53 protein-coding genes and 3 tRNA genes (1 of these 56 running past the window's edge) are annotated in these 55,499 nt (G+C 62.1%); 20 read left to right on the forward strand and 36 right to left on the reverse strand.

All coding sequences use genetic code 11. The features are described from left to right. Positions 1-456: 456 nt before the first annotated feature. The 4 genes from ACI3L3_RS00005 to ACI3L3_RS00020 form a co-directional block, all read right to left on the reverse strand. On the reverse strand, positions 457-1,353 hold the full coding sequence (locus ACI3L3_RS00005) for a pseudouridine synthase family protein (protein WP_404843041.1): 897 nt from the start codon (positions 1,351-1,353) through the stop codon (positions 457-459). 145 nt (positions 1,354-1,498) lie between these two features. Then, complete coding sequence (locus ACI3L3_RS00010) at positions 1,499-1,858, reverse strand: hypothetical protein (protein ID WP_404843042.1); 360 nt, start codon at positions 1,856-1,858, stop codon at positions 1,499-1,501. Position 1,859: 1 nt separating this feature from the next. Then, positions 1,860-2,468, reverse strand: a complete 609-nt coding sequence (locus tag ACI3L3_RS00015; protein WP_404843043.1) for a hypothetical protein — start codon at positions 2,466-2,468, stop codon at positions 1,860-1,862. Between the two features lie 61 nt (positions 2,469-2,529). After that, positions 2,530-4,110 (reverse strand): glycosyltransferase family 9 protein, encoded by a 1,581-nt coding sequence (locus ACI3L3_RS00020; RefSeq protein ID WP_404843044.1) that lies wholly within the window; start codon positions 4,108-4,110, stop codon positions 2,530-2,532. 296 nt (positions 4,111-4,406) lie between these two features. Between ACI3L3_RS00020 and ACI3L3_RS00025 the strand changes: the two genes are divergently transcribed. After that, a complete protein-coding gene (locus ACI3L3_RS00025; RefSeq protein WP_404843045.1) occupies positions 4,407-5,723 on the forward strand; it encodes a malic enzyme-like NAD(P)-binding protein in 1,317 nt (438 codons plus the stop codon). An 87-nt stretch (positions 5,724-5,810) separates the two neighbouring features. Here the strand turns inward: ACI3L3_RS00025 and ACI3L3_RS00030 are convergent, their stop codons facing one another. Together ACI3L3_RS00030 and ACI3L3_RS00035 are read right to left on the reverse strand one after the other, a co-directional pair. Then, on the reverse strand, positions 5,811-7,178 hold the full coding sequence (locus ACI3L3_RS00030) for an amidohydrolase (protein WP_404843046.1): 1,368 nt from the start codon (positions 7,176-7,178) through the stop codon (positions 5,811-5,813). Between the two features lie 179 nt (positions 7,179-7,357). Beyond that, positions 7,358-8,668, reverse strand: a complete 1,311-nt coding sequence (locus ACI3L3_RS00035) for a solute carrier family 23 protein (RefSeq protein ID WP_404843047.1) — start codon at positions 8,666-8,668, stop codon at positions 7,358-7,360. A 259-nt stretch (positions 8,669-8,927) separates the two neighbouring features. Here ACI3L3_RS00035 and ACI3L3_RS00040 point away from each other — a divergent pair, with 259 nt between their 5' ends. Together ACI3L3_RS00040 and ACI3L3_RS00045 are read left to right on the forward strand one after the other, a co-directional pair. After that, positions 8,928-10,922 carry a hypothetical protein gene (locus tag ACI3L3_RS00040; RefSeq protein ID WP_404843048.1) on the forward strand — a complete coding sequence of 665 codons (1,995 nt, stop codon included), beginning with the start codon at positions 8,928-8,930 and terminating at the stop codon, positions 10,920-10,922. Between the two features lie 112 nt (positions 10,923-11,034). Beyond that, positions 11,035-11,193, forward strand: a complete 159-nt coding sequence (locus ACI3L3_RS00045) for a hypothetical protein (RefSeq protein WP_404843049.1) — start codon at positions 11,035-11,037, stop codon at positions 11,191-11,193. Positions 11,194-11,339: 146 nt separating this feature from the next. Here the strand turns inward: ACI3L3_RS00045 and ACI3L3_RS00050 are convergent, their stop codons facing one another. The 8 genes from ACI3L3_RS00050 to ACI3L3_RS00085 form a co-directional block, all read right to left on the reverse strand. Continuing rightward, a complete protein-coding gene (locus tag ACI3L3_RS00050) occupies positions 11,340-11,891 on the reverse strand; it encodes a GNAT family N-acetyltransferase (RefSeq protein WP_404843050.1) in 552 nt (183 codons plus the stop codon). 114 nt (positions 11,892-12,005) lie between these two features. Beyond that, complete coding sequence (locus tag ACI3L3_RS00055) at positions 12,006-12,569, reverse strand: Fe-S-containing hydro-lyase (protein ID WP_404843051.1); 564 nt, start codon at positions 12,567-12,569, stop codon at positions 12,006-12,008. Beyond that, on the reverse strand, positions 12,569-13,405 hold the full coding sequence (locus ACI3L3_RS00060) for a fumarate hydratase (protein ID WP_404843052.1): 837 nt from the start codon (positions 13,403-13,405) through the stop codon (positions 12,569-12,571). Before ACI3L3_RS00060 ends, ACI3L3_RS00055 begins: the two co-directional genes overlap by 1 nt. A gap of 35 nt (positions 13,406-13,440) precedes the next feature. Then, positions 13,441-14,184 carry a fumarate reductase iron-sulfur subunit gene (locus ACI3L3_RS00065; RefSeq protein WP_404843053.1) on the reverse strand — a complete coding sequence of 248 codons (744 nt, stop codon included), beginning with the start codon at positions 14,182-14,184 and terminating at the stop codon, positions 13,441-13,443. 2 nt (positions 14,185-14,186) lie between these two features. After that, a complete protein-coding gene (locus tag ACI3L3_RS00070; RefSeq protein ID WP_404843054.1) occupies positions 14,187-16,022 on the reverse strand; it encodes a fumarate reductase flavoprotein subunit in 1,836 nt (611 codons plus the stop codon). A 20-nt stretch (positions 16,023-16,042) separates the two neighbouring features. After that, a complete protein-coding gene (locus ACI3L3_RS00075) occupies positions 16,043-16,699 on the reverse strand; it encodes a succinate dehydrogenase/fumarate reductase cytochrome b subunit (RefSeq protein ID WP_404843055.1) in 657 nt (218 codons plus the stop codon). 394 nt (positions 16,700-17,093) lie between these two features. Then, positions 17,094-17,858: an exodeoxyribonuclease III gene (locus ACI3L3_RS00080; protein WP_404843056.1), complete on the reverse strand. Its 765-nt coding sequence runs from the start codon at positions 17,856-17,858 to the stop codon at positions 17,094-17,096. Beyond that, the gene (locus ACI3L3_RS00085) at positions 17,855-18,544 is read right to left on the reverse strand and encodes a metallophosphoesterase family protein (protein ID WP_404843057.1); all 690 of its coding nucleotides are present in this window, start codon (positions 18,542-18,544) and stop codon (positions 17,855-17,857) included. Before ACI3L3_RS00085 ends, ACI3L3_RS00080 begins: the two co-directional genes overlap by 4 nt. Positions 18,545-18,667: 123 nt before the next feature. On the opposite strand from ACI3L3_RS00085, the gene ACI3L3_RS00090 reads away from it, so the two are divergent. Next, positions 18,668-19,255, forward strand: coding sequence for a 5-formyltetrahydrofolate cyclo-ligase (locus ACI3L3_RS00090; RefSeq protein WP_404843058.1), 588 nt, complete (start codon positions 18,668-18,670; stop codon positions 19,253-19,255). Then, complete coding sequence (locus tag ACI3L3_RS00095; protein WP_404843059.1) at positions 19,246-19,992, forward strand: polyphenol oxidase family protein; 747 nt, start codon at positions 19,246-19,248, stop codon at positions 19,990-19,992. Before ACI3L3_RS00090 ends, ACI3L3_RS00095 begins: the two co-directional genes overlap by 10 nt. A gap of 155 nt (positions 19,993-20,147) precedes the next feature. On the opposite strand, the gene ACI3L3_RS00100 is transcribed toward ACI3L3_RS00095, so the two are convergent. The 5 genes from ACI3L3_RS00100 to ACI3L3_RS00120 form a co-directional block, all read right to left on the reverse strand. Next, positions 20,148-21,524, reverse strand: coding sequence for a sigma-54-dependent transcriptional regulator (locus tag ACI3L3_RS00100; RefSeq protein ID WP_404843060.1), 1,377 nt, complete (start codon positions 21,522-21,524; stop codon positions 20,148-20,150). A gap of 12 nt (positions 21,525-21,536) precedes the next feature. Then, positions 21,537-22,940: an HD domain-containing phosphohydrolase gene (locus ACI3L3_RS00105; RefSeq protein WP_404843061.1), complete on the reverse strand. Its 1,404-nt coding sequence runs from the start codon at positions 22,938-22,940 to the stop codon at positions 21,537-21,539. 53 nt (positions 22,941-22,993) lie between these two features. Then, positions 22,994-23,929, reverse strand: a complete 936-nt coding sequence (locus ACI3L3_RS00110; RefSeq protein WP_404843062.1) for a TIGR01777 family oxidoreductase — start codon at positions 23,927-23,929, stop codon at positions 22,994-22,996. A 114-nt stretch (positions 23,930-24,043) separates the two neighbouring features. After that, the gene (locus ACI3L3_RS00115; RefSeq protein ID WP_404843063.1) at positions 24,044-26,251 is read right to left on the reverse strand and encodes an ATP-binding protein; all 2,208 of its coding nucleotides are present in this window, start codon (positions 26,249-26,251) and stop codon (positions 24,044-24,046) included. A gap of 8 nt (positions 26,252-26,259) precedes the next feature. Next, a complete protein-coding gene (locus ACI3L3_RS00120) occupies positions 26,260-26,769 on the reverse strand; it encodes a DUF4390 domain-containing protein (protein WP_404843064.1) in 510 nt (169 codons plus the stop codon). Positions 26,770-27,032: 263 nt separating this feature from the next. On the opposite strand from ACI3L3_RS00120, the gene ACI3L3_RS00125 reads away from it, so the two are divergent. Beyond that, the gene (locus tag ACI3L3_RS00125; RefSeq protein WP_404843065.1) at positions 27,033-27,503 is read left to right on the forward strand and encodes a 23S rRNA (pseudouridine(1915)-N(3))-methyltransferase RlmH; all 471 of its coding nucleotides are present in this window, start codon (positions 27,033-27,035) and stop codon (positions 27,501-27,503) included. A 138-nt stretch (positions 27,504-27,641) separates the two neighbouring features. Then, positions 27,642-27,866, forward strand: a complete 225-nt coding sequence (locus ACI3L3_RS00130) for a hypothetical protein (protein ID WP_404843066.1) — start codon at positions 27,642-27,644, stop codon at positions 27,864-27,866. On the opposite strand, the gene ACI3L3_RS00135 is transcribed toward ACI3L3_RS00130, so the two are convergent. Then, on the reverse strand, positions 27,827-28,480 hold the full coding sequence (locus ACI3L3_RS00135; protein WP_404843067.1) for a 16S rRNA (guanine(527)-N(7))-methyltransferase RsmG: 654 nt from the start codon (positions 28,478-28,480) through the stop codon (positions 27,827-27,829). The genes ACI3L3_RS00130 and ACI3L3_RS00135 overlap by 40 nt on opposite strands. Before the next feature lie 147 nt (positions 28,481-28,627). Here ACI3L3_RS00135 and ACI3L3_RS00140 point away from each other — a divergent pair, with 147 nt between their 5' ends. The 4 genes from ACI3L3_RS00140 (at position 28,628) to ACI3L3_RS00155 (ending at position 34,159) form a co-directional block, all read left to right on the forward strand. Continuing rightward, positions 28,628-29,578, forward strand: coding sequence for an ACP S-malonyltransferase (locus ACI3L3_RS00140; RefSeq protein ID WP_404843068.1), 951 nt, complete (start codon positions 28,628-28,630; stop codon positions 29,576-29,578). Between the two features lie 90 nt (positions 29,579-29,668). Further along, positions 29,669-31,324, forward strand: a complete 1,656-nt coding sequence (gene argS, locus ACI3L3_RS00145; protein WP_404843069.1) for an arginine--tRNA ligase — start codon at positions 29,669-29,671, stop codon at positions 31,322-31,324. 42 nt (positions 31,325-31,366) lie between these two features. After that, on the forward strand, positions 31,367-32,086 hold the full coding sequence (locus tag ACI3L3_RS00150; protein WP_404843070.1) for an SPOR domain-containing protein: 720 nt from the start codon (positions 31,367-31,369) through the stop codon (positions 32,084-32,086). Between the two features lie 258 nt (positions 32,087-32,344). Next, a complete protein-coding gene (locus tag ACI3L3_RS00155) occupies positions 32,345-34,159 on the forward strand; it encodes a long-chain-fatty-acid--CoA ligase (RefSeq protein ID WP_404843071.1) in 1,815 nt (604 codons plus the stop codon). 138 nt (positions 34,160-34,297) lie between these two features. Here ACI3L3_RS00155 and ACI3L3_RS00160 read toward each other — a convergent pair whose 3' ends face one another. The 10 genes from ACI3L3_RS00160 to ACI3L3_RS00205 form a co-directional block, all read right to left on the reverse strand. Next, the gene (locus tag ACI3L3_RS00160; protein WP_404843072.1) at positions 34,298-34,927 is read right to left on the reverse strand and encodes an FMN-dependent NADH-azoreductase; all 630 of its coding nucleotides are present in this window, start codon (positions 34,925-34,927) and stop codon (positions 34,298-34,300) included. A gap of 314 nt (positions 34,928-35,241) precedes the next feature. Further along, entirely contained in the window at positions 35,242-37,149 is a 1,908-nt protein-coding gene (dxs, locus tag ACI3L3_RS00165; protein WP_404843073.1) for a 1-deoxy-D-xylulose-5-phosphate synthase, read from the reverse strand. 55 nt (positions 37,150-37,204) lie between these two features. Continuing rightward, positions 37,205-38,107 carry a polyprenyl synthetase family protein gene (locus ACI3L3_RS00170; RefSeq protein WP_404843074.1) on the reverse strand — a complete coding sequence of 301 codons (903 nt, stop codon included), beginning with the start codon at positions 38,105-38,107 and terminating at the stop codon, positions 37,205-37,207. Next, positions 38,085-38,327 (reverse strand): exodeoxyribonuclease VII small subunit, encoded by a 243-nt coding sequence (gene xseB / locus ACI3L3_RS00175; protein WP_404843075.1) that lies wholly within the window; start codon positions 38,325-38,327, stop codon positions 38,085-38,087. Before xseB ends, ACI3L3_RS00170 begins: the two co-directional genes overlap by 23 nt. A gap of 8 nt (positions 38,328-38,335) precedes the next feature. Continuing rightward, positions 38,336-39,229 (reverse strand): peptidoglycan DD-metalloendopeptidase family protein, encoded by an 894-nt coding sequence (locus ACI3L3_RS00180; protein WP_404843076.1) that lies wholly within the window; start codon positions 39,227-39,229, stop codon positions 38,336-38,338. Continuing rightward, entirely contained in the window at positions 39,226-40,626 is a 1,401-nt protein-coding gene (xseA, locus tag ACI3L3_RS00185) for an exodeoxyribonuclease VII large subunit (protein WP_404843077.1), read from the reverse strand. Before xseA ends, ACI3L3_RS00180 begins: the two co-directional genes overlap by 4 nt. Before the next feature lie 6 nt (positions 40,627-40,632). Next, complete coding sequence (locus ACI3L3_RS00190; RefSeq protein WP_404843078.1) at positions 40,633-41,241, reverse strand: LysE family translocator; 609 nt, start codon at positions 41,239-41,241, stop codon at positions 40,633-40,635. A gap of 3 nt (positions 41,242-41,244) precedes the next feature. Beyond that, positions 41,245-43,005 carry a proline--tRNA ligase gene (locus ACI3L3_RS00195; RefSeq protein WP_404843079.1) on the reverse strand — a complete coding sequence of 587 codons (1,761 nt, stop codon included), beginning with the start codon at positions 43,003-43,005 and terminating at the stop codon, positions 41,245-41,247. Continuing rightward, a complete protein-coding gene (gene ispG / locus ACI3L3_RS00200) occupies positions 43,006-44,103 on the reverse strand; it encodes a flavodoxin-dependent (E)-4-hydroxy-3-methylbut-2-enyl-diphosphate synthase (protein ID WP_404843080.1) in 1,098 nt (365 codons plus the stop codon). Positions 44,104-44,213: 110 nt separating this feature from the next. Then, entirely contained in the window at positions 44,214-44,930 is a 717-nt protein-coding gene (locus ACI3L3_RS00205; protein ID WP_404843081.1) for a phosphoadenosine phosphosulfate reductase family protein, read from the reverse strand. 177 nt (positions 44,931-45,107) lie between these two features. Here ACI3L3_RS00205 and ACI3L3_RS00210 point away from each other — a divergent pair. The 4 genes from ACI3L3_RS00210 to ACI3L3_RS00225 all read left to right on the forward strand — a co-directional run bounded on the left by ACI3L3_RS00210 (position 45,108) and on the right by ACI3L3_RS00225 (position 46,207). Further along, positions 45,108-45,184, forward strand: a tRNA-Arg gene (locus ACI3L3_RS00210). A gap of 110 nt (positions 45,185-45,294) precedes the next feature. After that, a tRNA-Arg gene (locus tag ACI3L3_RS00215) sits at positions 45,295-45,371 on the forward strand. A gap of 176 nt (positions 45,372-45,547) precedes the next feature. Next, positions 45,548-46,039, forward strand: coding sequence for a DUF3124 domain-containing protein (locus ACI3L3_RS00220; RefSeq protein ID WP_404843082.1), 492 nt, complete (start codon positions 45,548-45,550; stop codon positions 46,037-46,039). Positions 46,040-46,130: 91 nt separating this feature from the next. Further along, a tRNA-Arg gene (locus ACI3L3_RS00225) sits at positions 46,131-46,207 on the forward strand. 27 nt (positions 46,208-46,234) lie between these two features. Here ACI3L3_RS00225 and ACI3L3_RS00230 read toward each other — a convergent pair. The 3 genes from ACI3L3_RS00230 to ACI3L3_RS00240 are packed head-to-tail and all read right to left on the reverse strand — an operon-like array spanning position 46,235 to position 51,162. Further along, on the reverse strand, positions 46,235-47,218 hold the full coding sequence (locus ACI3L3_RS00230) for a GGDEF domain-containing protein (protein ID WP_404843083.1): 984 nt from the start codon (positions 47,216-47,218) through the stop codon (positions 46,235-46,237). Continuing rightward, a complete protein-coding gene (locus tag ACI3L3_RS00235) occupies positions 47,215-48,357 on the reverse strand; it encodes a B12-binding domain-containing protein (protein WP_404843084.1) in 1,143 nt (380 codons plus the stop codon). Before ACI3L3_RS00235 ends, ACI3L3_RS00230 begins: the two co-directional genes overlap by 4 nt. 39 nt (positions 48,358-48,396) lie before the next feature. Continuing rightward, positions 48,397-51,162, reverse strand: a complete 2,766-nt coding sequence (locus tag ACI3L3_RS00240; protein ID WP_404843085.1) for an ABC transporter substrate binding protein — start codon at positions 51,160-51,162, stop codon at positions 48,397-48,399. Positions 51,163-51,375: 213 nt separating this feature from the next. On the opposite strand from ACI3L3_RS00240, the gene ACI3L3_RS00245 reads away from it, so the two are divergent. Further along, positions 51,376-52,200, forward strand: a complete 825-nt coding sequence (locus ACI3L3_RS00245; protein ID WP_404843086.1) for a tetratricopeptide repeat protein — start codon at positions 51,376-51,378, stop codon at positions 52,198-52,200. 46 nt (positions 52,201-52,246) lie between these two features. Continuing rightward, positions 52,247-52,465: a hypothetical protein gene (locus ACI3L3_RS00250; RefSeq protein WP_404843087.1), complete on the forward strand. Its 219-nt coding sequence runs from the start codon at positions 52,247-52,249 to the stop codon at positions 52,463-52,465. A gap of 96 nt (positions 52,466-52,561) precedes the next feature. Here ACI3L3_RS00250 and ACI3L3_RS00255 read toward each other — a convergent pair whose 3' ends face one another. Further along, positions 52,562-52,744: a ferredoxin gene (locus tag ACI3L3_RS00255; protein ID WP_404843088.1), complete on the reverse strand. Its 183-nt coding sequence runs from the start codon at positions 52,742-52,744 to the stop codon at positions 52,562-52,564. Positions 52,745-53,054: 310 nt separating this feature from the next. Between ACI3L3_RS00255 and ACI3L3_RS00260 the strand changes: the two genes are divergently transcribed. The 3 genes from ACI3L3_RS00260 to ACI3L3_RS00270 all read left to right on the forward strand — a co-directional run bounded on the left by ACI3L3_RS00260 (position 53,055) and on the right by ACI3L3_RS00270 (position 54,361). After that, positions 53,055-53,468: a response regulator gene (locus tag ACI3L3_RS00260; protein ID WP_404843089.1), complete on the forward strand. Its 414-nt coding sequence runs from the start codon at positions 53,055-53,057 to the stop codon at positions 53,466-53,468. Between the two features lie 215 nt (positions 53,469-53,683). Continuing rightward, a complete protein-coding gene (locus tag ACI3L3_RS00265) occupies positions 53,684-53,974 on the forward strand; it encodes a hypothetical protein (RefSeq protein ID WP_404843090.1) in 291 nt (96 codons plus the stop codon). Positions 53,975-54,109: 135 nt separating this feature from the next. Then, positions 54,110-54,361 (forward strand): hypothetical protein, encoded by a 252-nt coding sequence (locus ACI3L3_RS00270; protein ID WP_404843091.1) that lies wholly within the window; start codon positions 54,110-54,112, stop codon positions 54,359-54,361. A 143-nt stretch (positions 54,362-54,504) separates the two neighbouring features. Here ACI3L3_RS00270 and ACI3L3_RS00275 read toward each other — a convergent pair whose 3' ends face one another. Both ACI3L3_RS00275 and cbiM read right to left on the reverse strand, forming a co-directional pair. Beyond that, positions 54,505-54,789 carry a hypothetical protein gene (locus ACI3L3_RS00275; RefSeq protein ID WP_404843092.1) on the reverse strand — a complete coding sequence of 95 codons (285 nt, stop codon included), beginning with the start codon at positions 54,787-54,789 and terminating at the stop codon, positions 54,505-54,507. Between the two features lie 199 nt (positions 54,790-54,988). Further along, a protein-coding gene (gene cbiM / locus ACI3L3_RS00280; RefSeq protein WP_404843093.1) for a cobalt transporter CbiM crosses the window boundary here: on the reverse strand, positions 54,989-55,499 show its 3' portion. It continues 104 nt past the right edge of the window; only the last 511 of its 615 coding nucleotides appear in the window; its start codon lies off the right edge, out of view; it ends in the stop codon at positions 54,989-54,991.

Here is a 55,499-nt window from a genome sequence, read left to right on the forward strand (position 1 = left end):
GCACCCTGCATCGCGGGAACCCGCATGAATGCTTGGTTTGCGCTTTCGCGCAGGAAGAGGGGGAAGATGCCTCCGGCGGGTTAAGGGAATGATTCCCTTAACAATCCCCAGGTTTTCGGGCCAGAAGCTGGCCCGAAAAAGAGTTTGGGTGGGTTGAGTCGCAGCAAAGTCACTCCGCGAAACCATCCCTCCCGCCCATATACTATAGAATGGGCCTCACCCTCTTCACGCTTCCCGTCTCCACCACAAACAGGGATCCTCACCGCCCATCCGGACCACCAACGCCCCCAAAAAACGCTTTTCCATCCACACGGACGCGAGCCACACAGGGGTGACGACCGCCCCATCCACACGCACCCGGTCTGTGCGCAAACGGGATATCTAAGGGCCCGCGGCCCTTAGACCGCCGGAGGCAAAATTCCTCCAGCACCACCACCTCCCCTCTTCTCGCTCACCCTACTCGGCACTCCCCCCATCACCGACAAACCTACGCCACTCCTCCCACTCTGGCCACTGCGGCGGGGCTGCGGCTTCGAAATCGGGGAGGCTGACCATATAATGATGTAGAAGAAACGCCTCTTCGCCTTCCCATGTCCCGTAACGCGGATCACGCCACAGGGGGACGCCGACGGAGGCGCAGTGGGCGCGGATTTGGTGGCGTGCGCCTTTGAGGATAGTTGCCTGAACGAGTGTGCGGCCCTGCCCGACTTCGCCTAGAGGCGTGAGGTGGGTGGCGCGAACGGGGTCGGCGGCGAGGTCGGGGAGCACTTTGACGTGCTTGCGCCGGGACATATCGAGAACATTGCGGACAACTGTGGGGGCTGGAAGCTCGCCGTCCACGACGGCGAGGTAGTGCTTGCGCACCTTGGCGGCATCTTCGAACTGCCGATAGGCGGCCCGCACATCTTCAGAAAGCGCGACAAGAACGAGTCCGGAGGTCTGCTGGTCGAGCCTGTTGACGAGCTGGGCGTAGCGATTGGGCCACAGATGAGGGATGGCGGCTTCCACACAGGGGGCCGGGCGCCCTGCTATGGCCTCGGTATGAAGCCCGGCGGGCTTGAAAAGCGCGGCCATGACGCCGGTCTTTTGCCCGACGACACGAACACCTTGGGGTATCGCGGCGGCTTCGGCTTCATCGAGCTGGCCGGGGCGCGGCTTAAGGGAGAGCTCTTGCCCGTGTTGGACGCGGTAGCCCTTGGGACGGGAAACGCCGTTGACGAGAACGACGTAACGCTCCCATGCGCGGCGACGCTCCCGTAGGGAGGCCTCGGGGAAGAGCAAAGCAAGGGCGTGGTCGAGACGCACGCCCTGCATATTGGCTGGGATGTTTTTGCTTGGGATGGGCTGTGGCATGGCGGCGGTATATCGTGTCGCCGTGGCGATGCCAAGCACTGGCGGGAGCGGGAAATGCGTACCGAAAGCCTCTTCATCCTGAAAAGGCCTTGGTACACATGACGATTCATTGTCTGGAGGCGAGGCTCCGTTTTTCCACTTGGCCTTAGCCTCTTTTACTTATGAGGCGGCTTTGGAAGAGCGGCGTCACCTTGGTGGAGTTGCCGTACCCCTTCATGCGGCGTCCTTCGTCCTTGATGCGGGCGATGTCGTCACGAAGGCTGGCGTGGAGGCGCTTCGCTTCCGTGGTGAGCTGGCCTTGCAGACTACGCAGCCGACGGAGCTTGGTGAACAGGACATTCACGTCTACACCGTCGTCGTCCTTGCAGGACCACGCCTTTTCGATGAGTCTCCCGCGCTCGTTGGCGAGGTCGCCAGTGGTGTCGACGTCCCCTACAGCGAGGGAATCCAGTTCCTGTTGGCCCAAATCAAGGGCCTGATCCAGCAATCGCAGACAATCGGACATATTAGGCTGCCTTGGCTTTGTGGCGGATGTCCTCGCGGAGTTTGGCAACAACGGCCTTCCACTTTTCGACGCAGGCGAGGAATTCATATTCCAGCAGGTCGGCGAGGAGGATCCAGTCTTCGTTCTCGCTCACTTCGATCATCTCGGTGAACAGGCTGGTGATCTCTTCAAGACTATCGTTGAGTTCCTGCGATTCCTTAAGGCCGAACTCGTCACGAAGGACGCCGATCATGCCGAGGAAGTCGCGGGTGACGTCCAGCAGGTCCTGATACAGTTCGAGCGCTTCGGCATCATCCGCCTGGCGGAACAGCTCGGCCACGCTGCGGCCACCGTGCGCCATCAGCTGCACGACTTTGTACAGCTCGCGGGTGATGTTCACTGCCATTTCGGGCACGGCCATGGTTTTGATTTCGACGCTTTCGATTTCCTGAGCCGGGATATCTTCCGCCTGATGGGGGTAGATCTCGGAAAAGGATTCCTTATTCACGATAACGTCGGTCACCATGCGGTTGTCCAGCGCGTCTTCCGCCATGACCTTGACGAGCAGCTCTTCAAGATTGGCAAAGTTGTTGACGCTGAGCCCAGTTTCCTGTCCATCGATAACAATCATCTCGCTCCTCCTTTTAGGAAAAAATGTGTGCCCAGCACACTTCTCATAGTTTTTATACAAATTACATGCCATTTACAGATATGCTTTCCCGCCAAGCCTTTGCCAACCCGTAATAGCGACCAACAAGGCCGGACATGCGGGAAAAGTCGCCGTCGAGGTCGTGGGCTTGCTCGCGCCAGAGGTCACCCATCACGCCAAGGCGGTGGCTCTCGGCAGAAAGTGCCGACAGGCGCTCATAATTCGCCATGAACCGCTTCTTGAGCGGGGCGACGGGGGCTTTGGATATGGCCTCTGCCTGCTGCATAAGGACGAAGAATTGCTGCTCCACGCGGTGCAATTCCTCGTGCGCTTCGGCGCGGGCGGCGTCCGTAAGCTGTACGGGCGGCAGCGCGCCGGGCACGGCGGCCTGCTCGTCAAGAAACTGACGATAGAAATGCCGCTGAAGGCGAATCCACGCGGTCCTGTCGTCGGCGTCGTGGCCGGAGTGGGAGAAAAGGTCCATCTCCCCGGCGCTGTTGACAAAGCTCTGCCACACGCGAACGCCGGACGGCGGCGTGTCGCCACTGGCAAGGGCCCAGTCGCCGGTATCGAGATAACGCGAAACGTAGCGCCCCACGGCCTCGGGACGCACGCGACGACGGCAGGCGTGGTTCGTGGTGCACGGCGCGTCAAAACCGCATGGATGGCAATCCATGTCGGCCTCAATACACAACGCGCCCTCGGTGTAGGGGCCGGTATCCCACGGCTGGGCCGTGGCGAGAAAAATAGCGCACACCGGAATGCCGAGGCCTGCGCCAAGGTGCATGGTTCCGGTGTCGTTGGTGACAAGCATACGGGAAAACCGCAGGGCCGCGGCAAGCTCGGTGAGATTGGTCCGTCCGGCAAGGGAGACGGTGGGCGCGGGACACAGCTCCTGAAAACGCTCGGCCAGATGCATTTCGGCCTTGCTGCCGAGGAGCATGGGGCTGAGCCTATGGCGCTTCCACACATCGTCAGCAAGGCGGGCAAAATATTCCACGGGCCAACGGCGGAACTCCGCACTGGCCCCAAGCTGCACGGCAAGAAATCCCTGCGCCTCCGGGGACTTTTCCGCAGCGAGCATGCCGCCGACGGTGAGTTTATCCTCACGGCTCGGGCGGTTCAGCACATAGGGACGCGGGCCGCCGCGCAGACCGGCGAGGGACCAAAACAGGTCCACAAGGTTGAACGGACTGTTCGCCCTGCGCTTGCAGGCGGCAAGGAGAAACGCCGCCCATGGCGAAGCATTGAGGGCAAAACCGAAGCGGTCCAGCGTGTAGCCTGCAACCTCGGGCGCATCGATATGACGCGCCAGCAGGCGCGACGGTAGCGTGGACGTATAGTTGATGACGCGCTGCGGGGCGAAATCACGGATATGGCCGGACCAGTCGGCAAACACCTTCAGCCCGTCCCGCCAGTCGGTATCAAGGCAGGAGAGCAAGGTGGAGCCCGGCAGGCCAAACACCGCGTCCACATCCCGCAACAGCCCCGCCGCCGGGGCAAAATTCTGAAGACAAACCAGCCCGACGGTGTCTCCACGGGCCTTCAGGCCGGAGATAACGGGCTGGGTTTGCAGCAGGTCGCCGAAGCGGGTCAAATTGATGACGAGAGTACGTGTTGCCATATTCTGCACAGAATCCAGTGTTGATGGGGGTTGCCGAGGGTTCGGCCACCACGCCGCCACAGAGCGGCGCGCTCACTGGAGGCAGACAATCAAGATTCGGGCCAACTTGGGGCCTCATGGTGGGGTGCGTATGGGGGCGCGGCAGGGCGTATCGCCACTTGCAATAAGACAACTCGTGCAATACTCTCGGAGCCTTAGAAGAACATCATGCGCCGCGCGGGCCTGCCCTACGCCGCAACAAACGCACGCCCGCGCAGCGAGCACGCGCCAACTCTCAACCCCCGGAGGACCGCTCCATGCCACTGTTCACAAAGGAAGAAGCACTCGACTACCATTCCAAGGGCCGGAAAGGAAAAGTCGAGGTCATTCCCGTGAAGCCCTGCTCTACCCAGAAGCACCTTTCCATGGCCTACTCGCCGGGGGTTGCCCAGCCGTGCCTCGCCATCAAGGACGACCCGTCCCTGTCCTATGAATACACCAGCCGCGGCAACCTTGTGGCCGTGGTGTCCAACGGCACAGCGGTGCTGGGCCTCGGCAATATCGGCGCGCTGGCCGGCAAGCCCGTCATGGAGGGCAAAGGCGTGCTCTTCAAGATGTTCGCGGACATCGACGTCTACGACATCAACCTCGCCACCGAGGACCCGGATAGGCTCATTGATTGCGTCAAATTGCTGGAACCCACCTTTGGCGGCATCAATCTGGAGGACATCAAGGCTCCCGAGTGCTTCTACATTGAGGACACGCTCAAGGAGCAGATGAACATTCCGGTCTTCCATGACGACCAGCACGGCACGGCAATCATTTCCGGCGCGGGCATCATCAACGCCCTCGACATTGCCGGAAAGAAGATTGAGGACCTGAAGGTCGTGGTCTCCGGTGCCGGCGCCAGCGCCTGCGCGTGCACCCGGTTCTATATTTCCATGGGTGTGAAGAAAGAAAACGTCTATATGTTCGACTCGCGCGGGCTCATCCACGCCGGGCGCGACAATCTGACGCCGCAGAAGGCCGAATTTGCCCAGGACAAGGACTACGGCACCCTCGCTGATGTTATGCAGGGCGCGGATATGTTCCTTGGCCTGTCCACCAAGGGCGTGGTGACGCAGGACATGGTCCGCTCCATGGCCGACAAACCCATCATCTTCGCCTGCGCCAACCCGGACCCGGAAATCACCTACGACGACGCCAAAGCCGCCCGCCCGGACTGCATCATAGGCACCGGCCGCTCGGACTACCCCAACCAGATCAACAACGTGCTGGGCTTCCCGTCTATCTTCCGTGGCGCTCTGGATACACGCGCCTCCGCCATTAACGAGGAGATGAAGCTCGCCGCCGCCAAAGCGCTGGCCGACCTCGCCAAGGAGCCGGTGCTGGACAGCGTGCAGGCGCTGTACTCCCACAAGATGGTCTTTGGCACGGACTACGTCATCCCCAGCCCCTTTGATCCGCGCGTGCTGCAGAATGTGGCCGCCGCCGTGGCCAAAGCCGCCATGGATTCCGGCGTTGCCACCGTGAATATTGACATCGACAGCTACAAAAAGAGCCTGAGCGACAGACTCGGCGAAGCCAAAAAGCGCATCGCCTGCGTGGTGGACAACTACGGGCTGGACTTCTAAAGCCCCCTCCCCCGCGGCCTGAAACGACAAGCGCCCCGGTCCTGACGGACCGGGGCGCTTTTTGATGCAGTAGAACAAAGCGTGGCGTTAGCGCACGCGCACGGTGGGAAAGCGGTCGGGCAGTTCAATGCCCGCCTTCTTGCGCAGGAATGCGGCGCGGCTCTTCGCTTCCTCCAGCACGGCCTCTTCGTCCACGGTAAGAACCTTGCCATCGCGCATCAGCCACTGGCCGTTGCACATGGTAGATTCCACGTCCGAGGAGTGCATGGCGTACACAAGGGCGGAGACCGGGTCGTGCACCGGCAGGGTTCCGGCGCTGCGGGGGTGTACCACCACAAGGTCGGCCTTCTTGCCGGGTTCAAGAGATCCGATTTCGTCCTCCCACAGCATGCAACGGGCACCGTTCAGGGTCGCCATCTCGATGATGGATTCTGCCGGGACGGTTTTGGGATTCAGGGTGCGGCCCTTGTGCAGGAGCGTGGTCAGCCACATTTCGTCGATCATATCCATGCGGTTATTGCAGGGCGCGCCGTCGGTGCCGATGGACACGGCAATGCCGCGCTCCAGCATCTCGGGGATAAACGCAAAGCCCAGCACCTTCATGGCGGCGGCGGGGTTGTGGGAGACCTTCACATCGTGCAGGCGGAACATGTCCAGCTCGCGCGGGGTCATCCATACGGTGTGCACGGCCAAGAGGTTGGGACCAAGGGCGCCCAGCTTGTGCATGTGCTCCACGGTGGTGGCGCCGCGCGTTTCCTGCACAAAGCGGACTTCCTCCAGCACCTCGGCCACGTGCATATGGATGGCAACGCCCTTTTCGTCGGCAAGGGCTTTGGTGCGGGTGATGAGATCATCGGAGCAATTGAAAATAGTGCGCAGGCCAAACTGCATACGGAGGCGCCCGTCGGCCTTGCCGTGCCAGTTGTCGTAATGCGCCAGCTGGCGTTCAATGCACTCATCGGTGCTGCGTACCCAACCGTCGGGGAGGCCTTCGCCGCAGTCCATGATGGATTCGCACAGGGCGGCGCGCAGGCCAAGGTCGGTCACGGCGCGGCCCATGCTGTCCACCTTCTGGCCGCCCGCCTCGGCAAAGGCGGTCACGCCGGAGCGTATCAGCTCCAGCCCGCACGCCAGCGAAGAGAAATACGAATCCTCGTCGGTGAGGCTGCTTTCAAAGGGCCATGTCCGCTCGTGCAGCCACGTCAGCAGGTCCACGTCGTCGGCAAGGCCGCGCTCCAGCTGCTGCGAGGTGTGCACATGCGTATTCACCAGACCGGGCAGAACAATACTTCCCGTGGCGTCAACGATGTCCGCGTCCGGGGCAATCATGTCCTCGGGGACGATGCCGACGGCCTTTATGCGATCGTCCTCCACAAGGACATCACCGTTCTCGAACGCCTGACGTTCGGCGTTCATCGAGATGACAAAACCATTCCTGATGAGTGTCTGAGCCATGTGTATCACTTCCTGTTACAGGCGCCGGTGCACTGGCATCGGCAGGTTGTTGAAATATCGAATGGAGCACCATGTGCAGGCGGCCAGAAATAGCACCGCGCACCGGGCCAAGGTGCCTGGTGCGCAGTGTGCATGATATGTCGCCCGCTCCGCAAGGTGCGGCGCCGGGGCAAGGACGGTTAGCTGTCCTTGTTCTCCGGCAGGATGAGGTTCAGGATGACGGCGGACAGCGCGCCAACGGCAATGCCGGAGGCCACAAGATAGCGGGCCAGCTCCGGCAGGCGGTCCAGCAGCTCCTTGGGCATAAGCACGGCGGCCAGCGTCAGCAGGACGGGCAGGCCCACCACCAGCATGTTGCGTTCGTCCAGCTTCACGCCCTTCACCACGCGGAAGCCGTTCATGGAGATAACCACGCAAATGACGCCGAACACGCCGTTGATGACCACGCCGGGGATGCAGGCGATAACGTTCATCAGTTTGGGCATAAGGCCAAGCACCAGCAGAACCACACCGCCGCCCATAACGGCCCAGCGGCTGGCCACGCCCGTGACGGCGATGATGCCCGCGTTGGTGGAATAGCCGGTAACCGGGGTGCCGCCAAACAGCGCGCCCACAAGGCAGCCAATACCTTCACCCACGGCGCCGCCGTTGAGCCGGCTGTCCGAGAGGTCTTCACCGGTCACAGCGCCAACGGCGAACCATGTGCCCGTGGTCTCAACAAGCACAACGAAATAAATGAAAATAAGCGTCAGGGACGAGGCAAGGTCGAACTGCGGCATGCCGAAGGGGAACAGCTTGGGCAGGGCCACCCATGCGGCTTCGGCCACCGGAGTGAAGTCCACAAGGCCGTACATGCCCGCAACAGCGGTGCCGCAGGCCATGGACAGGATAACCGACGTCAGGCGCAGAATCTGCCCCGCACCGTGAAAACGCGCGCCGAGAACCATCAGCGCGACAAGCACAGCGCCGGCAACCAGCGCCACAATACAGTTATTCACGGGATCGCCGGGTGCGTTGTACACGCCCCTGAGGGCCACCGGCATAAGGGCAATGCCCACCACGACAATAACCGTGCCGCCAACCAGCGGCGGAATAATGCGGCGGACGATGCGGCCCAGCATCTTGAGGGGCCAGCCAAGAACCGTCACGAAAAGCGCGCCGCTAAAGAGCGAGCCAAACATCACGGGCAGCCCCATGGTGGTGCCAATGGCGGCAAGGGCGCCGATGGGCACATAGGAAGGGCCCTGCATCACGGGGAGCTTGATGCCGAAGCCGGTTTGCACCAGCGTGGCGATGCCTGCGGCGATGAACGTCATCTGGATGAAAAAGGCGGTCTCGGACACGGTCATGGAAAGAATACCGGCCAAAACGATGGGCGCGATGTACAAATCCATGGCCAAGACATGCTGCAAACCAAGCAACAATGCCTTTGCCGGGGAAAGCGGATCGTTCACGCCGACAGTAAGATGCAATTCACTTTGCTCTTTCATGGTTTCTCCTTGCAGGTGAGCATGACCCGAACGGGCCCGGAAGCGGGGTTGCTACCGCAGGGCTGGCCTCGCGTCAATTGTAAATATGCCCCGCAGTCCCCGCCTGCGCCCACTATCCCTACATGCATAATTATAGATGAAGCGACATCGCATCCGCGCGCGGGCGGTGGATTCTTTCCATGCATCATGTGGCGTGCTACTGTTTAGTGACCATGGATAATCCCCTCAAAACCCCCGGCATAAGCCGCAATTGTACGCCATGAACACGGCCTACCACAAGGCAAACGCCATCCTTGCCGACCGTTTTGAAACGGTTGAGCAGCGCGCAGGGCGCCCCGAGGCAACGCAAGACCTGAAGGAAATCGTGGACAAGGGCGTCAGCCTTATCACCGCGCGCCCGGAAACGGCCCGCAGTACCGCCGCGCGCCATGTGCTGGGCCAGGTCGCCTCCGGCCATCATAAACGCCTCATTGAGGAAATAGCCGCGGACGTGCAGGACATCGTGCGTGAACGCGACGGCCGTCTGCTGCGCGGCATCACCTGCCGTCATGGCGAACTGCGCTTTTTGCCGGATGTGCTCCTGCCCGCCACGGAGGACGCCGTCCGGCAATGGACAGCATTCCTCAATGCGTTGGAACGGCGCGTACTCATCGTGGACGACCCGGTCACCGGCCTGCGCGGGCGCATCCCCTTCCGGGACGGGGCGTGGCTGTCGGACATCATTTACGCCGCGGACGTCACCTCGGCGGTCTTTCCGCCGGGGCTGACCCGCGTGGACGGGCGCATGACCCTGCGCGGCGTCGCCCCCATCAGCGCGGACATTGACCTGCACGGCGCGCTGACCGTGGACCTTGAGGCCATGCAGGGCGGGCCGTCGCCGGTGCGGCGCGTGCGCGGTACACTGCGCATCCATGCGGGCGGCATCCACACTCCGCAGGACCTGCCCCTGCCGCCCGAAACCTTGGCGCAATGGGGATGCGGGCATGAAACCGCCATCACCCTCAACGACAGGGTGCGCCTGCACCTGCTGCACGAGCAGGCCGGGGACGACACGGTGCCCTGCCTTGTGGAATCACCGGGCGGCCAGCGCATTGAGGCGCGCTCGCGCCGCTTTATCTGGGACGGCGCGCGGTGGACACGGTTCAAACGCGAACTGCCGCCGGAACTCGTCTACGCCCTGAACAAAAAGCTCCAGCGCGTGTGCACGGGGCTTGGCCTTGGCGACGCCCTCCTGCCCGAGGACCGGGAGTCTCCGGATATGCTGGCGGCCAGTGCGGGCAACATCGCGGCGCTGCTGGCCATGGGCCGCGGCGCGCACCGCCCCAGCACGGCGCGGACCATCGACAAAGCCCTGCGCGAGGCCATCCTGCGCGTGGAGCGCCCCCTTGACGGCATGCGCCCCATCATCGCCGGCGAAGGCGGATACCGCTTTCTCGGCCCGGACCAACTCTCCGCCAGTCTCGACGCGGCCATGCAGCCACTGTCCGATGCCCGCCTTGAGCGGGCGGCGCAGGCCCTGCGCGCCAGTTGCGCACCCGAAAAGCAAGGACAAGCCAAGGCCGACACACGGTACCTTCGCACCTTGCTTGAGCCGGACCGCACACTGGATAACGTCCTGCGCTCCGGCGGACGCACCCTTGTTTTCCTCAATAATATGTTTTCGTCCAAGGCCGCCCGCGCCCGCGCGGCGGACATCATTACGCCCATCCGCGCCAACCTGCGCGGCCTGCTGGGTAAGAAGCCACCGCAGGAGACCCTCATCGCCCTGCTCAAAAGCGCCGGAGCGCAGACCATGGAAACACTGGAACGCAAATACGGCGGGCACACGGGCGCGGTCCATCAACTGGGCACCGCGCTGGTCAACCTTGGCACCACGCCGCCGCTGCGCCTTATCCGCGAATTCCAAACCGCCACCTACTCCGCGCAGGACGAGGCGCTGGAGGCGGACATCGCCCTGCTCACGCGCCTGCTCGACTACGGCGCGGGGAGTCTGGACGACGCCCTGCGTCCCCAGCACATGCCTCCAGACGGCCACACCGACGGCAAAGTCCTGCGCGGCTGTCTGCTGGTGAACCTGCACAGCTTTCTGGTGGAGGCGGTCAAGAACCAGTCCTTTGACCTCGACGCGGCGTCGCCGACAGCCATTGTGGAGGGCCTGCTGGCCCAGCTGGACCGCTACCTGCCCGTCCTGCCGCAATATAACGCCCTCTGCGCGGCGGCGCAGCGCAACGCGGAGCGCAAAGACACCAGCTAACAGCAAAGGTTGCGCTTGCAAAAATACAAAACCTTTCGTACATGCTGAAAAACTGCTGCCGCCGCCCTGCGCGGCGCGGCCCCCTCACCATAACGATGCCCATGGAGAAACCATGCAGATGCTGAAAAAATTGTTCATCATCACCTGCGCCTGCATCATGCTGGCTACGGTGGTTGGCTGTCAGGACGAAGGCCCCGCGGAAAAGGCGGGCAAGAAGATTGATCAGGCTGTTGACTCCCTCAAGGACAAAGCCGACAAGCTGATGGAATAGCATGGATAAAGCCGCCCTCTTGGGCGGCTTTCCTTGTTTTGGGCGGGGAAGCATGGCTCTCGGCGTTTTGGGAGTGCTTCCCGCAGGACAGGCCCTCTGCCTCAGCGCGGCGCCCAGCACGGAGTACGCCTCGCGCCGCGCGGGCGTTAGCCCGTCGCCGACGGCGGCATGGGCGGCGCAGGACGCGGCTTCACCATACGCAGCACCATCGCGCCAACGCGCCCCACAAATTCCTCCTGCGTACGCCAGCCATGGGCGACGTAAAACTGTACCGCGCGCACATTGGGCTTATAGACCTCAAGGCTTGCCTCGGCGTGCCCGGCGGCGAATATCACCGATTCGGCATGCTCCAGAAGCATCCGCCCCACTCCCTGCCTGCGGTAGCCGGTATCCACCCACAGCAGGCTGATGTGCGAGCCGCTGACCACATTCACCATCCCGGCCAGCGCGCCGCCGCCTCCGCCGGGGTGCAGCAGCGCGTCCCCGGCCGTGTGCGCCGCGCCCGCGCCGTTTCCGGTGCACTCGCACACGCGGATGCTGGGCCACTGGAGCAACAGGGCCGAGTTCACCTCATCAATGCGTTCCGGCATATCCTCGGCGGGCACAATGCCCCGGTACACCTCGGGCATGGTCCGGGCGACGATATCCACCAAAAAGGGAATGTCCTTGGGCTGCGCCTCGCGCAGACGAAATTGCATGGGCATGGCTCCACTGTGCCCCGAAGCCCGGCGCGCCGCAACACGCCCGCGCCTCGGGACGGAAAAAGGGCCGCCCCGCGAAGGACGGCCCCAAAGCTCTCCAAACGGAAACGGCTAGGCGTCTTCCAATCCAACAGCGGCAAGGTCGGGCTTGGCGTACAGCTCGCCGCCCTTGCAGTCATTAATAACCAGCACCGGAAAGTTCTCCACCGTCAGTTCACGGATGGCCTCCGGCCCCAAGTCGTCAAAGGCGATAACGCGCGCGGCCGTGATGCACTTGGACAGCAGCGCGCCAGCGCCGCCCGTCGCGCCAAAGTAGACGCCAGTGTGGCGGACAAGAGCCTCCTTAACGGCTGAACTGCGCTTGCCCTTGCCGATGGACGCCTTCTGCCCCAGCTCATGCAGACGCGGGGCGTAGGTATCCATACGGTAGCTGGTGGTAGGCCCCGCCGCGCCAATGGGCCGTCCGGGCGGCGCCGGGCTTGGCCCAACGTAGTAGATAACGCTGCCGCTTAGGTCAAAGGGCAATGGCTCGCCATTATCAATCATATCCATCAGGCGCTTATGGGCGGCGTCGCGCGCGGTGTACACCGTGCCGGACAAAAACACCACATCGCCCGCCCGAAGTTGTGCCACGTCCGCGTCAGTCAACGGAGCCTGCAGATGGTATTCGGCCATTAGAGCACCACCTCCTCATGCCGGATGGAATGGCACTGCACATTCACAGCCAGCGGCAGGCTGGCCAGATGACAGGGCGCCATCTCAATCTTCACGCCAAGGCAGGTGGTCTTGCCGCCAAGGCCCATAGGCCCAATGCCCAGCTTGTTGATATCGGTCAGGAGCTGCTCTTCCAGCTTGGCGATTTCCGGGTCGGGGTGCGCCTCGCTCAGGCCGCGCATCAGGGCGTGCTTGGCCATGATGGGCGCGCGCTCGAAGGTGCCGCCAATGCCGATGCCCAGCATGGTGGGCGGGCAGGGGTTGGGGCCGGCCTCAATGACGCGGCGCAGAACAAACTCGCGGATGCCCTCCCACCCCTGCGCGGGGGTGAGCATAGTCACGCGGGACATATTCTCAGAGCCGCCGCCCTTGGCCATAAAAGCGATTTTCAGCTTGTCGCCGGGGACGAAGTCGAAATTGATAATGGCCGGGGAATTGTCCCCGGTATTTTTGCGGGTCATGGGGTCGCAGGATGATTTGCGCAGGTAGCCTTCGGCGTAGCCCTGCCGCATCCCGTCCTCAATGGCCTGCTTCAGCCCGCCCTGCACGTGAACGTCCTCGCCCACGTCCACATAGAAGACGGCCAATCCACAGTCCTGACACAGCGGCAGTCCCGTTTCCTCCGCAAGCTCGGAATTTTCCAGCAATTCGCGGAAGACCTCTTGGGCCGCCGGGGAGTCTTCGTCCTCCAGCCCTTTCCGGAACGCCGCCTTCACGTCGTCCGGCAGTTTCACACTGGCCTCCCGTACCAACCCGGCGACTGCCGCCGTGATGGTGGACGCCTCCACTATGCGCATTGTGTCTCTCCTTCCTCTCGCCTTCTGACGGGCATTTACCCTTTGCCGGGTAAAAAGCGTTTGATGGCGGCAAGGCCCATCTTGCGGCGCAAAAAGCCAAGCTGATTCTGGAGCGGCAACCCCTTGGGGCACACATCCTCACAGCCCAGCAGGCCCATACAGCCGAAAATGCCCTCGTCGTCTCCGATGACCTCGAAGTACTCCGTCTCCGTGCGTTGGTCGCGGGGGTCAAGCATGAACCGCGCCACGCGGTTCAGCCCCGCCGCGCCCAGAAAGTCCTGCCGCATGCGCGCCGTACCGCACCCTGCGATGCAGCACCCGCACTCAATGCAGCGCTCCAGCTCGTAGATGTCGTTGGCAAGGGCGTTGTCCATCCGCTCCTCTTGGGCCAGCGGGTCAAACACCTTGTCCGTGTGCACCCATGAACCGACGCGCGAATACATTTCCCGGAACCAGCGGCCTGTGTCAACGGATAAGTCGCCGACAAGCTTGAAGATAGGAAGCGGCATCAATGTGATGCGCTCCGGCAGGTCTGCGGTTTTGGTCTTGCAGGCAAGGTCCGGGCGGCCATTGATCAGCATGCCGCACGCGCCGCAAATGCCCGCGCGGCAGCAAAAATCAAACTGCAACGACGGGTCCTGCTCCTCGCGTATCCGCGTCAGCGCGATAAAGAGCGTCATGGACGGCGTTTCAGGCAGCACGAACGTTTCCATATGCGGGGCGCTGTCCTTGTCCTGAGGCGTATACCGGAAGATATCAAAGGTAAGTGTGCGTGCCATGCCTAGTCCTTTGTGCTGTCCATGGAAATGATGCTGCCACCGCCATAGCCCCTGTCGCCGGGCGGAATCTCCATCACCTGCGTTGCGGCTTCGTAGCGCAGCGTGGGCACGTCCGCCCCGCTGTCCGGCCATGTGGCCAGCGTGCGGCTCAGCCAGTCGCGGTCGTTGCGGGCGGGGTAATCCTCGCGGGCGTGGCTGCCCCGGCTTTCGGTGCGCTGGAGCGCGCCATAGGCAATGCACTGCGCCAGCCGAACCATTCCCGGCAACTTAAGCGCCAGCCCAAGCTCCGGATTCGGCCCATGCCCACCGGACTTCAGGCCAATGCGCGCCGCGCGCTGCTGCACCTCGCGCAGGCGCTCCACCGCGTTTTCCAGCCCCTCGCCCGTACGGAAAATATGCACGCCGTCCTGCAGGGCGTCCTGCATGGCGTCGCGCACGGCATAGACGTTTTCGTCGCCGTCCGCGCCGGAGGAGAGCCGCGAGATACGGTCCTCCACCTGCGCTGCGGCGTCGCGCATGGCGCCGGTGGTCCAGGTGGCCTCGCGCCCCTTGAGGTACTCCACCACCTTGGCCCCAACCACCATGCCCGCCACCACGGTCTCCGCAAGGGAGTTGCCGCCAAGGCGGTTGAATCCGTGCATATCCCAGCATGCGGCCTCGCCCGCGGCAAACAGCCCTTCCAGCCCGTAGGCCTTGCCGTCCTTGTCCGTGCGCACGCCGCCCATGGAATAGTGCTGCACGGGCTTGACGGGAATCAGGCTCTCCACCGGGTCAATGCCAAGGAAATTCTGGCAGATGTCGTCCACCTCGCGCAGTTTGACGCGGATGTGCTCCTCGCCAAGGTGGCGGATGTCCAGCCACAAGTGCTCGCCATAGGCGCTCTTTACGCCCTTGCCCTCGCGGATATGGTGCATCATCCAGCGCGAGACCACGTCACGCGAGGCAAGCTCGGCCTTGTCCGGCTCGTAGGTGTTCATAAAGCGCTCCTCGTTCACGTCGAGGAGCGTGCCGCCGTCGCCGCGACAGCCCTCGGTGACGAGGATATAGGTCGGCACAATGCCTGTGGGGTGGAACTGAATGGCCTCCATGTTGCCAAGGGGCACCACGCCTGTATCCAGCACCGCCGCATGCGCGCCGCCGTCATTAATGACGGCGTTGGTGGACTCGCGGTAGATGCGGCCAAAGCCGCCGGACGCCACCAGCGTGGCCTTGGCCAGATAGGCGCGCAGTTCGCCCGTGCGCAGGCACCGGGCAATGGCGCCCATACACTCGTGCCCGTCATGGATAAGCGAGACCACCTCCACCTTGTCATGCACGGTCACGCCCAGTTCGGCGGCGCGGTTGTCCATGGTGTACAGCACGGTGTGGCCCGTGCCGTCGGAGGTATAGCAGGTGCGCCACTTGGCGGTGCCGCCAAAGTTGCGCGCGGTGATAAGGCCCTCGTTCTCGGGCTTCTCAAATTTCTCGAAGCGTTCGCCACCCTTGTAGTAAAAGCTTTTTCCGCCCACCACGCGGTTCCACGGCACGCCCCAGTGCGCCATCTGGCGCATGGCAATGGGCGCATTGTCGCAAAACAGACGCGCCACTTCCTGATCACACCCCCAGTCCGAACCCTTCACAGTATCCAAAAAGTGCACGTCCGGGCTATCGCCCTCGCCCATGACACAGTTGCCCAGCGCCGCCTGCATACCGCCCTGCGCCGCCGAGGAATGCGACCGCCGCGCCGGAACGATGCTGAGGCAGATGGAGTCGAACCCCGCTCCAGCAGCCTCAATGGCAACACGTTCCCCGGCCAGCCCTGCGCCGATGGACAGCACATCCGTCACGAAAGTTTGCATGATGCGTTCCCTTGCGAGCTTTAGAAAAGGTCCATGAAGTAGAACCGAAGCAGCGTAATGAAGCCGATGGCGATAAAGCACAGCGTCACGATATTTTCACGCTTTTTGAGGATGCCGCGCCTGTCGCTGCGGATAAAGCCCCACTTCACGCCAATGCGGTAGAACCCGATGCCCACGTGTAGTTCCACCGCAGGCAGCAGGACCAAATACAGGGCCATAAGCCAGCCGCCCTGCACGCGCGCCGCGCTCTTTATGGATGTGATGGGAAAATCGGTGAGCACCACCCAGAGGTGGATGGAGCCAAGGATGAGGACCACCATGGCGGTAACAACCTGCACCAGCCACAGCCACGTATCCGTGTGCCGCATGGCGCGGGAATGCTTCCAGATGGCCTTTTGCTCGCGCATGCGGAAGGGAATCTTCCGCGCGGCAAGGACGAAGTGAACCAACATCACCAGCGCGATAAGCGGCCCGCCCACCTGCGCCATATAGGTGTACTCGAAGAACCACGCCAAGGCGTCCATCACGCCCCGCCCAAGCAGGATGCTGGACACCAGCACAAGGTGGGACCACATAAACAGCACCAGTCCCGCCCCGGTCAACATCTGCAGCCAGTCCATGTACGCCGCCGCCCTGCCGGGCTTTTCAACGTGCATGGTGGAATCCACAACCGCCATATCAACCTCCGACTTCAGGTCTCGAAAGCGGCGTGCGGCCCGCCGACCAGCGCGCGCCCAAAAGCAAGCGCCCACCACAGCGGCCCCGGCACGCAGGTCCATAATCTACGAGCACTAGAAGTCTTTATTACTGACGCAACATTGTCAATTCAAAAAGATTTTTCACATACAGCATCCAGACAGCTCGCAGGGCACGCTCCAGAGTGACGCCCCAAGTAGCCGTTTCCTCGACCAACCAGCCCCACATGAATCGCGCCCCCTTACACATGCGGCACAACTCCACACCAATCCATCGCAATGAGCCCCAACTCCCCCCAGCACACCACACAAAAACGCCCACCCGGCGGGCCGGATGGGCGGTTGATTCTGCATGAGCGGGCAGGAGACGCGGGAGCTAAAACTCAAGCTCCACGCCAAGGGGGCAGTGGTCGGAGCCGGTAACGTCCGACTCAATCCATGCGCGTTTGACGTTATCGCGCAGTTCTTCGGACACAAACACGTAGTCGATGCGCCACCCTACGTTCCGGTCACGCGCTCCGCCGCGGTAGGTCCACCATGTGTAGTTTTCCGGCCCGTCATCAAACATGCGGAATGTGTCGATGTAGCCCGAGGCAACCAGCTTATCCAGCCACTCGCGCTCAATGGGCAAAAAGCCGGTGATCTTTTCGTTTTCCTTGGGGCGGGCAAGGTCGATGGGCTTGTGCGCGGTGTTGAAGTCGCCAAAGACCACGATGGGCTTCTTTTTGCGCAGTTCCTCGGCGTATTCCAAAAACGCGTCGTAGTAGCCCAGCTTGTACTGAAGCCTGTCGTCCCCCATGCCGCCGTTGGGGAAGTAAATATTGAACATGTAGAACTGTTCATACTCAAGCAGGATACAGCGTCCCTCGCCCCGGTAGCGCTCGTCGGCAAGGCCATAGGACACCGCCAGCGGAGCCTGACGGCACAGGCACGCCGTGCCGGAGTAGCCCTTCTTCACCTTGGAAGGATTCCAGAAGGCCATCCAGCCCTCGGGGTTGCGCTGGTCGGCGGCCAACTGATGCGGCTCGGCCTTGATTTCCTGTACGCCCACCACATCGGCGTCGCACTGGTCCAGCCACTGCCAAAAGCCCTTTTTCGCGACGGCGCGAAAGCCATTAATGTTCCACGAAATCAGCTTCATCCTTCGCTCTCCTCCCCAAGGATGCGAAGTTCGGCGGAAAAATGGCCATCCTCCAGCGTGATGACGGCGTAGCCGCCGTTGTCGAGCATGCCGGGGTTCACGATGGTGGTTGCGCCAAGGTGGTCCACGGCGCGGGCTTCATGGATATGGCCGCACAGGCACACGTCCGGCTGCACGCGTTCGATAAACTCGCGCACGGCGCGGCTGCCCACATGCATACCGCCGGGGAGCTTGTCCGCCGCGGTCTCAAAGGGCGGGTCGTGCGCGACAAGAAGCAGTGCGTCCCAGTCGCGGGCGCTGGCGTAGGCTTCTTCAAGCCACGCGGCGATTTGCTCTTCGGACGCTTCGCAGGGCGTCCCAAAGGGCGTGGGCGACGAGCAGCCAACACCGATAAGCCCCGCACCGGGAGCAAGCTCACGGGCGCGCACGTGCATGTTCATGCCCTCGGCCTCCAGCCAATCCGTGACGCTGTGGTCGTCCATGTTGCCGATTTGGGCGTGGATGTTGCCGTTGGCCGCCGCAACGTCCGCAATAACGCGCCGCGCAACGTCCAACCCGCCGGCGGTGGTAATATCCCCGCTGACGATAACGCCCTGCGCCCCGGCAATGCCGGGAATGACGGCGACTTGTGCGGCGGAGCCGTGCAGGTCGCCACAACCTATCCAATATCTTTGCAAATTCGTCATATCTGGTCCCTTTCAAGATCGGGCAAGAATGTGTACACTCCGTTTCCGTGCGCAGCGCAGGCCTTCCGCGCGCGACTTCGGCGACGATAATACAAAACGGTCCAATCATAAACCGCCAGAGACATGGACAACATCCCTCCCGACAAGGCCGCCATACGGGCATCCTTGCTGCGCCAGCGCGCCGACCTGCCCAAAGCGGCGGTCACCGGCAAAAGCGCCCGCATTCTTGCGTTTCTTCGGGCTTTGCCCCAGTGGCGCTCCGCCACCGAGATTCTCCTGTACCTTCCCATTAAAAACGAGGTGGACACAACGCCACTTCTTGACGAATTGTGGTCACGAGGAGTACGCACGCTCCTCCCGCGCTGTCGCCCGGATGAACCGGGCGTGATGGACGTGGCCTGCGTCACCTGCACGGACGAGTTGACACCCGGCAAGTACGGCATCCCCGAACCGGCCCCAGAGGTCTGTCCGGGGCTTTTTGCATGCGCTCCGGATGTCGTCCTCATCCCCGGTGTCGGCTTTGACCGGCAGGGGCACAGGCTTGGCTTTGGTGCGGGGTTTTATGATAGATATCTCGCAGGGGACTGCGCCAAGAATTCGCTTCGCTTCGGGCTGGGCTACAGCTTTCAGGTTGTGGACTCGCTTCCTGCGGATTCATGGGACATTCCCATGCACGCCATAATCACTGAGGACGGCATTCTATGGACATGAGCTATATTCCCTTTCAGTTCCCCGGTCTGGACAAGGTCAACTGCTACTTCGGCACCCGTATGGGCGGCGATGACAAGGGACCGTTCGACAACGCAAACATTTCGCTGGAGGTTGGCGACAACCCGGACCACGTTATCGAAAGCCGCAAGGCGCTCCAGCGCCAGCTAGGCTTTGAGACCTGGCAGGAAGTGCGGCAGGTGCACGGCCCACAAATGATCTTTGAGCCGGAACCGACGGACATTGAGGTGGAGGGCAGCATTGAGGCCGACGGCATCGCCACCACCGCCCCCGGCCGCGCCCTGATTATCAAAACGGCGGACTGCCAGCCCATCCTGCTGGCCCACGCCAGCGGCAAATACGTCGCCGCCCTGCACGTGGGCTGGCGCGGCAACGCCCTGCACTTCCCCACCTCGGGCGTGAAGGCATTCTGCCGCGAATACGACCTGCCGCCGGAAGAGGTCTACGCCGTACGCGGCCCAAGCCTTGGTCCGGGCTGGAGCCAGTTCCAGAACTTCCACGATGAATTCGGCAAGGCCTTCAAGGACTACTTTGACCCGGACACCGCCTCCGTGGACCTGTGGCGCCTCACGCGCGACCAACTGCTGTCCGCTGGCATCCGCCCCGGCCACATCTTTGGTCTGGACCTGTGCACCTACAGCCTGCCGGAGATGTTTTTCTCCTACCGCCGCAACAACACCTGCGGCCGCATGGCAAGCATGATTTGGATTGAAAAATAGCCCACCCGCTTCGCCCACTCACGGCGCGCCCCTCACCCGAGGGGCGCGCTTTTTTTGCGGCGGCCGCGTCGAAGAAAAATCCGGCCCCGAGGGGCAAAAAAACGCCCGGTGGGTTTTCCCACCGGGCGTTGTCATTCACGGGGCGCACAGGCGCATCAATCGGACTGGATGCCGAAGGACTTGAGCTTGCGGTATAAGTAGGACCGCTCCATGCCGATGGATTCGGCAAGGCGGGTGATGTTGCCGTCGCACTCGCGCAGCTTTTGGCGCAGAAAGCGTGCCTCAAAATCGGCGCGAGCTTCCTTAAAGTCCATAATCCCCGGCGAAACGGCGGAATCGGCATTCTGCGTGGCGCTTGAGGCGGCTTGCAAATATTCGGCGGGCAGGTCTTCCGGGCCAACCTCGGAGCCACCGTGCACGATGAGCATCCGCTCCACAAAATTTTTCAGCTCGCGCACGTTGCCGGGCCACGGGTAGCGCTGAATGCAGTCCAGCGCCTCCTGCGTAAAGGACATGGCGCGGAACCCATGCATCTTGGTCAGCCGGGCGATGAACTCTTCAATGAGCAGGACAACGTCCCTGCCGCGGCTGCGAAGCGGCGGCACCTCCAGGGGGAAGACGCGCAAGCGGTAGTACAGGTCCTCGCGGAAGTTGCCGGCCTTGATTTCCTCCTGCAGGTCCTTGTTGGTGGCGGCGATAACGCGCACATCCACCATAATGGTCTTGCGCCCGCCCACGCGCTCGAACTTTTGCTCCTGCAAGATGCGCAGAATCTTAGCCTGCGTTTTCAGGCTCATGTCGCCGATTTCATCAAGGAACAGCGTGCCCGTGTGCGCCAGCTCAAACTTGCCCGCCTGCGCGGACTCCGCACCGGTAAACGCGCCCTTCTCGTGCCCGAAGAGTTCGCTTTCGATAAGCTCCTCAGGGATGGCGGCGCAGTTGACGGCCACAAGGGGACGCTCTGCCCGGCGGCTTTGCTGGTGGATGGAGCGGGCCACAATTTCCTTGCCAGTGCCGTTCTCGCCGGTGATGAGCACCCACGCGTCAGTGGGGGCTACCTGCTCAATCTGCCGCCGCAGGGCGACAATGGGCGCGGACTCGCCGGTAAGGCGGTGGGTGTGGTCGGACTCAATGCGCTCCTTGAGGGCGCGGTTCTCCTGCCGGATGGAGTTGAACTCCAAGGCCTTGTTCACGCAGACGATGACCTTTTCCAGCGACAGGGGCTTTTCGATGAAGTCAAACGCGCCCTTTTTGATGGCGGTCACGGCTGTCTCAATGCTGCCATGGCCGGAAATCATGATGACCGGGATGTCCGGCCACTTTTCGCGCACGGTTTCAAGGACGGACAGCCCGTCAATGCCGGACAGCCAAATGTCCAGCAGGATGAGCGAGGGGGACTGCGCCTCCAGCGTGGAGAGGGCCACTTCGCCACTTTCGGCCTCCATGACCTCGTAGCCTTCGTCCTCCAGAATGCCGCGCAGGGAAAAGCGAATGCCTTCCTCGTCATCCACGACAAGAATCAGGTTGTTCACCTGCAGTGCTCCTTATTGTTCCACCGGGGCCGCGGCGGAGCTTTCGCCGCCGTCAAAGTCGAACCCCGCTTCAAAAAGTTCCAGACACACGTCCACCACGGCGGTGTCGTACCGGTTGCCGCGCCCGGAGCGGACTTCCTCAAGGGCCCGGTCCAGCCCAAGGGCCGCCCGGTAGGGCCGGTGCGAGGACATGGCCTCCACCACATCGGCCACGGCAAGGATGCGCGCCTGCTGTAAAATATCGTCGCCCACCAACCCCTTGGGGTAGCCGGACCCGTTAAGGCGCTCGTGGTGCTGGAGCACAATGTCCGCCACCGGCCACGGGAAGGGCACCATACGCAAAATTTCGTACCCGGCCTCGGGGTGGGTCTGCATCATATTAAACTCAATGGACGACAGCGAGGCGGGCTTGGACAGAATCTCCGCCGGAACGTAAATTTTGCCAAGGTCGTGCAACTGGGCCGCGACCTCGATGCCGCGCACCATGTCTTCCTCCAACCCCATGCTCGTGGCAATGGCCACCGCCAGCTTGGACACACGTAGCTGGTGCCCTGCGGTATACGGGTCGCGCTTTTCGGACGTGACGATCAACGCGCCAACGGTGGCGTCCAACGCCTGCCGCAGGTCCTTGACGCTCTTTTTCAGCGCAACCATGGTCCGGCGGCGCTCGGCAATATTGCGGAATGCCGCCACAAGGCCAAGGATTTCGCTGTTGTCGTCGCGTACGGCTGTAACATGCAAATCGACGGGGACGCGCTCCGACGGCCCGCCAACAAGCACCACGGCGTCGGTGCGGATGGTCTTGCGCCCGCCAAGGACGCGGGCCACGGGGTCAAAGCCGCGGCCGAACTCTTCATCCTCAAGCCGCAGCACGTCACCCAGCGGCCTGCCCGTGGCCTGATCCTGCGACCAGCCGGTCAGCGCCACGGCCACGCGGTTCATGTAGTTGACGCGGCCAAGGTCGTCCGTGGAGATAACGCCCTCGCCCACGCTATCCAGCGTAGCCTGAAGCCATTGGCGGTTCTCGCGCACCCGGCGCTCCGCCGCGTGCTTGTAGCAGGCCATCTCTATGGCGGTGTGGACCTCGCGGTCCTCAAAGGGCTTGATGATGTAGCCGAACGGCTCGGTGACCTTCACACGCTGGACGGTTTCGGAGTCCGCATAGGCGGTGAGGAAGACGATGGGGATGTCGAACCGGCGGCGGATGGCCTCGGCGGCCTGAATGCCGTCCATGTTCCCCTCAAGCTGAATGTCCATCAGCACGAGGTCCGGCTCATGCGTTCCGGCCATGGCGACGGCGTCGCCGCCAGTGCGCGCCTGCCCCACGACCTCATAGCCAAGGGACCGCAGCCGGTGCGAAATATCAAGAGAAACGATGGATTCGTCCTCGACCACCAGTATTCTCTTCCGCGTCATGTTCACCGCCGTGCTAAAGGATGGGCCAGGGCATGCTGCCCATACATCCGCCCCTAATCATTGATAATATCTTCCAGTGCATCCTGCAGGAAAGGATAGCGGAAAACAAAACCTTTTTCCACCAACCGGCGCGGCACGGCGCGGATGGAGGAAAGAATCATTTCGTCGGCCATCTCGCCCATGGCAAGACGCAGGGCAAAACGGGGCACATTCAGCCACGAGGGCCTATCCAGCGCGCGCCCAAGCTCCTTGCAGAAGTCGCGCATGCGCACCACACCCGGCGCCGACAGGTTAAACGCGCCCTGCGCGTCCTCGCAATCCACCAAAAAGGCCAGCGCGCCCACCTCGTCCTGCACATGCACCCACGGGAACCACTGCCCCCCGCCACCAAGCGGCCCGCCGACGTACATCTTGAACGGCGGCAAAAAACGCTCCAGCACGCCGCCGTTCATGCCAAGGACAATACCGGTGCGCGCATAGGCCACCCGCACGCCATACTCGGCCACGCCAGCGACGGCGGTCTCCCACTGCGTACAGACCTCGGCCAAAAATCCCGGCCCGGCGGGAAGGTCTTCGGCCAGCTCCTTATCGTCCGCCGAGGCCTGTGCCCCGTAGTAGCCAACGGCAGAGCCTTGCACCACGGCCTGCACCTGCGCGTCCGCCTTGGCAACGGCGGCGGCAAGAGCGCCTCCCACACGCACGCGGCTGTCCAGAATCCGCGCCTTTTTCTGCTGCGTCCAGCGGCTTGATGCAATATTGTCCCCGGCCAGATTCACCACAGCCTGCGGCCCGTGCCCGGCATCCAGCACGCGGGCGAGGGCGTCCGGGTCTGCGCCGTCCCATCCGGCGGCGGTCACATGGCCGGAGAACAGGCGTTCCGCCCGCTCGGGGGACCGCGACGTCACAACGACATCGTGCCCCTTCTCCTTCAGGGTCACGCACAGCCGCCTGCCGATGAACCCTGTTCCGCCAATGATGATGACTCGCATGCCTCTCCTCCTCGCCAGCCGTCTGCGGCCGATTTGGGGTGATGGGAAGGTGCCGCGCTAACTACCGCCACCTCCCCGGCGGCGCGGGAGCGGCGGCCAGCGGGACAACGTGGACTAGACGGGCAGTTCCACAACGATGATGGTGCCCTTTGGCTCGTGGGGCACGGCGCGGACATAGCCGTGATGGTCGCTGACGATGGATTTGACGATGGTCAGCCCAAGGCCGGTGCCACCCTTCTTGCGGGAGAAGTAAGGCTCAAAGAGCCGCGAGCGCTCCTCCTGCGTCAGGCCTGCACCGTTGTCGCGGATTTCCATACGCACCCACCCAAGCATTTTGTCACAGGTGACCACGATGTCCACCGTGGGGTCCGTTTCGCCGTGCAAGGCGTCCGCCGCATTGGTCAGCACATTGATGAGCACGCGGCGCATGCCTTCGCTGTCCAGCTTAATACGCGGAATCTGCCCCTCAAAGTGCAGGTTCCAGTGCACGGAGCTATGGCTGTTGCGGAACATGGCCACAACTTCCTCAATGAGCGGGGCAAGGTAGCCCCACTTGAGGTCCACCTCCGGCAGCTTGGCAAAGGAGGAGAACTCCTGCACCATCTGCTGCAGGTGCTCCACCTGATTGACGATAAGCTGGGTGCTCTGGGTGAACACCGGGTCCTCCACCTGCTCGGCGAACTTGCGTTCCATGCGCTGGGCGGAGAGCTTGATGGGCGTGAGGGGGTTCTTGATTTCATGAGCGATGCGCCGCGCCACCTCGCGCCATGCGGCCACACGCTGCATCTTTTCCAGCTCCGTGATGTCCTCAAACACCGCCACGATGCCGGAGTCGTTGCCTTCGGAGTCCTCCAGCGTCACCACGTTGACCAGGAGCTTGAGGTCCCGGGTCCCGAGGGTGAGGTCTATCTGGCGCTGCCACTGCGAGCCGGGGCTGGTCACCAACTGCTCAAATACCTCGGTGATCAGGTCCGCGTAGTGCCCCTGCAACAAATCAAGGGGGCGGCTGCCCGCAATGGCGCCGCCGTCCAGACCAAGCATGGTCTCGGCCGCCTTGTTCACGGTGCTGACGCGGCCCTTGGGGTCCAGCGAAATCACACCTGCGGTAATATTGTCCAGCACGGCCTCAATGTAGCGGCCACGCTGCTCCAGCTCCTGATTCTGCTGGTTCAGACGCTCGTTGGCTTCCGTGAGTTCGGAGCGCGAGAGCTGCAGGTCCTTGGCCATTTCGTTGAAGCTCTGCACCAGAAAGCCCAGTTCGTCGCTGGAAGTATCCTCAAGGCGCACGCTCAGGTCCCCGCGCGCAATGCGCTGAGTGCCATGGGCCAGCGCCTGCACCGGCGCTGACAGCTCCTTGGCAAGGCGCATCCCGAACCAGATGGCCCCCATGACGATAAGCATGGTCACCACGGCAAGGAGCACATACAGCGCCAGCTTCCACTGGTGCTTCATGGTGCGGATCTGTTTGTACTCGCTGATGCCGTTAACAATCTTGTCCAACTTGTACAGCAAGCCATGGCCGATGCTCTCGCCAAGGACGAGGTAGCCGGTTTTGCCGTCGTCAACGGGCAGAATGCCAAGGACCATATCCGCCCCGGACCCTGCGCGGATGGTGGACCAAAATTCCGGACGCTCGCGCAGGCTCTCCCAGTTGACGTTGTCGCGCACCTCTTCCCACACGCCTTTCCACTCCGGCCCGGTATGCCAGTTCTGCTCCTTCTGGTCCGGAGTGATGACGCCGATGAGCGACAGGTCGTACTCCTTGCGCTTTTCGCGCAACAGGGCGTCCATGCTCTTGCCACCCCACGCAAAGCGCCGCTGGAGGATTTGCTCCAGAATATAGGTGGAGCGCCGTTCCAGACGCTCCTGCGAGGAGGCATAAAAAGCCTGCCCCACTTCCAGCGCCTGTTCCAGCGAGTCCTCAACCTGCGTCTTGAACCAAAAATCCACGGAGGTCTGGACGAACTTTGCGCCAAGGGCAAACATAAGAAAGGTGGGAATAATGGACAGCGCCACAAAGGAGATGACAAGCCGGGTGCGGAGCTTGGACCCCAACACGTTGCGGCGGCGCTCAAGGGCCAGCTTGATGACGTTCCTGAGCACCACAAAGACGACGGTAAACAGGAGGATAACGTTCAGGTTGAACAGACCGAGGAAGATGAAGGAATTCACTTCCCCAAAGTATTTCAGCTCCACCCACGTCAGCATCAGCACAACGAGGAGCGCCCCGCAGGCCATGAGCAATTCGCGCTGGCGGCGCTTGCGTTCCTTGGTGGTGCCGGTGCCGACCTTAATGGACGAGGTTTCAAGCTGTTCGTTCATGGAACTGCCTAGTAGCGGAAATCAAGTTGGTAGCTGACGGGCTGATAGACGTCCCATGACTTGAAAAACACCACGTACCGCAGCCAGACGGGTACGTCGCGCCGCGTGAGGGTGATGGAAAGGTCCAAGCTGTACTCCCCGCCCGGAGACAGCGCGGCCCATGGCCCAATGACCATAGACAGCCGCCCCCATCCGTCCTTGAGCAGTGCGGCAAGGTCCTTGGAGCGCAGCGCCTTTTCCGCGCCGGGCAGGTCCAGCACATAGTCCTGCGCCAGCACGTCGCGCCGCAGGGTGGAAACCCACTCCTCTTCGGCCAACGTTTTATCGGGCCACATGCTCTTGCGGCGCGACACGCCGCCCTCGCACACCAGCCCAACGGTGGACCCTTCGGCAAGAACCTGCTCCAGTTCCTCCAACTGGTCCACCCGCACGCCAAAGCGCACGGTGATATTTCCGGCAAGATTATCAAGAATAAGGTTGCCCAGTTCCAGTCCCCCGGCGGCATGGGCGTGGCGCACGCCCCCCGTGGACAGAACAAAAACGGCAACAACGCAAAATACCACAACAAGCCATGGTGCATTCGTGCGGCGGGAACAAACGTCCGGTGCGCGATGTCTCGGCATCAGGTAAACCTCAGGGTGGTCACTCGTGTATTTCATCGAATCAGCCATCGCGCATGGCGCTGACGGCGAACTTGAACAATGGGTGTATCTCTGACAAGTAAACCAAGCCCCGTCCTTTGACAACCGGACGCGGCCAACCCCCAACAAAAAGGGAAGAAATGAAAAAGCTGAAATTCCTCTGGGTGGGCAAGCTCAAAAAGGGCCACTGGCAGGACGCCGCCGCCCATTATCATAAAGCCATCAAACGCCACTACCCGGTGACCGAAGTCATCGTAAAGGACGCCCCCGGCCATCTGGAGACCGAGGCAAAAAAGGAGTGGGAAGGCAAAAAGATTCTTGAAAAGCTGGACCCGCAGGACTTTCCCGTTGCCCTTGACGAGCACGGGGCAACCATGACCTCACCGGCCCTTGCCAAGTCCTTAACCAAATGGTCCGAGGACCCGGCCACTGCGCCCTGCTTCATCATCGGCGGCGCGTTTGGTCTGTCGCAGGATGTGCTGGACAAATGCCGCTTCACCCTCAGCCTCTCGCCCATGACCTTCCCGCACGAACTAGCCCGCGTGCTGCTGCTGGAACAGCTCTACCGCGCGGCCAGCATCCAAAAGGGGCTGCCCTACCACCACGTGTAGGGCCACGCGCTCCGTCCACACGGCCACGCAAAAAGCGCCTTGCGCGCTCCCTCACGACACCACCGCCACCGGGTGAAGGCTTTACCCCGGCGGCGGATTGTGGCATCCACCTTTCACATACGTGACAAGGAGAATGCCATGGCCATTCTGGATATGAACTATTTGGAAAAGCTCGAAGCCTACCTGACCTCGGGCGACCTCGCCTTTGACTTTGAAAACGCCGACGAGGACCAGCGCTACGCCATCCTCGAATTCCTCGAAAAGCTCATGGACGTCGCGGACGAAGCCAACGAACAGGCCACTAAGCTCATCTTTAAGGATGGCTACTTAGAGGCGCTGGCCGGGGTGAAGCCCCAGAAGTAGCGGTCTTTGCCGCCGGTGTGGTATTTGGCGGAGCCAACCAGCCGCCACGACGCGGCGGGAGCCATGTCCGTGGGCGGTGCTTCGTTGGCAAGGATGACGCACACGCCGCCATCAGCCAGACGCGGCAGCGCAAAGGCCAAGACGTCCGGCCACGGCCGAAAGGCGCGGCTGAGAATAAGATCGGCGGGAAACGCCTCTTCCGGAATATCCTCCACGCGGCAGCCAAGGGCCTGCGTATTCTGGAGCTTCATGCGGGAGAGGGCGTAGCGCATAAACGCCACGCGCTTTTCACGGATTTCCACCATGCGGTAGGTTCCCGGCGTCCAGAAGACGCGCAGGGGAATGCCCGGCAGCCCCGCGCCGGCCCCAAGGTCCAGCGTAGACGGCGAATCGGCAATGGACAACGTGTCCAAAAAGTCGGCAAGATGCCAGCTGTCGGCGACAAGGTCGCCAAGCACGCGCTTCCAGTCGCTGTGGGCCACAAGGTTCATCACCCTGTTCCACTTCAGCAGCGACTCGATGTACAGGGCCAAAAGCCGGGCCTGTTCCGGCTCCAAATTCCGCCCGAGCTTTGCGGCAAGGGCGGCGACGTTTTCCGGGGTGGGCTTTCCCATGACAATCCTTTAAACAAGAAGAGGTTTCCGCAGGGGGCAGGCAATGGCACACCCCAGCGGGAAAAGCAAGCGCCATGCGGCCAGACTTGACAGCCCCGCCGCTGGGGGCTACGCCGCCGTGCGACACACCATAGTGGAGGACACGCCATGAACGCAATCAATCCGCTTTCCGCGGTTATCTTCCCCGGTCAGGGTTCCCAAATGCGGGACATGGGCCGCGACCTTGCCGAGAGCGACAGCGAATACATGTACCTGTGGCAACAGGCCGAAGCCGTCTCCCAGCACCCCCTGCGGGAAATCTTTTGGGGCGGCGACGACACCGACATGGCCGACACCCGGGTTCTGCAGCCCGCCATGACGGTCTGCTGCCTGTCGCTGTGGATGTATGCATCCAAGCGCCTGAAGGCCGACTGCTTCGCCGGGCACAGCCTTGGTGAATACGCCGCACTGGCCGCCGCCAAGGTGCTCAGCGTGCAAAAAACGCTGGAGCTGACCGCCCTGCGTGGCCGCCTTATGGCCGAGGCCGGCGGCGAAGACGAAGGCATGCACGCCATCCTCAAACTGCAGCAGGACAAGGTGGAAGAGATTGTCGCCGCCGCGCGCGAGGCTACCGGCCTTGAGCTTGGCGTTGCCAACTACAACACCCCCGCCCAGTTCGTCATCAGCGGCAAAAAGGACGCCCTCGCCGCTGCGGCGGATATGGTCAAGGCCGCCAAGGGCCGCGCCATCCCGCTGCCCGTTTCCGGCGCATTCCACAGCCCGCTTATTGCCGAGGCCGCCGAGGAGCTGAAGTCCCAGCTTTTGGCCGCGGACTGGCGCGCACCGGAAACGCCCGTCTATTTTAATGTTACTGCATCCACCGAGGACAACCCCGAGGCCATCCGCGACATCATGGTCCGCCAGATGACCTCCTCCGTCCGCTGGATCGAAATCAGCACCAACCAGTACGACGCCGGAGTGCGCACCTGGTACGAGCCCGGACCCAAGGGCGTGCTGTGCAAAATGCTGGGCCAGAACCTCAAGGGCGTCAGCGACGAATGGACCGCCAAGAGCCTCGACAGCTCCGCCGCCGTCCTTGCCGCGTCTCCCGGCCTGTAGTCCCCCCGCCGCTGGCCGCCCCGGCAGCCAGCGGCTTGACCGTATACAACACCAGCGCGCCGCACGGTGCGCAGAACACGAGAACATACGATGCGCGCACAGAATTACCTGAAAAGCCTGCTTGAAAAGTTCGTCGCCGACAACGGCTACACCTGGCCCGAGAAGACGACCATCGAACCGCCCAAGGATGAAAAATTTGGCGACATGGCCACCAACATCGCCATGATGCTGACCAAGCAGGCGGGCAAGCCCCCCCGCGAGGTTGCCGCCGACATCGCCGCCGCCATCGACGGCGCCACCCCGGACATCGCCAAGGTGGAAATCGCCGGCCCCGGCTTCCTGAACATTTTCTTCAGCCCCGCCTTCTGGCAGCAGACCGTGACCGACATCGCCGCCGCTGCGGACAGCTTTGGCATGTCCGAAATGGGCAAGGGCACCAAGGTGCAGGTGGAGTACGTTTCCGCCAACCCCACCGGTCCCCTGCATATCGGCCATGGCCGCGGCGCCGCCGTGGGCGACTGCCTCACCCGCATCCTGCGCGCCGCAGGCTACGACGCCCACACCGAGTACTACCTCAACGACGCCGGCCGCCAGATGCGCATCCTTGGCAACTCCGTGTGGGTTCGCCTGCAGCGCCTTATCGGCATTGACGTCCCGGACCCCGAGGACTTCTACAAGGGCGACTATATCATTGATATAGCCCAGCACGTGCTGGACCAGCACGGCGAGGCCATCAAGGACAAGCCCGAGGACGAAATCCTCGACATCTGCCGCGAATACGCCATGAACACCATCCTTGACGGCATCAAGGAAGACCTTGCCGCGTTCAACGTGGAGCATCAGGTGTGGTTCTCCGAAAAGAGCCTTGTGGAAACCGGCGCCGTGGACAAGACCTTCAAGCGCCTTGCCGACAAGGGCCTTGCCTACGAACAGGACGGCGCGTTCTGGTTCAAGTCCACCGAATTCGGCGACGACAAGGACCGCGTGCTGCGCAAATCCGACGGCTCCCTGACCTACTTCGCATCCGACATCGCCTACCACGACAACAAGTTTGACCGTGGCTTTGACCTGTGCGTGGACATCTGGGGCGCGGACCACCACGGCTACGTGCCGCGCATGAAGGCCGCCGTGGAGGCCCTTGGCCGCAGCCGCGACAGCCTCGGCGTTATCCTCGTGCAGCTGGTGAACCTGCTGCGCGACGGCGAACAGGTGGCTATGTCCACCCGCGCTGGCGAGTTTGAAACCCTTGCCGACGTGGTGAAGGAAACCGGCGCGGACGCCGCCCGCTTCATGTTCCTGTCCCGCAAGTCCGACAGCCATCTGGACTTTGACCTTGAACTGGTGAAGCAGAAGACCATGGACAATCCGGTGTACTACGTGCAGTACGCCCACGCCCGCATCTGCTCCGTCATGCGCAAGGCCGCCGAACGCGACATCACCCCGGCCGAACTGTCCGCCGACCTGCTGGCGCACTTGGACACCGCCGAGGACCTGCGTCTGCTCAAGCTGCTGGCCCAGTACCCCGGCGCTGTGGAATCCGGCGCGCGCAACCTGAGCCCGCACTTCATCAGCACCTACCTGCAGGAACTGGCTGGCGCTCTGCACCGCTACTACCACGCCAACACTATCCTTGGCGCGGACACGCCCGAAGTCATCAGCGCGCGCCTGCGTCTGCTCATGGCCGTGGCACAGGTGGTGCGCAACGGCCTTGGCCTTCTGGGCGTCAGCGCGCCGGAAAGCATGTAGCCCGGCACCCGTTCCCGCAACTGACCGAACAGGAGACGCATTATGGGCCTGAGCCTGAAGCTGAACGGAAAGGATACCAAAAACGAATCCAAGAAGAAGGACGCCGACAAAAAGGAGCCCAAACGCTACACGGTGTCGTTCTCACTGGCAGGACTGGTTTCACTGACCGTTTTGACGCTGGTGGCCCTGTCATGGATATTCATCCTCGGCGTGCTGGTGGGCCGCGGCTATAAGCCCGAATCCGCCGTGCCGGAACTGGAGCAGATTATGCCCAAGGCCCAACAGGCCCCGGCGCAGAATGACGATGTGCTCCGGGCCGAGGACCTCAACTTCTACTCCGAACTGTCCAAGAAACCCGGCGCAGACGCGAGCACGGGCAAGAGCGCGACCACGCAGCAGCAGGCCAAAAAGCCCGCTCCAGCTCCCGCGCCGAAGCCCAAAGTCACGCCGCAGCCGGAGCCGCAGGTCAGCGCCCCCGCGCCAGCCAAAACGGCCAAGCCCGTGGCCCCCAGCGAGCCCATGTACCGCTACGCGTATCAGGTGGCTTCGCTCAAGGACATCGCCGCGGCGCGCAAGTTTCAGGATAAGCTGGCCAGCCTTGGGCTGTCCTCCCGTCTTGAACGCGCACAGGCCAAAGGCTCCACATGGCACCGCGTCATTATCAGCTTTCAGGGCACCGCGGACGATACCCGCGACCTGATGCGGAAACTGGGCACCCTTGGCATCTCCAAGCCGCTGCTCAAATCCAAAACGCCGCTGTAGACGCCCCATGCAGACACGCATAGCGCCCCGTACCACCTGTGGTACGGGGCGCTTTTTCGTTGCGGCGCCCGCGCCCTGCCGCAGCCGGGGTTCTACTGCGCCCCGCACGGCATGTATGTGCCAACCATTGCGCCAGCAAATATAAGGCGCTTCCCTTCACGCCAAATACATATTATGTATCCCAGCTTATGCCCAGGCAACGCCGTGCACGGCGGACCTGTCCGGGACACTACTCCACGAGCATGAGGACAACAGCCCATGAAAGATATCCCCCGCCCTTGGCTGAAGAGCTACGACAAAGAAGTGAGCCATACCATAGACCCCGAGGGAATGCCCATTTTCGGCTACCTCGACAGGGCCGCCAAGCATTATCCCAACCGCAAGGCCATCGTCTTCAAGAACTGGAGCATCACCTATAAGAAGCTCCACCAGATGACGGAAATCATGGCCGCCAATCTGCGCGCCCTTGGCATCCAGCCCGGCGAACGCATCTCCATGATGCTGCCGAACCTGCCCCAGACCATTATCTCCTACTGGGCCGCCCTTAAGGCGGGGGCCATCGTCGTAATGACGAACCCGCTGTACATGGAGACGGAGCTTATCCACCAGCTCAATGACGCCGACTGTGACACCATGATCGTTCTGGACCACCTGTGGCCCAAAATCGAAGCCGTCCGCGACAAACTGCCGGTGAAAAAATTTATCGTGGTGCGCATTCCGGACTGTTTGGCCTTTCCGCTGAACATGCTCTATGGCATAAGCGCCAAGAAAAAGAAGCTCTTCCGCGATGTGCCGTATGACGGCAAAACCGTGCTGGAGTGGAAGCCGCTGACCAAGGGCAAGGACCGCATCAGCCGCCCCCCGTCCGACCCGCGCGAAGACCTCGCCCTGCTCCAGTACACCGGCGGCACCACCGGCATCTCCAAGGGCGTCATGATCACCCACCAAAACATGACCGCCAACGTCCAGCAGTGCCGCACCATCCTGCACGCCGTGGGCGAAACGCACGAAACCTTCGTGGCCGTGATGCCGTTCTTCCACATCTACGGGCTGACCACCTGTCTGAACCTGCCCACGGCCCTTGGCGCAACCATGGTCCCCGTGCCCCGGTTCGACCCGCAGGACCTGCTGGAGACGCTGTGCAAGCGCAAGGTGACCATCTTTCCGGGCGCGCCGGCCATCTACTCCGCCCTGCTGCTGCAAAAGAACGTGCAGCCCAGCCATTTCACATCCATCCGCTACTGTGTGTCCGGCTCCGCGCCCATCCCGGTGGAAACGCTGGAGCAGTTCAAGGAAATCACGCAGGCGGAAATCATCGAGGGCTACGGCCTGACCGAAGCCTCACCCGTCACGCACCTGAACCCGCTGTCCGGCGTGAAGAAATATGGCTCCATCGGTCTGCCCTTCCCGTCCACGGACGCCCGCATCGTGGACATGGAAGTGGGCGAACTCTCCCTTGCTCCCGGCAAAAAGGGCGAGCTGGTCCTGCGCGGACCGCAGGTGATGAAGGGCTACTGGAACCGCCCGGACGAAACCGCCAACGCCGTGCGTAACGGCTGGCTGTACACCGGCGACATCGCCACCATGGACGACGACGGCTACTTCTTCATTGTGGACCGCAAAAAGGACCTCATCATCACCAGCGGCTACAACGTCTACCCCCGCGAGATTGACGAAGTCCTCTACGAGCACCCCAAAATCAAAGACGCCGTGGCCGTGGGCATCCCCCACCCCTCGCGCGGTGAAATCATCAAGGTCTATGTCGTCCTGCGCGACGATGAAAAGATGACCAAGAGTGAAGTCATCTCCTGGTGTCGCCAGAAGCTGGCCAAGTACAAACTCCCGCGCAAGGTGGAGTTCCGCGACGAACTGCCCAAGACCATGGTCGGCAAGGTCCTCCGCCGCGCCCTGCGCGCCGAGGAAGAGGAAAAAATGCAAAAGATGGCCGAACGCCGCGCCGCACGTAAAGCCGCCAAGGCGGCCACGGACGCAGGCCTCGCCCCGGCTGCGGACAGCACTGCCCAAAGCGCCGACACCAACGCGCCCAAAGCGCCCGGCGACTCGGACGCCTAACCGCACCCAGCACGCTCATGACAAAGCCCTCCGGCATAAGCCGGAGGGCTTTTTTTGATCGTTCTTCTCGCGCGTAGAATGGTGCCTGCTTTCCGCGCCCGCGTGCTCCGCGCTGTGGTCTGTTCCCGTTGCCGCGCTTTACAGTGTCGCAGCGAGGGTGCGGGCCTGCTCCATGGCGGCCTTTCTGGCCGGGTCGCGCACGTCCGGCCCAAAGAGGGTACCCTCCACGGCCACGGGATGGACATCGGTTATGCCCATAAATCCCAGAATCATTTCCAGATACGGCGACTGGTGGTTAAAGGCCTCGGCCTGCGTGCCGGGGGCATACTGCCCGCCCCGCGCATACATGATGGCCGCCTTCTTGCCCTCCAACATGCCGTAGTACCCGCCCTCCTCGGTCATGCCAAAGGTCAGGCCGGGCTGCACCAGCAAGTCGATGTAATGCTTCAGCGGGTAGGGAATGGCAAAGTTCCACATGGGCACGGCAAAAAGATACCGGTCATGCCCGCGGAATTCGTCAATGATGCGCACAACCGCGTCCCACGCGGCCTTCTCCGCCAAGGTATGGTCGCGTCCATGCAGGACGTTGTACTTGGCCTGAATGGTCGGCCCGTCAAAGGGCGGCATGTCGTCGGTGAACAGATTCTTTTCCGTGATGCTCACGCCGGGATGCGCGTCGCGGTAGGCTTCTACAAACGCTTCCGCCACGGCGAGGGAATGGGAGCGCTCGCCGCGCGGCGACGCCTTAATGTACAAGAGTGAACTCATCGGTGGCCTCCTTGTCGGTCAGTGACTGCGTGGTGCCCTGTCGGTTCAAGTCTCACTGTCCACTTATGACAGCGCGGCAACGAGGTGTCAAAGACGCCCCCAAAACGCCACGGCAAAAAAACGCCCCGCGGCGCTGGGCCACGGGGCGGAAGAATTCAGCCTCAACGCTGAAGAGGGAAAGACGCAGAGCAACCATGCCGCGCCACACGCCACGAAAGTGACCTCAACACGGCGCGAGATGACGGCGTCAAGGCAAGCACCGGCAAGACGCGGCCGACTGCCGCATCGCGGCCAGCTCGCCGCGGCGCAGCGGATTACAGGCCCAGCATCTCCTCCAATGTGCGGCGGATGCCGTCCTTGTCGATGCCACACTTGGCGCGAAGCTGTTTCTGCGTGCCGTGTTCCACAAAGCCATCAGGCAGGCCAATGCGCTGCACGCGCACGGAGCCAAGGGCGTCGTGGTCGGCCAGCACTTCCAGCACGCCGGAGCCAAAGCCGCCCTTGAGGACGTTCTCCTCAACAATCAGCATATGCTTGAAGCGACGGGCGAGGTCCACAAGCTGGTCCTCGGCCATGGGGCGGATGAAGCGGCCATTGAACACCGCAATCTTGCGGCCCGTGGCGCTCTCGATTTCCTCGGCGGCGATGATGGACGGGTTCACGCGGCTGCCAATGGCAACCACAACGGCGTCCTCGCCATCGCGCATGAGCTTGCCTTCGGCAATGGGCAGCGGCTCGGGGTCCTCCACCGTGGGCGCGCCAATGCCAACGCCGCGCGGGTAGCGCAGGGCCACCGGGCCGTCGTGCTGGATGGCGGTTACCAACATGCGCTGGAGTTCAGCCTCGTCCGAGGGGGCCATGAACACAAGGTTCGGCACATGGCGCAGGTAGCTGAGGTCGAATGCGCCGTGGTGGGTGGGGCCATCTTCGCCAACCAGTCCGCCACGGTCCAGACACAGCACCACGGGCAGATTCTGCAAGCACACGTCGTGCACAATCTGATCATAGGAGCGCTGCATAAAGGTGGAGTAAATCGCCACCACGGGCTTAAAGCCCTCGGCGGCCAGCCCTGCGGCAAAGGTCACGGCGTGCTGTTCACAGATGCCCACATCCACAAAGCGTTCGGGGAAGCGCTCGCGGAAGCGGTCCAGCCCCGTGCCCTCGGGCATGGCGGCGGTAATGGCAAGCACGCGCTCGTCCTCCTGTGCACAGTGGCACAGGGTGTCGCCAAACACGCTGGTGTAGGACGGCAGCGAGCACGCGCCAAACTTCTTGGCAAGGCCGGTTTCCGGCTCAAAACAGCCCACACCGTGGAAGTAGGTGGGGTTGTTTTCCGCAGGCTCATAGCCTTTGCCCTTGGTGGTCATCACATGGACAAGCAGCGGGCCCTTGAGCTTTTTCACCTGCTCAAACACGCGCGTCATGCCGTCGATGTTGTGGCCGTCAAAGGGGCCGAGGTAGTTGAAGCGGAACGCCTCAAACAGCATGCCCGGCGTAAAGAAATGCTTGAACGCCTCTTCGGACTTACGGGCGTAGGTGGCGAGGTCCTCGCCAATCTTCGGCACGGACTTGAGGATGTTCTCCACGTCCTTCTTAAAGCGCACCACCCAGCTCTTGGTGAGGTTGCGCGACAAAAAGGACGACAGCGCACCAACATTCTTGGAGATGGACATTTCGTTGTCGTTGAGGACGACGATCATGTCGCTGTGGATGCCGCCCGCCTGATTGAGGCCCTCGTAGGCCAGCCCGGCGGTCATGGAGCCATCGCCAATAACGGCGACAACGCGGTTGTCCTTGCCCTTGAGGTCGCGCGCGCAGGCCATGCCGAGGGCGGCGGAGATGGACGTGGACGAGTGCCCCACGCCAAAGTGGTCGTACTCGCTCTCCGTCATCTTGGGAAAGCCGCTGATGCCGCCATAGGTGCGCAGAGTATTGAACCTGTCGCGCCGCCCGGTAAGCATCTTGTACACATAGGCCTGATGCCCCACATCCCAGATGAACTTGTCGTCACGGGGATTGAAGGTGCGCAGCATGGCAAGGGTCAACTCCACCACGCCAAGGGACGGAGCAAGGTGCCCGCCCGTTGTGGACACCGTTTCTATGATTTCCTGCCGGATTTCGTCCGCCAGCAGGTGCAGTTCCCGCGAGGACAGACGCTGTACGTCCGTCGGCTTCTCTATGCGGGAAAGGATGGAATTGTCGCTGAGCTGAGTGGCGTCCATGCCGAATCCTTATCCATTACAGTTGCAGAAAGCCCGGGCTTCCCGGGCAAGGCGATCAGCTAGCGCGAAGGACGATGTACTCCGCGAGCGAACGCATGAAATCGGCCTGAACACCGGGCTCGTTCTTGATGGGCAAGCAGGCGCTTGCCGCGGCCTGAATGGCGAGGCCCTTGCTTTCGGTCACACCGACGAGGCGGGGGTAGGTATTCTTGCCCTGTCCTTCGTCGCTGCCCACGGGCTTGCCAATCTCTTCCTCGGTGCCCAGAACGTCCAGCAGGTCATCCGTAATCTGGAAGGCCATGCCGAGGTTCTTGCCGTATTCAATGGCCTTGCCCAGCCCTTCCTCGTCCGCGCCGCCAAGGATGGCGCCGGAGAGGCACGCCGCGGTGATAAGCGCGCCGGTCTTGAGCGAGTGCATGCGCTGCAGCTCCTCAAGGGCCACGTCAATCTTGCCGGTGAGGGACATATCCAGCATCTGGCCGCCAACCATACCGTTGGGTCCAGCGCCGTAGGACACCACAGCCGCGGCCTGAAGCACGCGCTCGGCGGGAACGCCCTGCGTGTTCAGCATCATATTGAAGGCCTCGGTCAGCAGTGCGTCGCCCGCGAGGATAGCCGTGGCTTCGTCAAACTGCTTGTGATTCGAGGGCTTGCCCCGGCGCAGGTCGTCGTCGTCCATGGCGGGCAGGTCGTCGTGGATGAGGGAATAGGTGTGGATAAGCTCAATGGCGCTGGCAAAGGGCATGCTGGCATCAAAGTCCAGACCAAAATGCGCGCCCCACGCAAGGCACAGGGCCGGGCGCAGGCGCTTGCCGTCGGCCATCAGGCTGTATTCCATGGATTCCAGAAGGCGCTCGTCGATTCCACGGTCCTTCAGGCACTTGTTCAGATATTCGTCCACGGCCTTGGCGTAGTTGGCCAAGGTCTTCTGTGCGTCAACTTTCTTTTGCTGCGTCATCGCCTTCTTCCGGATGAAAATCCTTCAGTCCCTCTTCGGTGAGCAGACTGACTTCGTTTTTGGCCTCTTCAAGCCGCTTGCGGCACGATTTGGCCAGTTCCACGCCTTCCCTAAACAGGGCGACGCCCTTTTCCAGCGGCAGTTCCCCGTTTTCAAGGTCCTGCACTATTTTTTGCAGCTTCGCGAGCTGCGATTCAAAATCGTCTTTCTTTTTGGCCATGGGTCCCCCTACATGTCCGGAACGCCCGTGCCCGCAAACAGGGGCATGGGGTCCACCATATGGCCCATCACGGACAGGCCAAAGTGCAGATGCGGGCCGGTGACGCGCCCGGTGGCGCCAACCTTGCCGAGCACCTGCCCGGCGGAGACGAACTGCCCCTCTTCCACATCAATGTGCGACATATGGCAGTAGACGGTGACCATCCCCTGCCCGTGGTCCACGTAGACCACGTTGCCGGAAAAATAATGGTTGCCGGTCAGGGCGACCTCTCCGGCGGCAAAGCTGTGGATGGGCGTTCCCGTACGGCCGCGCAGGTCCACCCCGCTGTGGGGCCTTCGCGGTTCGCCGTTAAAGAACCGCCGCAGGCCAAAGGCGCTGGACATGCTGCCCTTGACGGGGCGCACAAAAGGCGGCTGCCAGAAGCGCTCCGCCGAGCGCGAATCCAGCACCTTTTTGGTCAGCGCCTTTTCGCGGTAGTGCCGCTCCAGCGCCTCTTTGCTCAGGTGCACCATCTTGCGCGCCACCTTCAGGTGCTGTTCCGGATAGCTCCGGTCATGCACGATGACGCCACGGCTCACCTGCTTTGTGCCATTTTGCAACTGAAACTCGGCTTCCAGTACCTCACTGCCGGGTTTCACGTCCAGTCCGGCGGCCAGTGCCACCCATGTGCCGTAGCCGCCGCTCTCGCCGCGAAGGGCGGGCGTCAGCGTCTCTCCCATCCACGAGAGGCGAACCTCCCATACCGGGACCGGCGAAAAAATGCGTACAAAGAACGCCTCTCCAACGTGCACAGCGTCCGTTGTGACCTGCAGCGTTGGCTCCTGCGCGGCCATTGCCGCCGTGGGCGCAAGGCACCACGCGGCAATGCCGGGAGTCAGCGCGAGGAAATGCCGTCTGTTCATGTCTCGTCCTCTTTGTCCTTGTGCTTTCCTGTCACATCGGCAGCAACACGACCATTGCGGACGCGGATGCTCAGCCTGTCTCCATCCGAGACCTCATCAACTGAACGAAGAAATGTTCCGGTGCGCTCCAGGGTCACCAACCCGTACCCGCGCTCCAAGGGCTTTTCCGGGTCCGCCCCGTCAAGGCGCGAGGCCGCCAAGGCAAGGCGCTGCTCTGCGCCGCGCACCAGCGCCCCGGCGGAAAGCTCCATCCGCGCGCACAGCGCTTCAACGCTGCGCCGGCGCTCGTCCATCACGCGGGGACCATAGGCGCGGGGCAATGCGTCCGCCGCGGCCAGCACCGCAGCCTCCCGCCGCGCCATGTAGCCATGCATGGCGCGGTCAAGGGAGCGCGCGCCGCTCTGGAAGCGCTCCAGCCAGTGCTCCACCCGGCGCGCCGGGGACAACCACGACACGGCGCGCTCCATGGCGGCAAGGGATGCCCCCTTGTCCTCAAGAAGGCCGTCCATGGCCCGCAGCAGGGACTGCTCCAGCATGTCCACGTCCTGCATCAGGGCCTCGCGTTCGGGCCACAGCATCTGCGCGGCGTGGGTGGGCGTGGCGGCGCGAACGTCGGCCACAAAGTCGGAAATGGTGGTATCCACCTCGTGCCCAATGCCGGACAGCACCGGGACGCGGCAGTTGTAGATGGCATCGGCCACCGGCTCGGTATTGAAGGCCCACAAGTCCTCCAGAGAGCCACCGCCACGGATGAGCACCACCACATCGGCCCAGCCATCGGCGTCGGCGCGGTTTATGGCCTCCGCAACCTGCGCCGGAGCGCGGTCTCCCTGCACCAGCGAAGGATACACGCGAATCTGCGCGCCCCAGCCACGGTCGCCGGCAATGCGCAAAAAGTCGCGCACGGCTGCGCCCGTTGGCGCGGTGACAACCGCCACCCGCGAGGGGTGCGGCGGCAACGCCATCTTGCGCGAGCTGTCAAAGTAGCCCAGCTCGGCCAGCTTGGCCTTGAGGGCTTCAAACTCCATATGCAGGCGGCCAACGCCCTGCTCCTGCACCAGCTCGGCAATCAGTTGATATTGCCCGCGCGGGGCATAGACATTGATGCGTCCGGCGCAGACGACTTCCTGCCCCTCTTCCAGTGTGGGGCGGTAGCCCTCCTCGTGCACCTCGCCGGTGACGGGGTCCACGCCGCCGCGCTCAATGAAGCGCTGGTTGCCCTTGAACCACACCACCGAGAGCTGTGCGCCCTCGTCGCGCAGGGTAAAATAGATGTGCCCGCTCCGGGGCCGGGTGATGTTGCCGATTTGTCCACGCACCCACACAAAGGGGAACTGGCTCTCCAGCACGTCCTTCACGGCGGCGGTGAGTTCGGTAACGTCAAAAATATGCGGCATAGCGCCCTACTCGACCGCCACGGCAACGCCAGCGCCAAGCATGACGGCTCCGGCCCCGCGTTGCATGCGGCGCATGGCCGCGCCACTGCCAAACCGCTCGCCGCCGGCCGTTCCCAGCAGGGCATACGCCGCGATAACCGCGTACACCACGCTCATGGCCACGGCGGCAACCACCGCGCCCTCAAGGGGCGTCAGCACCGCCAGGTCCACAAACGCGGGCAGAATGCCACAGTAGAACACAATCAGCTTAGGATTGCCCAGATTCAGGGCCAAGCCGGATGCCAAGGTCCGCGCGCCGCCAGCGGGCGTCAGCGCCCGTGCAGGGACGCGGCTGGGCCGCAGCAGACTGCGCAGCCCAAGCCACATCAAATACGCCGCACCCGCATACCGAATGCAGGTGAACACCCAGCCGAACTCCCGCGCCACAACGCCCATGCCGCACAGGGCGGCCGTCAGGTAGGCAAGGTCGCCGAGCACCAGCCCGAGACCAAAGACGAGGGCAGGTCTTGCGCCCTGCGTCACCCCACGCGACACCACCGCCACAATGGCGGGGCCGGGGACAGCCGCCATAACAAGAAAGGTCGCCGCCAGCGCAAGGAGTCCGGCCAAGGTCATGATTTATCGATTCCCTTCCGGGCCGTCGGCGGAATCCGCAAGGTTCCAGCCTGCCCAGACTTTCTTGCGCCACAGGCCAAGCTCGCGCTCAAGGTCGGCCACGGGCAGTTCGGACTTTTCACCGGCGCGGCGGTCCTTCACTTCCACGATGCCCTTCTTGAGGCCCTTGCCGCCAACCACAATCTGCATGGGCATGCCCATGAGGTCGGCGTCCTTGAACTTCACGCCGGGACGTTCGTCGCGGTCGTCCAGCAGAACGTCCATACCCCAGCTCCTCAGCATCTCGTAGATTTCCTCGGCCTTGCCCAGAATGTCCTCCTTGCGGGGGTCCAGACACACCACGGTGGCCTCGTAGGGCGCGATGGGCGGCGGGAAGGCGATGCCGTCTTTGTCATGGTTCTGCTCAATGCATGCGGCCACCACGCGGGAAACGCCGATGCCGTAACAACCCATGATCATGGTCTTTTCCTTGCCGTTTTCGTCAAGGAATGTTGCGCCGAGGGATTCGGAATACTTGGTGCCCAGCTTGAACACGTGGCCCACTTCAATACCCTTGGTCAGCTCCAGCGCGCCGCCGCAACGGGGGCAGGGGTCGGACTCGGTAATAACGCGCAGATCCGCAAAGGCGTCCACCTTCACATCACGGGACAGGTCCAGATGCTTGATATGCGTGTCGCCCTTGTTGGCACCGGCAACGTAGTCCGTGCCGCCCTGCAGCTCATTGTCGGCAAGAATGCGGGACACCGTGATGCCCACAGGACCAGCAAATCCAACGGGAGCGCCGGACCACTCGCGAACCTGCTCGGGGCTGGCCATGGCGGGGTCTTCCTGCGCGCCGAGGGCGTTTTTGAGCTTCACTTCGTTGAGCTCGCGGTCGCCGCGCACCAGCACAGCCACAGCTTCGCCGCCCACATCATAGAGCAGCGTCTTGATGATGCGGTCCGGGGTGACGCCAAGGTAGGCCGCCACTTCCTCAACGGTGTGCTGATTCGGGGTTTCCACGTCCTCGATGGCGTCGCAGGTCTCGCCGCACGGCTCGCACGCGGCGCAGACTTCGGCCTTTTCGAGGTTAGCGGCGTAGCCACAGCCATGGCACACGGCAATGGTGTCCTCGCCGGTATCGGCAAAGACCATAAATTCGTGGGAGAAGCTGCCGCCAATGGCGCCGGAGTCGGCCTCAACCGGGCTAAAGCGCAAGCCCATGCGGGCAAAGATACGCTTGTAGGCCTCGAACATGGCCTTGTAGCTCTCGTCCGCGCCGGCGTCGTTGGCGTCGAAGGAGTAGCCGTCCTTCATCATAAATTCGCGGCCACGCATCAGGCCGAAGCGGGGACGGATTTCGTCGCGGAACTTGGTCTGAATCTGGAACACGTTCAGCGGGAGCTGACGATAGGAACGCACCTCGCCGCGCAGCAGGTCGGTGACGACCTCCTCATGCGTGGGGCCGAGGCAGTAATCCCTGCCGTGGCGGTCCTGAAAGCGCAGCAGTTCCTTGCCGTAGAACTCCCAGCGGCCGGATTCCTTCCACAGGTCGCCGGGCTGGACCGTGGGCATGAAAATTTCCTGCGCGCCGGCGCGTTCCATCTCCTCGCGCACAATGGCCTTGACCTTGTTCAGGCTCTTGAGACCAAGGGGGAGAAAGGTATAGATGCCGGAGGTCAGCTTGCGGATCATGCCCGCACGGACCAACAGTTTATGGCTTATGACCTCGGCGTCCGCCGGGGCGTCCTTCAACGTAGGGACGTACATTCTGCTCAGGCGCATTCAGTTTTCCTCGTTTCGTCGTTCTAAAAGAAATGTGTCCAATTCCTCAAGGAAGGCCGGGACGAGATGCTCATCGCCCTTCACCTTGCGGATGACCTTGCCCTTGCGGAAGATGATGCCGAGACCACGGCCACCGGCAATGCCGATGTCCGCCTCCCGGGCCTCGCCGGGTCCATTGACCACGCATCCCATGACGGCCACGGTAAACACCTCGGTCACGGCGCGCAGGTGGCGCTCCACCTCACCGGCAAGGCCGACGAGGTCGATTTCCGTGCGCCCGCACGTGGGGCAGGAGACAATCTCCGGCCCGCGCGCCCGCAGCCCGAGGGAGCGCAGAATCTCCCACGCCACGCCCATTTCATCCACGGGGTCGCCCGTGACGGAAACGCGCATGGTGTCGCCAATGCCCTCGGCCAGCAAAATGCCAAGGCCAACGGATGACTTCACCGTGGCACGGGTCAGTGTTCCGGCTTCGGTTACGCCAATGTGCAGCGGATAGTCGCAGCGCTGCGCCAGCAGGCGATAGGCCGCGATGGTGTTCAGGACCGACGAGGACTTCAGGGAAATCTTCGTATCGAAAAAGTCGCGCTCTTCCAGCAGGCGAACATGACCAAGGGCGCTTTCGACCATGGCCTCCGGCGTGGGGCCGCCATACTTGCGCAGCAGGGGCTTTTCCACGGAGCCGGAATTCACGCCGATGCGGATGGGCACTCCGGCAGCCTTGGCCGCGCGGACCACGCTGTCCACCGCCTGTTCGTCCCCGATGTTTCCGGGATTGATGCGCAGGGCGTCCACCCCGGCATCCACGGCGGCCAGCGCCAGCCTGTGGTCAAAGTGAATATCGGCCACCAGCGGCACCACGGCGCGTTTTTTAATCTCCACCAGCGCGCGGGCGGCGTCATCGTCCAGCACGGCAAGCCGGACAATCTCGCACCCAGCGGCGGCCAGTTCGTCAATCTGTCTGGCAGTGGCGTCAATATCGCGTGTGTCCGTGTTGGTCATGCTCTGTACCACAACGGGGTGCCCCCCGCCGATGGGCACATTGCCCACACGGATAACGCGCGACGAACGCCGCGCGGACAGGATTGTGTTTTCCATGCTTCAGCGCCTCCTTGGAAGCGTACACTTGTTATACGATTTCCATCCACAAGCCAAGAGCGCCCGCGGAGCAGCGAATCCTTGGCCGCAATGGAAAAACAGCGCCACAGCTAGAAATACCCCAGACTGTGCAACACTTCCAGATTCCTTTCCTTTTCCGTATCGCGCCCCGCGCGCTCCGGGGCGGCGGCATCCGCGCGGGCCGTGCAGGGCACGCAGCCAAGGGAGCGGTAGCCGTCCGCATACAGGGAGCAATACGGCAAACCCCGGTCCATGATATACGCCCACACGTCCATCTCCGTAAAATGCAGGACGGGGTGCGCCAGCACATGGTCCGGATTCTGGCGCGCCTCACAACTAGGGCGCGCCGCGCGGGAGGGGTGCTCGTCCGCGCGCACGCCGGACAGCACAAGGTCCACACCCTGCTCGCGGATAGTGCGGCCTAGGGGAACGACTTTGAGGTCACGGCAGCAGGCCACTTTATCCTGCGCCAGCGGGTAGGCGGCAAGGTCCACGTCCGGGCGCGCCACGGTGAGGTCCAGCCCCCACGCGGCGGCGACGTCATCGCGCAGGGCCACCACTTCGGGGAACTTGCACCCTGTATCTATAGATAATGCACGGGGGGTGACGGACGGGGCCACCGCGCCAAGGCACTCGCGCCACAGGGCGAGGGCCACGGTGGAGTCTTTGCCCGCCGTCCACGCCACGGCAATGCGCGTAGGATCAAACGTTTCGGCCAGCTGGGTCATAAAGCTGATGGCCGAGGCAACCTTCTCATCCAGCGTCTTGGCAGACGCCTCAAGCTGCGGTAGGGTTTGGTGTGTCATGGAAGCTCTCCTTCGCGCCTGCTCTGCCGAGCCTGCGCGGGGGTGCAATACCGCACCACCAAAGCCCCTGACAAGCGTCGCCACTCAAATGAATTCCGACTGGCCGGGATTTTTTTCCAAAAAAGTGCTTGACGGTGGAGGCCGGAAACCATAAACACCTTTTCGCGCCAACGACGTGGGCCCGTAGCTCAGCTGGATAGAGTGCCTGGCTACGAACCAGTAGGTCGCAGGTTCGAATCCTGCCGGGCCCACCACGTAAGTACAGCCCTGAAGCACATGCTTCAGGGCTTTTTCTTTTCCTTTCCCAAAAAGTGCTTGACGCTGAAGGCTGAAAACCATAAACACCTTCCCGCGCCAACGATGTGGGCCCGTAGCTCAGCTGGATAGAGTGCCTGGCTACGAACCAGTAGGTCGCAGGTTCGAATCCTGCCGGGCCCACCACGCAAGTACAGCCCTGAAGCATATGCTTCAGGGCTTTTTCGTTGCCCTCCAGTCCCCCTCGCGCCGAAGCGCCCCCCTCCCCAAAACTTTTCCCCACTCCATCATGACAACCGCGCCAAGCATTGCTACTGTGACTCTACTTTATCCGGTTCAACCGCAGACACAGTGAGGCAGCCATGCGTTTCCGCTCCGGCTTCATGACTTTTGCCCTTGTGGCGCTTTGCGTTCTTTTCACGGCTTCCGCCTTTGCCGCCGAGCGGCTGGGGGCCAGCAAGGGGCAGAGCGTGTATGTTCCCGTTTACTCCCACGTGTACCACGGCGCAAAAAACCGCGCGGTACAGATGACCACCATGGTCAGCATCCGCAACACCAACCGGCGCGAGGATATCACCCTCACCGCCGTGCGCTACTACGACACCAAGGGCCACCTTGTGCGCTCCTACGTGCGGGAACCCATCGTCATTCCGTCCATGGCGACGCAGGAATTCATCGTCAGCCTCAAGGACACAACCGGCGGGTCCGGGGCCAACTTCATTGTGGAGTGGGAAGCCGCAACGCGCGTCTCCAACCCTGTGGTGGAGGCGCTGATGCTTAGTACGGAATCCAGCCTCGGGATTTCCTTCGTGCGGCCGGGGCGCATCCTCTCGGAAAAGGACGCCGTGCGGTAGCGGATTTTTCAGACAGCTTGCGGAATTTTTTCAAAAAAGTGCTTGACGGTAACGGCTGAAAACCATAGACACGTTTTCGCGCCAACGACGTGGGCCCGTAGCTCAGCTGGATAGAGTGCCTGGCTACGAACCAGTAGGTCGCAGGTTCGAATCCTGCCGGGCCCACCACGTAAGTACAGCCCTGAAGCATATGCTTCAGGGCTTTTTTGTTGCGCCTGATGTCGGCCCCGTGCCCTGCTCCATCACCACGCGGTTACGTCCTCTCGTCTTTGCTGTATACAGCGCCTCGTCCGCACGGCGGACCATGGACCCTCTATCATCGCCCTGCTTATACGACGAAACGCCAAAGCTCGCCGTCACGCGGCGGGATTCGCCGGGGATGACTTCGCTCGCCTCCAAGGCCTCACGAACCCGGCTGGCAAAGGCGTAGCCGTCCGAAGCATCACAGTGTGGCAACGCCACCACAAATTCCTCCCCGCCAAAACGCCCGGCCAAATCCTCCCGGCGGCACCCAGCCGCCAGAATTCCCGCCACATGGCGGAGCACCACATCGCCGACATCATGGCCGTAGGTGTCGTTGATGGACTTAAAGTGGTCGATGTCCATCATGACCACCGACAGCGCAACCCCCTGCCGCGCCGCCTGCGCCAGCAGGCTTTCCAAATACTCAAAAAACGCCCTGCGGTTGGCAAGACCCGTCAATTCATCCGTCCGGCTGAGTTTTTCAATCTTGGCGTTGGCGGCCTCCAGCTCGCGGTTTTTCGAGGCCATCTCGCGGCTGATGTTCACGAGATCCCCGGTCAACAGCGCAAGATTCTCCAGCGTTTTGCGCTCCGCACTGCCCACAAACTCCCCAAGCAGCAAAAAACCACCGTCCACAGCAAACAGCACCACACGAAACAGCCGCGTGTCGCCATGAAACCGGCACAACGCAGGCAGAGACAAAGTGGGCGGAATGGAAGGGACCAGCTCGACAGGTTCACCGCCGGGCATACAGAACACCTCCTCAAGAGGCTGCCCCGCAAGCGGCTGATGGGAGCCAGACGCGCGGCGAAAGCCATCGCTGCACTCCACAATGCGCTCCGATGCGTCAATGAACGCAAAAAGCATGGTTTCCGACGCGTCGCAGAACTGGTGCACAACGTCACTGTTCCTGCGCCACGCCTCAAACAGCGTCACTGTTCTCCCTCGCGCCACCAGCGTCTGGCGCACTCCACGGCCTGTATGCAGTCCTGTGTGTAGGCGTCCGCACCCATCGCCTCCGCGATGGATTCATCCCAGCCAAAGGCCTGCCCGCCAACCATAATGCGGCACTCCGCAAGCTCCGGCATAGCCCGCACGTCCTGTATCAACTGATAAATACTGCGGAAATTGAACGGCGTGGTCATGGAAATGGCGATAATATCGGGCTGCTCCGCCCGCGCCATGCGGATAAGCGCTTCATGCGGGGTGTTGGCGCCAAGGTACAACACGTTCCATCCGTCGTACTCCAAACAGCTTGAGACCATCCATGCCCCGATTTCATGAAATTCGTTGGGCGAGGCCGTTACCAGCACCTTGCCGCGCACCTTGGGCACATAGATGCCATCCACAAACAACGACGCCAGCGTCCGCGCGGTGAGGGTAGAGGCCAAATGTTCCTGCGCCACAGTCACCTTTCCCTCGGCCCACATCTCCCCAACGGTATAGAGCGCGGGCTGTACCACGTGCAGATAAAACGGTCCCGGCTCCAGCCCGCCCACAGCCTCGCGCCCAATGGCGATACAGCGCGGACTGTCCGCCGTCAGCAGGCATTCCAAAAATTCCTCATACACCGACTGCCACGCACCGGGAAGCTCCGGCGTCCAGGGCGTTGCCGCCTCGGCCAGACGAATCACATCGTCGTGTTTGTCCAGCAGCCAGTCATAATACGCCACTATTTCGCGAGCCTGCTCCTGCCCAAGGGTTTCGGCAATAACCGTGCGCCACGCTTCAAGTTCCACCCGAAAATACTCATACGCAAAGCCCTGCCCCGAGTACGCCCGGTAGACCCACGGCATCATATTCACCAGCAACGTTGTCGCGCGGAGCAGAAACACATCCGCCATAAACGCGCCGTGATGGCGGTGGTTGTCATGCATCATACTCACAGGTGCCGACCCAATAAGCAGACCAAGGTCATCACGCTGACCAAAAGACCGGCTTACCGCTTCCGCCATACGCGGCGACTGCCGCAGATATTCCTCCACGACTGCAGGTGGCACATGGGGCAGCCCCTTCGATTCCTCAACCAACTGCGACATCGTCTTTTTCCACCACTCACCTGCTCCGGAAATCATAAGCGTCCCCCTTGCATGCCATCACACATGCCGCGCGTTTCAGTGGGCCGCACGCCCGCTGCCAACATCCTCGTGTTGCGTCTTTCCTTCGTCCACACGGCATGCATCGCCGTAGGGCAAACGGATGACAAACCTCGCCCCTTTTTCGCTGGCGGCTGGCTCCACATAAAATTCACCGCCATGGTTCTGCGTCACAATAAAATACGACACGGACAAGCCAAGGCCCGTCCCCTCCCCGGGGTCGCGCGTAGTGAAGAATGGTTCAAACACCCTCCGCCGGTCCGCCTCGGGCACCCCCGGTCCGTTGTCCTCGACCTCCACCACCACGTAGCCCCCCTCGAGCCGCGTGGTCAGGCGGAGCGTCCCTTCCTCGCCCTCGCGCACTGTCTCCTGCACGGCCTGTACGGCGTTGCGCAACACATTGAGAAGCACCTGCTCAAGCTCCGCACGGTTGCAGGGCACACACAGGGCCGAGGCGTCAAACTCCCGCTCAATGCGCACGCCGGAAAGCAGGTCCGTCTGCTTCTGCCGCATTTCCGCCGCCAGCAGGTCCATGGCCCTGTCCACGCACTCCGTAATGCGGCACGGCTCGCGCCCGCCGTCTACGGAATCGCTAAACTCCAACATATTGCGGACAATGCTCGCCGCCCGCGTCCCGGCTTGACGGATGCCCATCAGCATCCTGTCTATCCCCCGGCGCTCCAAATACTGCCGCACAGCATCAAGGTTGACGCCCACCTCGCCCGCGACCTGCGTATTGGACGGGAGCGATTCGGAAAACCGGCGCTCAATGTTCTGCACACTTTGCAGTACCGCACCGAGGGGATTGTTCAATTCATGCGCCATACCTGCCGCAAGACCGCCAAGGGAGAGCATCTTTTCATTTTGGGTCATCAGTTCGCGCATGCGGCGCATTTCGGTAACGTCGCGGACGATGGCCTGCACGTAATTCACGTTATCCACCACAAAGCCAGACAGGGACACCTCCGCATCGAACATGGTCCCATCGGCCCGCCTATGACGCCACTCAAACACGCGGCTGTGGCCCTGCTCCGCCGCCTCCAACAACTCCGCCGCCTGCTCTGAGGATAGCCCCCCTCCGGGCTGGACACGGGGCGAAAAATCACTCGGCGTTGTGCCAAGTATTTCCTTGCGCGATACGCCCATCAACTCCTCACAGCTTGGATTGCAGTCCCACAGCCGCCCGCCCCGCAGGATGACAATGCCATCGTGCGCGGCCTCGAAAAGCAGGCGGTAGCGGCCTTCACTCTCGCGCAGGGCGCGCTCCGCCGCGCGGCGCTCGGTAACGTCATCACCAAAGCCGACAACCTCCAGCAATTCACCAGTCGGCGCAAAGCGGTTCATGGACGTCCACATAATGGTGCGGGTGGTCCCATCCTTCGCCGTGAGGTCCATCTCGTAGCCGGAGACATCCAGCCCTTGCATCTCGCTGAACAGCTTTTCCACCTGCGCGTAGCTTTCGCCGGGATAGAAGGTGGTCCACCAGTTGCGCCCCACAAGCTCCTCCTGGTGGTAGCCTGTCGCGGCCTCGCCAAAGGGGTTGAGAAATGTCGTCTCGCCGTCTGCGGTGACGCCGCAGATAATGGCCGGGGTCTTCTCGATAATGCGCGCGGAGCGGTCACGCTCGGCCTCCAGCGCCCGGCGGGAGCGGTACAGCGACACAAGCACTCCGCCAAAGCCCACCACAAGGACAAACAGCGCCGCAAATGCGCCGCCAAACAGCATCACCGTCACAGGGCGAAAACGCATGCCCTTGTCGTCCCCGCCGAGGACCTCGCTCCCCGGTGGAAGCGCTTCGGCGTTGATGCCATGCTGTTCCATCTCGCCCTGATCAAAAAGGAAACGGGCGTGGCCCTCGTGCTGTACAGGGATGTCCTCCACAGCATCGCCGGACAGAATCCGCGCGGCCATAAGCCCCGCCCTGCGGCCTTGGTCAAATCCGCTCACACACTTGCCGCCCATCACGCCCGCACCAATGAACCACTCCGTGCGGCTGAAGACCGGCACCGAACAGGCCTGCAGCACATCATGCAACCTGTCCTCGGAGATGTAGTCCCCCAGCATATCCCGCCAGAAGGAGATGAGGAAGACAAAGGAATCCTGCGGCAGGCTCGACAGCTTGCGCAGCAAGTCATCTGACATAAAGTCCCGCAGGACGATAACCGCGAGGTCCGGATGCTTCAGCGCCATTATATCCCGAAAGCGCGCAAGGTTAATCTCGCCCGTCGTGGTCCGGTCCGCCACCACGTAGACGGTGTCGGTCTGCGGCCACAGCGTTCTGGCCACCTTGATGTTTTCGGCAAAGTCGCCGCGCTCAATCACCCCTGTCACCCCGGACTGCCCCCGAAGCATACCGCGCGAGAACCCATTCACCCCGCAAAAGACAATGGGCGCATCGGGAAAAAGCTCGCGCCGGTACTGCAAGGCAAATTCAAGGGCGATATTGTCCGACGTCAGCACCACATCAAACCGTGTTTTGCGGTACTTGCGCTGATAGGCCGCAAACAGCGCGTGCTGATAGGCAGGCGTGCTGTCGCGCTTGGCGTCCATATATTCCACGGAGATATCAACATCGGCGTAATCGCCCAGCACAGCCTCATATCCGCGCTGGATATTGTCGGTCCACACCGAAGGGTGATAGGAGTGAAGGGTCAGAACATTCCGCCGGCCGGCGGACTCCTGCGCAGCGCCCAAAGCGGGGCACAACAGCGCGCCGCAGGCAACCAGCCCCAAAACAAACAGCCCAAAAGGAACACGCGCCACGCGCAACGTGTTTGGATTCATGGATTACTGCCTCCACAGCAAGCGCAACGCCAGCTCACGATAGACTCGTCGAAATGACATAAGAATCGATACATACACGCTATCGCAAAGCCGATAATTCGACAATACTCCTCACCGCAAAGAGCGTTGCCATCAGGGTGTCTCTGGGATACAGACTGTCGCCGCAGCGGCCGGCACGGCAGGCGACCAAACCGCATCAGCCGAGGAAAGGTCATGCTCCAAGGCCAACAAGGTACCCCGTTTCAGCGTGTCCGGCGCAACATCGCCCGCGCCTCCCACGCCCTGCAGAAAGAGGACTACACAAAGGCTATTGCCGCCGCCAAAACCGCGTTCCAAACCGTGCCCAAGTGCCGCAACCTCTACGGGCAGCAAAAGATTGAGCTCAAATTCATGCTGGAGGACTTTTGCGGCACATTCAGCACCAACCCCGGCATTCTGGACATTCTGGCCAAGATGCACATGCGCGTCAGGCCGTACATCAAGTACGACGGCAACCCGGCCCTTATCGTCAACCGGCTGGATATTCTGCAAACCCGCATCGAAGACCTGGAGCGCGAAAAGGAAGAGCAAACCCGCGCCGCCATGGACCAAAAACGGCAGGAATATCTGGCGCATGCCGAGGAATACTTCCGCACCGGAGAAACCCCGCGCGCCAAGTCCTACCTGCGGCGGGTGGTGGATGAATACGGCGACACGCCCGGCGTCATCACCGATGTGGGCAAACGCATGCTGGACGCCGAACTGTTTGTGGAGGCCGCAGAGATACTGGAGGACAGCCGCGCCCGCTTCCCCAGCGACGCCGCCGCCTATCAGCATTGCGTCAACGCCTATCTGGGCATGCAGGAATACGCCAAGGCGGAAACCGTCTACAAGGACGCCCTGCGCCAGTTCGGCAACCATCCCCGCACGCTGCTGAACCTGAGTAAGCTCTACCTCGCATGGCGCAAGCGCGACGACGCCTACGAGTACGCCCGCCGCGCTCTGGAGGCCGACCCGGGGCTGGACGAAGCGCGTAAAATTATGGAAAAGACCGAGTAACCAAGCCCACACCACCATTACCAAATCAGCAGGATACACGACGCTTATGGACCTGAAAGCAAGCATCGCCCGCGCGTGGCGCACCGCACGTGACGACGAACGAGACATGGTAGTCGGCAAGGAAGGCGACAGCGGTTGGATTATCCTGCCGCTGGAGGATTCGCGCTCCGACATGATGCGCCCCAGCATCATCGTAACGCCAAACGGCCTGCGCTATCCCGAGGACCACGACAGGGTGGCGGAATTCGTCGCGCAGGGGGAGTAGCCCGCGCCACGTCCCAACACTCGCGCACCATCTTTACAGCACATGAAAAAGGCCGGTTTCCCCGGCCTTTTTCATGACAGACGTAACAATCCGCTCCTACTCCTGCGAAATGGCCTCCGCAGGGCAGGAATCAATGGCTTCTTCCACACATTCGTCCGTGCTGTCGGGCTTTATGACGATGGCCTTCTCTCCATCATCATCCATTTTGAAGACATCAGGACAGATTTCCACGCAAGACTCGCAACCCATGCATGCTTCTTCATCAATGACAACAGCCATATGCAATGCCTCCATATGTTTGGAATAGACGTTCCTTCTTCTTACAACCTTCTCCAAACATTTGACCAGTAAAATTTGAAAGACACTGCCCCTTTCACCCTGTACGCTCAATAACGCCTGCGACGCGCCACTTTTTCGGGGACGCCCTGCTCGTTACGCACGCATGCGCACTTCCCGCATCCGCAACGGACCGCCTTGGTTTAACAAACCCTCTTGACAGGTTATTTCCCGCCTCATACGATGGCCCATCCATCTGTACTCGACAGCGGCGTAGTATGCTCTTTTCCCATTGAATAAACAGGCAGTTGCAATGCACATTCTTCTGGTTGAGGACGAATGCATCACACGCGAAAGCGCGCGGCTTACTCTTGAAGACGAGGGGCATACCGTCACGGCCGTGGAAAATGGCATGCTGGCCCTTGAGGCCGCCCACGCGGCGGTCTTTGATGTCATCCTTATGGACATCAAGATGCCCGTCATGGACGGCATAGAGGCCGCCACCCACATCCGCCGGGATGCCGGCGAGCGGTACTGTCCGCCCATCATCGCCGTCACCGCCTTTGCGCGGCACGACATCAGCAGGCAGAACAAAGCCGGCTTTGCGGGGTACCTCATCAAACCCTACACAAAATACGACCTTATCCACGCCGTCCAATCCTCTGCCCCAGTCAACGACTATCCGCCCGCGGCAGCCCCGCACTCCCTCTGCACCAATTCCAAATAGCCCCTCCCTCCTGCACCCAAGCCACCGCAACAGGCGCACCTTTTTCGAGGACACAATGCCTGCACCCGTTTGCGGCGCGCTCTCGCTCAGTGTACAGGGTGCGTGGCCTCCGCACATCGCCCTTTTCCCTGCGCGCCGGGGCTAAAGCTCCCCGCGCAATTGCCGATAGAGCAGATAAGGCGTTGTTTTCGTCTTGCAAACGGGGAGGGACGAGCATGTCCAATTTCAGCATCAGCAACGCGGCATCCAAGATGGCGCGGCAGACTTTTGGCGCACAGGTTGTTTCCAAAACGCTGGATTACATGAACCAATCCGGGTCCTCCTCCCCCAACCCTCTCGCCCCCGTGGACAAGACGACCTTCGGGGCACAGGTCGTCACCAAGACCCTCGACTTCATGAACGCAAAGCCCTTTGGCGGAGGAAGCAACTCGGACTATGATTTCCAAAAGGATGTCCTGCAGGCGGCAACCGTCGGCAAGGGCACCGTCTTTAATACCAACACCTAGTCCGACGCACACCGGATGAAAAGAACGCCCCATCATGAGCACCCCGCCCCGGCGGGGTGTTCGTCGTATTTACAACAATCGCATCACGTTATACGACAAGCGAGCATCCATACACTGCATCACAGCGGAGGCCCCATGACCAAGCACCTTGCCCTGTCCCTCGCCCTTGCGGGCACCCTTTTGCTCGCCGCATGCGGCGGCCAGCACTACACCCACCCCAAAGGCGAACGGAACCTGAATGTCGATTTGGAAAACTGCCGCTGGGACGCCGCCCACGAACAGGCCGAAGACGGCAGTTGGCACCAATCCGAAAGAACAGCCGAGGAGCAGGACGCCTTTGTCCGCCGCTGCATGAAGGCCAAGGGCTACACCCTGACCGACGACTAGCCCCCCCCACAAAACACAAACGCTTCCCGCCCATACGGACGGAAAGCGTCATTTACTGAAAAAGGGCCAGCCCCACAGGCCGCCCCGTACCGCCGGCACCCAGCAGGTCCGGCGGGATGGTGCCCCGCGCGCAGCGGCCGGGGCTATTCGTCGTCGCCGTCAAGGTCCAGCAGACCACGCTCGCCAACAAACGAAACAAAGCGCACCAGCGCCGTCTCGCCATCGGCAAACACATCGGCAATGTCATCAGCGGCGGCGTCGCTATACGTGTTGCGCACAAAGTCCTTGATGCCAAGGGCTATAGCCATCTGCGCCAGCTGCTCGTACTTCGGATTCTCGGTGATGAGCGAATACAGCCCACCTTCAAGCTGTTCCAGAAGCTGATCCTTGTTCAACTCCTCCAGCGGCAGTCCCTGTTCCGTTCCCATGCCTCACTCCTTACTGTGGGTCTGACTTGTCCACGCGGTCCCGACGACCTGCCGTGAACGCACCCTAGCACGAAGTTGCCCAAGGCCCAAAGCCTGTTTTTTCAACAGGATGGAGCATAGCGTCGCCGCTGAATTTCACCGGAAGAACGTAGCACACCACCTTGCCTATGCCACCAAGCACGCGGTAAGGCCCGCCCGGTTACAACGCCCCATGCCGGTGCAGTGGCGCCAGCATCTCCGGACGCGCCCGAAGCAGAAAGGACACGGTCAGAGCGGCAATAACGCCCTCAACACCGGCCACAGGCAGATGCGCCACAAGAATCATCTGCGCCACCGGAAGCAGTGCGTCACCGGACAGGGCAAGGGCCACAGCCACCAGCACCCCAGCGCCCAGCACAGCCGTCCCGCCGCACAAAAATGCCGCAACACGGCACCCGCCCGGACGCGTCACAAAGCGCCGGAACACATAGTGCGCCAGCACCGCAGGCGCGGCCATGGTGAAGGTATTGACCCCAAGGGTGGTAATGCCGCCGTACTGAAACAGCACAGCCTGAAGCGTCAGCCCCACAAGAATGGCAGGAAAGGCCGCCCAGCCCAAAAAAAGCCCCAGCAGGCCATTGAGGACAAGGTGGGCGCTGGATGGCCCCACCGGCACATGCACCAGCGAGGCAACAAAAAAGAACGCGGAAAGTATGGCCACGCGCATCAGT

The organism is Desulfobaculum sp. SPO524 (assembly GCF_044987625.1).
GTDB lineage: Bacteria > Desulfobacterota > Desulfovibrionia > Desulfovibrionales > Desulfovibrionaceae > Desulfobaculum.

What these genes read in the sequence shown, in the direction of transcription:
- ACI3L3_RS00020 (WP_404843044.1), bottom strand. Translation starts at nt 4,110, where the DNA reads ATGGCAACACGTACTCTCGTCATCAATTTGACCCGCTTCGGCGACCTG.
- ACI3L3_RS00015 (WP_404843043.1), bottom strand. Translation starts at nt 2,468, where the DNA reads ATGATTGTTATCGATGGACAGGAAACTGGGCTCAGCGTCAACAACTTT.
- ACI3L3_RS00050 (WP_404843050.1), bottom strand. Translation starts at nt 11,891, where the DNA reads ATGCAATTTCGTCTGCGCGAGGCGCAGCCCAAGGACATTCCCTTTTTG.
- ispG (WP_404843080.1), bottom strand. Translation starts at nt 44,103, where the DNA reads ATGGAAAACACAATCCTGTCCGCGCGGCGTTCGTCGCGCGTTATCCGT.
- ACI3L3_RS00260 (WP_404843089.1), top strand. Translation starts at nt 53,055, where the DNA reads ATGCACATTCTTCTGGTTGAGGACGAATGCATCACACGCGAAAGCGCG.
- ACI3L3_RS00060 (WP_404843052.1), bottom strand. Translation starts at nt 13,405, where the DNA reads ATGCGCATAGTGGAGGCGTCCACCATCACGGCGGCAGTCGCCGGGTTG.
- ACI3L3_RS00095 (WP_404843059.1), top strand. Translation starts at nt 19,246, where the DNA reads ATGGACATGAGCTATATTCCCTTTCAGTTCCCCGGTCTGGACAAGGTC.
- ACI3L3_RS00180 (WP_404843076.1), bottom strand. Translation starts at nt 39,229, where the DNA reads ATGAACAGACGGCATTTCCTCGCGCTGACTCCCGGCATTGCCGCGTGG.
- ACI3L3_RS00040 (WP_404843048.1), top strand. Translation starts at nt 8,928, where the DNA reads ATGAACACGGCCTACCACAAGGCAAACGCCATCCTTGCCGACCGTTTT.
- ACI3L3_RS00160 (WP_404843072.1), bottom strand. Translation starts at nt 34,927, where the DNA reads ATGAGTTCACTCTTGTACATTAAGGCGTCGCCGCGCGGCGAGCGCTCC.
- ACI3L3_RS00025 (WP_404843045.1), top strand. Translation starts at nt 4,407, where the DNA reads ATGCCACTGTTCACAAAGGAAGAAGCACTCGACTACCATTCCAAGGGC.
- ACI3L3_RS00005 (WP_404843041.1), bottom strand. Translation starts at nt 1,353, where the DNA reads ATGCCACAGCCCATCCCAAGCAAAAACATCCCAGCCAATATGCAGGGC.
- ACI3L3_RS00275 (WP_404843092.1), bottom strand. Translation starts at nt 54,789, where the DNA reads ATGGGAACGGAACAGGGACTGCCGCTGGAGGAGTTGAACAAGGATCAG.
- ACI3L3_RS00170 (WP_404843074.1), bottom strand. Translation starts at nt 38,107, where the DNA reads ATGACGCAGCAAAAGAAAGTTGACGCACAGAAGACCTTGGCCAACTAC.
- ACI3L3_RS00075 (WP_404843055.1), bottom strand. Translation starts at nt 16,699, where the DNA reads ATGGCGGTTGTGGATTCCACCATGCACGTTGAAAAGCCCGGCAGGGCG.
- ACI3L3_RS00055 (WP_404843051.1), bottom strand. Translation starts at nt 12,569, where the DNA reads ATGGCCGAATACCATCTGCAGGCTCCGTTGACTGACGCGGACGTGGCA.
- ACI3L3_RS00125 (WP_404843065.1), top strand. Translation starts at nt 27,033, where the DNA reads ATGAAAAAGCTGAAATTCCTCTGGGTGGGCAAGCTCAAAAAGGGCCAC.
- ACI3L3_RS00250 (WP_404843087.1), top strand. Translation starts at nt 52,247, where the DNA reads ATGGACCTGAAAGCAAGCATCGCCCGCGCGTGGCGCACCGCACGTGAC.
- ACI3L3_RS00030 (WP_404843046.1), bottom strand. Translation starts at nt 7,178, where the DNA reads ATGGCTCAGACACTCATCAGGAATGGTTTTGTCATCTCGATGAACGCC.
- ACI3L3_RS00130 (WP_404843066.1), top strand. Translation starts at nt 27,642, where the DNA reads ATGGCCATTCTGGATATGAACTATTTGGAAAAGCTCGAAGCCTACCTG.
- ACI3L3_RS00190 (WP_404843078.1), bottom strand. Translation starts at nt 41,241, where the DNA reads ATGACCTTGGCCGGACTCCTTGCGCTGGCGGCGACCTTTCTTGTTATG.
- ACI3L3_RS00035 (WP_404843047.1), bottom strand. Translation starts at nt 8,668, where the DNA reads ATGAAAGAGCAAAGTGAATTGCATCTTACTGTCGGCGTGAACGATCCG.
- ACI3L3_RS00140 (WP_404843068.1), top strand. Translation starts at nt 28,628, where the DNA reads ATGAACGCAATCAATCCGCTTTCCGCGGTTATCTTCCCCGGTCAGGGT.
- ACI3L3_RS00085 (WP_404843057.1), bottom strand. Translation starts at nt 18,544, where the DNA reads ATGACGAATTTGCAAAGATATTGGATAGGTTGTGGCGACCTGCACGGC.
- ACI3L3_RS00070 (WP_404843054.1), bottom strand. Translation starts at nt 16,022, where the DNA reads ATGCAAACTTTCGTGACGGATGTGCTGTCCATCGGCGCAGGGCTGGCC.
- ACI3L3_RS00110 (WP_404843062.1), bottom strand. Translation starts at nt 23,929, where the DNA reads ATGCGAGTCATCATCATTGGCGGAACAGGGTTCATCGGCAGGCGGCTG.
- dxs (WP_404843073.1), bottom strand. Translation starts at nt 37,149, where the DNA reads ATGGACGCCACTCAGCTCAGCGACAATTCCATCCTTTCCCGCATAGAG.
- xseB (WP_404843075.1), bottom strand. Translation starts at nt 38,327, where the DNA reads ATGGCCAAAAAGAAAGACGATTTTGAATCGCAGCTCGCGAAGCTGCAA.
- ACI3L3_RS00195 (WP_404843079.1), bottom strand. Translation starts at nt 43,005, where the DNA reads ATGCGCCTGAGCAGAATGTACGTCCCTACGTTGAAGGACGCCCCGGCG.
- ACI3L3_RS00270 (WP_404843091.1), top strand. Translation starts at nt 54,110, where the DNA reads ATGACCAAGCACCTTGCCCTGTCCCTCGCCCTTGCGGGCACCCTTTTG.
- ACI3L3_RS00240 (WP_404843085.1), bottom strand. Translation starts at nt 51,162, where the DNA reads ATGAATCCAAACACGTTGCGCGTGGCGCGTGTTCCTTTTGGGCTGTTT.
- ACI3L3_RS00105 (WP_404843061.1), bottom strand. Translation starts at nt 22,940, where the DNA reads ATGACGCGGAAGAGAATACTGGTGGTCGAGGACGAATCCATCGTTTCT.
- ACI3L3_RS00255 (WP_404843088.1), bottom strand. Translation starts at nt 52,744, where the DNA reads ATGGCTGTTGTCATTGATGAAGAAGCATGCATGGGTTGCGAGTCTTGC.
- ACI3L3_RS00115 (WP_404843063.1), bottom strand. Translation starts at nt 26,251, where the DNA reads ATGAACGAACAGCTTGAAACCTCGTCCATTAAGGTCGGCACCGGCACC.
- ACI3L3_RS00245 (WP_404843086.1), top strand. Translation starts at nt 51,376, where the DNA reads ATGCTCCAAGGCCAACAAGGTACCCCGTTTCAGCGTGTCCGGCGCAAC.
- ACI3L3_RS00220 (WP_404843082.1), top strand. Translation starts at nt 45,548, where the DNA reads ATGCGTTTCCGCTCCGGCTTCATGACTTTTGCCCTTGTGGCGCTTTGC.
- ACI3L3_RS00065 (WP_404843053.1), bottom strand. Translation starts at nt 14,184, where the DNA reads ATGGCACGCACACTTACCTTTGATATCTTCCGGTATACGCCTCAGGAC.
- ACI3L3_RS00080 (WP_404843056.1), bottom strand. Translation starts at nt 17,858, where the DNA reads ATGAAGCTGATTTCGTGGAACATTAATGGCTTTCGCGCCGTCGCGAAA.
- ACI3L3_RS00135 (WP_404843067.1), bottom strand. Translation starts at nt 28,480, where the DNA reads ATGGGAAAGCCCACCCCGGAAAACGTCGCCGCCCTTGCCGCAAAGCTC.
- argS (WP_404843069.1), top strand. Translation starts at nt 29,669, where the DNA reads ATGCGCGCACAGAATTACCTGAAAAGCCTGCTTGAAAAGTTCGTCGCC.
- ACI3L3_RS00235 (WP_404843084.1), bottom strand. Translation starts at nt 48,357, where the DNA reads ATGATTTCCGGAGCAGGTGAGTGGTGGAAAAAGACGATGTCGCAGTTG.
- ACI3L3_RS00155 (WP_404843071.1), top strand. Translation starts at nt 32,345, where the DNA reads ATGAAAGATATCCCCCGCCCTTGGCTGAAGAGCTACGACAAAGAAGTG.
- ACI3L3_RS00265 (WP_404843090.1), top strand. Translation starts at nt 53,684, where the DNA reads ATGTCCAATTTCAGCATCAGCAACGCGGCATCCAAGATGGCGCGGCAG.
- ACI3L3_RS00045 (WP_404843049.1), top strand. Translation starts at nt 11,035, where the DNA reads ATGCAGATGCTGAAAAAATTGTTCATCATCACCTGCGCCTGCATCATG.
- ACI3L3_RS00010 (WP_404843042.1), bottom strand. Translation starts at nt 1,858, where the DNA reads ATGTCCGATTGTCTGCGATTGCTGGATCAGGCCCTTGATTTGGGCCAA.
- ACI3L3_RS00150 (WP_404843070.1), top strand. Translation starts at nt 31,367, where the DNA reads ATGGGCCTGAGCCTGAAGCTGAACGGAAAGGATACCAAAAACGAATCC.
- xseA (WP_404843077.1), bottom strand. Translation starts at nt 40,626, where the DNA reads ATGCCGCATATTTTTGACGTTACCGAACTCACCGCCGCCGTGAAGGAC.
- ACI3L3_RS00090 (WP_404843058.1), top strand. Translation starts at nt 18,668, where the DNA reads ATGGACAACATCCCTCCCGACAAGGCCGCCATACGGGCATCCTTGCTG.
- ACI3L3_RS00205 (WP_404843081.1), bottom strand. Translation starts at nt 44,930, where the DNA reads ATGACACACCAAACCCTACCGCAGCTTGAGGCGTCTGCCAAGACGCTG.